Origin of the sequence: Brenneria sp. hezel4-2-4 (genome assembly GCF_013155275.1) — a bacterium.
Taxonomy (GTDB): domain Bacteria; phylum Pseudomonadota; class Gammaproteobacteria; order Enterobacterales; family Enterobacteriaceae; genus Brenneria.
In genome coordinates this window covers 1-57671 of sequence record NZ_JABJXS010000017.1, presented here as the reverse complement: position 1 = coordinate 57671, position 57671 = coordinate 1, and the positions used below count along the sequence as shown (strand labels likewise).

General features: G+C 53.8%; 44 protein-coding genes, 1 pseudogene and 1 riboswitch. Of the genes and pseudogenes, 28 read left to right on the top strand and 17 right to left on the bottom strand.

The features are described 5' to 3' along the window. Positions 1 to 395: 395 nt before the first annotated feature. Positions 396 to 611 carry a YfgG family protein gene (locus tag HOY33_RS19595; RefSeq protein ID WP_172291746.1) on the top strand — a complete coding sequence of 72 codons (216 nt, stop codon included), beginning with the start codon at positions 396 to 398 and terminating at the stop codon, positions 609 to 611. A 377-nt stretch (positions 612 to 988) separates the two neighbouring features. Beyond that, positions 989 to 2413, top strand: a complete 1425-nt coding sequence (mgtE, locus tag HOY33_RS19590; protein ID WP_172291745.1) for a magnesium transporter — start codon at positions 989 to 991, stop codon at positions 2411 to 2413. A gap of 62 nt (positions 2414 to 2475) precedes the next feature. On the opposite strand, the gene galK is transcribed toward mgtE, so the two are convergent. Together galK and galT are read right to left on the bottom strand one after the other, a co-directional pair. Continuing rightward, entirely contained in the window at positions 2476 to 3639 is a 1164-nt protein-coding gene (gene galK / locus HOY33_RS19585) for a galactokinase (protein WP_172291744.1), read from the bottom strand. Positions 3640 to 3647: 8 nt separating this feature from the next. Further along, positions 3648 to 4691: a galactose-1-phosphate uridylyltransferase gene (gene galT / locus HOY33_RS19580; RefSeq protein ID WP_172291748.1), complete on the bottom strand. Its 1044-nt coding sequence runs from the start codon at positions 4689 to 4691 to the stop codon at positions 3648 to 3650. A 131-nt stretch (positions 4692 to 4822) separates the two neighbouring features. On the opposite strand from galT, the gene galR reads away from it, so the two are divergent. Further along, positions 4823 to 5833: an HTH-type transcriptional regulator GalR gene (gene galR / locus HOY33_RS19575; RefSeq protein WP_172291743.1), complete on the top strand. Its 1011-nt coding sequence runs from the start codon at positions 4823 to 4825 to the stop codon at positions 5831 to 5833. Between the two features lie 65 nt (positions 5834 to 5898). Here galR and HOY33_RS19570 read toward each other — a convergent pair whose 3' ends face one another. After that, positions 5899 to 6864 carry an aldo/keto reductase gene (locus tag HOY33_RS19570; protein ID WP_172291742.1) on the bottom strand — a complete coding sequence of 322 codons (966 nt, stop codon included), beginning with the start codon at positions 6862 to 6864 and terminating at the stop codon, positions 5899 to 5901. A 235-nt stretch (positions 6865 to 7099) separates the two neighbouring features. Between HOY33_RS19570 and HOY33_RS19565 the strand changes: the two genes are divergently transcribed. Next, a complete protein-coding gene (locus HOY33_RS19565; RefSeq protein WP_172291741.1) occupies positions 7100 to 8296 on the top strand; it encodes a NupC/NupG family nucleoside CNT transporter in 1197 nt (398 codons plus the stop codon). A gap of 41 nt (positions 8297 to 8337) precedes the next feature. On the opposite strand, the gene edd is transcribed toward HOY33_RS19565, so the two are convergent. After that, positions 8338 to 10149: a phosphogluconate dehydratase gene (gene edd, locus HOY33_RS19560; protein WP_172291740.1), complete on the bottom strand. Its 1812-nt coding sequence runs from the start codon at positions 10147 to 10149 to the stop codon at positions 8338 to 8340. Positions 10150 to 10942: 793 nt separating this feature from the next. Between edd and idnO the strand changes: the two genes are divergently transcribed. The 11 genes from idnO to yegS all read left to right on the top strand — a co-directional run bounded on the left by idnO (position 10943) and on the right by yegS (position 27930). Beyond that, on the top strand, positions 10943 to 11707 hold the full coding sequence (idnO, locus tag HOY33_RS19555; RefSeq protein ID WP_172291739.1) for a gluconate 5-dehydrogenase: 765 nt from the start codon (positions 10943 to 10945) through the stop codon (positions 11705 to 11707). A 34-nt stretch (positions 11708 to 11741) separates the two neighbouring features. Further along, positions 11742 to 12269 (top strand): gluconokinase, encoded by a 528-nt coding sequence (locus HOY33_RS19550; RefSeq protein WP_172291738.1) that lies wholly within the window; start codon positions 11742 to 11744, stop codon positions 12267 to 12269. A 261-nt stretch (positions 12270 to 12530) separates the two neighbouring features. Continuing rightward, positions 12531 to 13757, top strand: coding sequence for an MdtA/MuxA family multidrug efflux RND transporter periplasmic adaptor subunit (locus tag HOY33_RS19545; protein WP_172291737.1), 1227 nt, complete (start codon positions 12531 to 12533; stop codon positions 13755 to 13757). Continuing rightward, on the top strand, positions 13757 to 16879 hold the full coding sequence (locus HOY33_RS19540) for an MdtB/MuxB family multidrug efflux RND transporter permease subunit (protein WP_172291736.1): 3123 nt from the start codon (positions 13757 to 13759) through the stop codon (positions 16877 to 16879). Before HOY33_RS19545 ends, HOY33_RS19540 begins: the two co-directional genes overlap by 1 nt. After that, on the top strand, positions 16876 to 19962 hold the full coding sequence (gene mdtC / locus HOY33_RS19535; protein ID WP_172291735.1) for a multidrug efflux RND transporter permease subunit MdtC: 3087 nt from the start codon (positions 16876 to 16878) through the stop codon (positions 19960 to 19962). Before HOY33_RS19540 ends, mdtC begins: the two co-directional genes overlap by 4 nt. A gap of 464 nt (positions 19963 to 20426) precedes the next feature. After that, positions 20427 to 21830 (top strand): MFS transporter, encoded by a 1404-nt coding sequence (locus tag HOY33_RS19530; protein ID WP_172291734.1) that lies wholly within the window; start codon positions 20427 to 20429, stop codon positions 21828 to 21830. Between the two features lie 7 nt (positions 21831 to 21837). Further along, positions 21838 to 23211 carry a two-component system sensor histidine kinase BaeS gene (baeS, locus tag HOY33_RS19525; protein ID WP_172291733.1) on the top strand — a complete coding sequence of 458 codons (1374 nt, stop codon included), beginning with the start codon at positions 21838 to 21840 and terminating at the stop codon, positions 23209 to 23211. Positions 23212 to 23222: 11 nt separating this feature from the next. Beyond that, positions 23223 to 23945: a two-component system response regulator BaeR gene (gene baeR / locus HOY33_RS19520; RefSeq protein WP_172291732.1), complete on the top strand. Its 723-nt coding sequence runs from the start codon at positions 23223 to 23225 to the stop codon at positions 23943 to 23945. Positions 23946 to 24065: 120 nt separating this feature from the next. Then, on the top strand, positions 24066 to 25031 hold the full coding sequence (locus HOY33_RS19515) for a glutathione S-transferase family protein (protein ID WP_172291731.1): 966 nt from the start codon (positions 24066 to 24068) through the stop codon (positions 25029 to 25031). 156 nt (positions 25032 to 25187) lie between these two features. Next, the gene (gene yegQ / locus HOY33_RS19510; RefSeq protein ID WP_172291730.1) at positions 25188 to 26549 is read left to right on the top strand and encodes a tRNA 5-hydroxyuridine modification protein YegQ; all 1362 of its coding nucleotides are present in this window, start codon (positions 25188 to 25190) and stop codon (positions 26547 to 26549) included. Between the two features lie 481 nt (positions 26550 to 27030). Continuing rightward, the gene (gene yegS, locus HOY33_RS19505) at positions 27031 to 27930 is read left to right on the top strand and encodes a lipid kinase YegS (RefSeq protein WP_172291729.1); all 900 of its coding nucleotides are present in this window, start codon (positions 27031 to 27033) and stop codon (positions 27928 to 27930) included. A gap of 47 nt (positions 27931 to 27977) precedes the next feature. On the opposite strand, the gene psiE is transcribed toward yegS, so the two are convergent. The 3 genes from psiE to thiM form a co-directional block, all read right to left on the bottom strand. Beyond that, positions 27978 to 28385: a phosphate-starvation-inducible protein PsiE gene (psiE, locus tag HOY33_RS19500; RefSeq protein WP_172291728.1), complete on the bottom strand. Its 408-nt coding sequence runs from the start codon at positions 28383 to 28385 to the stop codon at positions 27978 to 27980. A gap of 181 nt (positions 28386 to 28566) precedes the next feature. Then, positions 28567 to 29370, bottom strand: coding sequence for a bifunctional hydroxymethylpyrimidine kinase/phosphomethylpyrimidine kinase (thiD, locus tag HOY33_RS19495; RefSeq protein ID WP_172291727.1), 804 nt, complete (start codon positions 29368 to 29370; stop codon positions 28567 to 28569). Continuing rightward, positions 29367 to 30161: a hydroxyethylthiazole kinase gene (gene thiM, locus HOY33_RS19490; protein WP_172291726.1), complete on the bottom strand. Its 795-nt coding sequence runs from the start codon at positions 30159 to 30161 to the stop codon at positions 29367 to 29369. Before thiM ends, thiD begins: the two co-directional genes overlap by 4 nt. Before the next feature lie 33 nt (positions 30162 to 30194). Further along, a riboswitch (TPP riboswitch) is annotated at positions 30195 to 30286 on the bottom strand. 324 nt (positions 30287 to 30610) lie between these two features. Between thiM and cybB the strand changes: the two genes are divergently transcribed. From cybB to HOY33_RS19455, 7 genes are all read left to right on the top strand, one after another. Continuing rightward, positions 30611 to 31165, top strand: coding sequence for a cytochrome b561 (gene cybB, locus HOY33_RS19485; RefSeq protein WP_172291725.1), 555 nt, complete (start codon positions 30611 to 30613; stop codon positions 31163 to 31165). A 255-nt stretch (positions 31166 to 31420) separates the two neighbouring features. After that, the gene (locus HOY33_RS19480; protein ID WP_172291724.1) at positions 31421 to 32164 is read left to right on the top strand and encodes a FadR/GntR family transcriptional regulator; all 744 of its coding nucleotides are present in this window, start codon (positions 31421 to 31423) and stop codon (positions 32162 to 32164) included. Positions 32165 to 32245: 81 nt separating this feature from the next. Further along, positions 32246 to 33757, top strand: coding sequence for an ABC transporter substrate-binding protein (locus HOY33_RS19475; RefSeq protein ID WP_172291723.1), 1512 nt, complete (start codon positions 32246 to 32248; stop codon positions 33755 to 33757). A gap of 79 nt (positions 33758 to 33836) precedes the next feature. Further along, positions 33837 to 34784, top strand: coding sequence for an ABC transporter permease (locus HOY33_RS19470; protein ID WP_172291722.1), 948 nt, complete (start codon positions 33837 to 33839; stop codon positions 34782 to 34784). Next, the gene (locus HOY33_RS19465) at positions 34781 to 35653 is read left to right on the top strand and encodes an ABC transporter permease (protein ID WP_172291721.1); all 873 of its coding nucleotides are present in this window, start codon (positions 34781 to 34783) and stop codon (positions 35651 to 35653) included. Before HOY33_RS19470 ends, HOY33_RS19465 begins: the two co-directional genes overlap by 4 nt. 21 nt (positions 35654 to 35674) lie before the next feature. Then, the gene (locus tag HOY33_RS19460) at positions 35675 to 37459 is read left to right on the top strand and encodes a gamma-glutamyltransferase family protein (protein WP_172291720.1); all 1785 of its coding nucleotides are present in this window, start codon (positions 35675 to 35677) and stop codon (positions 37457 to 37459) included. A gap of 5 nt (positions 37460 to 37464) precedes the next feature. Then, complete coding sequence (locus tag HOY33_RS19455) at positions 37465 to 39297, top strand: ABC transporter ATP-binding protein (RefSeq protein WP_216660587.1); 1833 nt, start codon at positions 37465 to 37467, stop codon at positions 39295 to 39297. A 26-nt stretch (positions 39298 to 39323) separates the two neighbouring features. Here the strand turns inward: HOY33_RS19455 and HOY33_RS19450 are convergent, their stop codons facing one another. The 3 genes from HOY33_RS19450 to HOY33_RS19440 all read right to left on the bottom strand — a co-directional run bounded on the left by HOY33_RS19450 (position 39324) and on the right by HOY33_RS19440 (position 43157). After that, complete coding sequence (locus HOY33_RS19450) at positions 39324 to 40097, bottom strand: DUF3750 domain-containing protein (RefSeq protein WP_172291719.1); 774 nt, start codon at positions 40095 to 40097, stop codon at positions 39324 to 39326. 210 nt (positions 40098 to 40307) lie between these two features. Next, on the bottom strand, positions 40308 to 41972 hold the full coding sequence (locus HOY33_RS19445; protein ID WP_172291718.1) for a methyl-accepting chemotaxis protein: 1665 nt from the start codon (positions 41970 to 41972) through the stop codon (positions 40308 to 40310). 288 nt (positions 41973 to 42260) lie between these two features. After that, complete coding sequence (locus tag HOY33_RS19440) at positions 42261 to 43157, bottom strand: LysR family transcriptional regulator (protein WP_172291717.1); 897 nt, start codon at positions 43155 to 43157, stop codon at positions 42261 to 42263. 86 nt (positions 43158 to 43243) lie between these two features. Between HOY33_RS19440 and HOY33_RS19435 the strand changes: the two genes are divergently transcribed. Next, positions 43244 to 44029, top strand: a complete 786-nt coding sequence (locus HOY33_RS19435) for an NAD(P)H-dependent oxidoreductase (RefSeq protein ID WP_172291716.1) — start codon at positions 43244 to 43246, stop codon at positions 44027 to 44029. Positions 44030 to 44087: 58 nt separating this feature from the next. On the opposite strand, the gene HOY33_RS19430 is transcribed toward HOY33_RS19435, so the two are convergent. Continuing rightward, on the bottom strand, positions 44088 to 45386 hold the full coding sequence (locus tag HOY33_RS19430; protein ID WP_172291715.1) for an SGNH/GDSL hydrolase family protein: 1299 nt from the start codon (positions 45384 to 45386) through the stop codon (positions 44088 to 44090). Between the two features lie 111 nt (positions 45387 to 45497). Here HOY33_RS19430 and HOY33_RS19425 point away from each other — a divergent pair, with 111 nt between their 5' ends. Beyond that, positions 45498 to 46439: a LysR family transcriptional regulator gene (locus HOY33_RS19425; RefSeq protein WP_172291714.1), complete on the top strand. Its 942-nt coding sequence runs from the start codon at positions 45498 to 45500 to the stop codon at positions 46437 to 46439. Between the two features lie 169 nt (positions 46440 to 46608). Here HOY33_RS19425 and HOY33_RS19420 read toward each other — a convergent pair whose 3' ends face one another. Further along, on the bottom strand, positions 46609 to 47355 hold the full coding sequence (locus HOY33_RS19420; RefSeq protein WP_172291713.1) for an SDR family oxidoreductase: 747 nt from the start codon (positions 47353 to 47355) through the stop codon (positions 46609 to 46611). Positions 47356 to 47563: 208 nt separating this feature from the next. On the opposite strand from HOY33_RS19420, the gene HOY33_RS19415 reads away from it, so the two are divergent. Then, a complete protein-coding gene (locus HOY33_RS19415) occupies positions 47564 to 48478 on the top strand; it encodes a helix-turn-helix domain-containing protein (RefSeq protein WP_172291712.1) in 915 nt (304 codons plus the stop codon). 520 nt (positions 48479 to 48998) lie between these two features. Here HOY33_RS19415 and HOY33_RS19410 read toward each other — a convergent pair. The 5 genes and pseudogenes from HOY33_RS19410 to HOY33_RS19385 all read right to left on the bottom strand — a co-directional run bounded on the left by HOY33_RS19410 (position 48999) and on the right by HOY33_RS19385 (position 53971). Then, the gene (locus HOY33_RS19410; protein WP_172291711.1) at positions 48999 to 49331 is read right to left on the bottom strand and encodes a type II toxin-antitoxin system RelE/ParE family toxin; all 333 of its coding nucleotides are present in this window, start codon (positions 49329 to 49331) and stop codon (positions 48999 to 49001) included. A 30-nt stretch (positions 49332 to 49361) separates the two neighbouring features. Beyond that, positions 49362 to 49595 carry a type II toxin-antitoxin system Phd/YefM family antitoxin gene (locus HOY33_RS19405; RefSeq protein ID WP_172291710.1) on the bottom strand — a complete coding sequence of 78 codons (234 nt, stop codon included), beginning with the start codon at positions 49593 to 49595 and terminating at the stop codon, positions 49362 to 49364. A gap of 334 nt (positions 49596 to 49929) precedes the next feature. After that, complete coding sequence (locus HOY33_RS19395) at positions 49930 to 51588, bottom strand: hypothetical protein (RefSeq protein ID WP_172291709.1); 1659 nt, start codon at positions 51586 to 51588, stop codon at positions 49930 to 49932. 53 nt (positions 51589 to 51641) lie between these two features. Further along, positions 51642 to 52881, bottom strand: a pseudogene (locus tag HOY33_RS19390) (tyrosine-type recombinase/integrase). A gap of 844 nt (positions 52882 to 53725) precedes the next feature. Next, on the bottom strand, positions 53726 to 53971 hold the full coding sequence (locus HOY33_RS19385; protein WP_172291708.1) for a helix-turn-helix transcriptional regulator: 246 nt from the start codon (positions 53969 to 53971) through the stop codon (positions 53726 to 53728). 105 nt (positions 53972 to 54076) lie between these two features. Between HOY33_RS19385 and HOY33_RS19380 the strand changes: the two genes are divergently transcribed. From HOY33_RS19380 to HOY33_RS19370, 3 genes are all read left to right on the top strand, one after another. Continuing rightward, entirely contained in the window at positions 54077 to 54307 is a 231-nt protein-coding gene (locus HOY33_RS19380) for a helix-turn-helix domain-containing protein (RefSeq protein ID WP_025919135.1), read from the top strand. A gap of 92 nt (positions 54308 to 54399) precedes the next feature. Beyond that, positions 54400 to 54618 (top strand): helix-turn-helix domain-containing protein, encoded by a 219-nt coding sequence (locus tag HOY33_RS19375; protein ID WP_172291707.1) that lies wholly within the window; start codon positions 54400 to 54402, stop codon positions 54616 to 54618. 241 nt (positions 54619 to 54859) lie between these two features. After that, positions 54860 to 56395, top strand: coding sequence for a protein kinase (locus HOY33_RS19370; protein ID WP_172291706.1), 1536 nt, complete (start codon positions 54860 to 54862; stop codon positions 56393 to 56395). The last annotated feature ends 1276 nt before the right edge of the window (positions 56396 to 57671 follow it).

Genomic DNA, 57671 nt, shown 5'->3' with positions numbered 1-57671 from the left:
TTGAGCAAAAAGTTGCGCAGACTTCCCATATCGTTTGCAAACATTGCGCAAAAAGTGATTTATGCTGGAAAGTGAGCAAGAAGTTGCGCAGATTTTGCATTTATTCTGAAAGTTTGAGTTAGAGATATGAGAGGGTGGTCTTTTTGAAAGGTATTGACGATGAATAATGAAAATATCTACACTAAAACATTCACATCAAGCCGGTCAGCTTGCGCGGCTTCCCCGTAGCCCGCACCTAATGCGCAATTTACTGGAAAATGAAATCAAACTAATCGCGGGAATGCGAGAACCGTCCGGCATTTAATCTTTTTTCACCCCGACAGATTGACCTCCATCAATGCTTGTGCCTAAATAAACAACAGCGAATGTTCGCTTTCACAGGAGATTTTCCGGTAATGTCCACGCTTACCCATAAACGACGAATATCAATGCGCCCGCGACGAAGTAGTTCACGCATTGCCCGTGCCGTTTTATTAATCAGCTTTATTATCCTCTTAGGTCGTTTCGCCTACTCCACCATCAGCGCGTTTGCCCATCATCAGGACAAACAGCAACAGCGTATCGAACAACCCCTTGCTAGCTCAGATGTGCTAATCAACAAAAAAGAATAGCGCCAGCAGCCTGACTCACTTTCTTTCTGATATCTGATATCGCCGCAAATGCGATAATCTTTGCTTCGTCGTACCGTTTATTCATGGTAAACGCTTTCGTTTATGCTCTATTCCTTCCGTTTCTTTCGCCAGATAATCGCCAGCGCTTGAATTATCCAGCGTCGCTTAGGGCGTCGATCGGCTAATCGTCCTATTCTTAATTCACTGATTTCGCGCTACGTTGATACCTGTCATCGCTCAGATTGCCGGGATTGGCTTCCCTTACCTGGAAATCTATTGGCTATATTCTCAGTTCGTTTAATTGACTGATTGTCCGTATGTGATGAGATACGCGAGATCAAGCCACTATTAAAAAATACACCGAGCATAAGAAACCCATGTCGAATGCAAACAAACTCACCGCTCTGAGACGTCGTATTTCTTTTTTACTTTTAGAAAACAAGGAACTGGTTGCTGATATCCTGAACGCGCAGCCGCGCGACAGCGATACAGACAAAAAAGCGCTGCTCGACCAGACGGCTGAAATCAGCCAGTTAATCACCGAACTGCACGCTGCCGACCTCGCCGATTTGCTGGAGTCTCTGCCGCATGATGAACGTCTGGCGCTCTGGCGGCTGATCCCCATAGACCAACGCGGACGCGTGCTGATCGAAGCCTCCGACAGCATCTCCGGCGATCTCATCGACGATATGCCGAATAGAGAGATCCTGAAGGCCGTCCGCGTATTGGATGTTGATGAGCAGGCCCAGCTTTCACGCCTGCTGCCTCGTCATCTGCTGGGCCGAATACTGACATCGCTGGAACCGAAACAGCGGGCGCAGTTACGCGGAGCGATCAATTATGACGAAGATTGCGTCGGCCACATCATGGATTTCAAACTTATCACCATCCGGGAGGACGTCACGCTTGCCGCCGTCCAACGTTATCTGCGCTATCGAAAAGTCATTCCAGACTCCACCGATAAACTGTTCGTCACCGATCGCAAAAATATGCTGATTGGGGAGCTGTCGCTGGCGAATATCTTGCTTAACGCGCCGGGAACCCCGGTCTCCGCCATTATGGATAAACAGCCCGCCACATTTCAGCCTGAGGGCCAGGTCACGGACGCCGCAGGCGCTTTTGAACGTTATAACTTGATCTCCGCCGCGGTAGTGGATAGCAAAGGGAAACTAATGGGTCGCCTGACGGTGGAAGATATCGTGAATGTCGTTAATAAAGAGAGCGACAGCCACATGCGTCGTTCCGGCGGGCTAACGCCCTCTGAAGATGTGTATGCGCCGGTCTACAAGGCCGTGCGTAACCGCTGGTCCTGGTTGGCGATCAATCTGTGCACCGCGCTGGTGGCGTCACGCGTTATCGGCCTGTTCGAAAACACGCTGTCACACCTGGTGGCGCTGGCTACCTTGATGCCTATCGTGGCGGGAATTGGCGGCAATACCGGCAATCAGACGATTACCATGATTGTGCGCGCCCTGGCGCTGCATCAGTTGGAACACGGCAGGAAATCCTATCTGCTGTTAAAAGAACTGGGGGTCGCGCTGTTCAACGGTTTGATATGGGGCAGCGTCATGGGGCTGATCACTTTCGCGCTCTATGGCAGCGCCGAGATGGGCGGCGTCATGATGTTGGCTATTCTGCTGAACCTGCTGCTGGCGGCGCTGATGGGGGTGCTGATCCCGCTGGTGATGGTAAAGTTCGGTCGCGATCCCGCTATCGGCTCCAGCGTGATGATTACCGCCATCACCGATACCGGCGGATTTTTTATCTTTCTCGGCTTGGCGACGCTATTTCTGCTGCCTTGATCGCCGGCTCCGCCACATTATCGCTATCGCCCCGCCAAATTGACGAAGAAACAGGCGGTGAATCAGGTCAGTCGGCCAGCCCCGTCGGACGGACGGCACAGGTGGATGGACGGCGGCAAGCCGGTGCACGCAGGGTATTCACGCTCCAGCATCCGGCAAATCTCGCCGGTCATCGCCGCAGGCACCAGCGAAACCACGCAACCGCCGAAACCGCCCCCGGTCATTCTGGCGCCGCCCTGCTCACCCACATATGTCTGGATCAGATCCACCAGCGTATCAATCGGTGCAACCGTGATCGCAAAGTCGTCACGCATTGATACATGTGACTCGGCCATCAGGGTAAACAGCCGTTTGACATCCTGCCGCGCCAGAGCGTCAGCGGCATCCAGCGTACGGCGGTTTTCGGCGATCACATGGCGGGCACGGCGGGCGACCAGCGGATCCAACCCGGTCGCGCCGGCTTCGAATTGCGATAAGGAAACATCGCGCAGCGCCTTAACGCCAAAATGACGCGCCGCCGCCTCACACTGCCGACGGCGGGTATTATACTCGCTGTCCACTAACCCACGGCGCACATTGGAATTAACAATCAGAAGATCGAACCCGTCCGGCATACGAACCGCCCGACCTTCCAGCGAGCGGCAGTCGATCAATAACGCATGTCCTGACTGCCCCTGCGCCGCAATAAATTGATCCATGATGCCGCAGCTACAACCGACAAACTCATTCTCTGCCTGCTGGCCGACAAGCGCCAGCGTCAGCGGGCTGATATCCAGGTGATTTAGCGTCTTGAACGTTTGCCCGATAGCCACCTCGAGGGAAGCTGAGGAGCTTAACCCCGCGCCCGACGGCACATTGCCCAAAATCACCATATCCATACCGCTGAGCGGCAATCCGCGCGCCTGCAAACATTTTATCGTGCCCCGCACATAGTTTGCCCAGCGGTATTCAGGGTGCGGCGCAATCGCCGTCGTCAGATCAAACGTATCCTGCTGGTTATCAACGTTGGCCGCCACCACCCGTACCAGGCTGTCCTGCCGGACAGCCGCGCCGATCACCGTCTGATAATCAATGGCGCAGGGTAAGACAAAACCATCGTTATAGTCGGTATGTTCGCCGATCAGGTTCACCCGCCCAGGCGCCTGAATCATTGCCTCCGGCGCGTAGCCAAACTCATGCTTAAAGATCGACTCGGCAGCCTGACGCAGAGAATCAATACGGCTCATCACATGCCTCACATTTGCTCTCGAAAATGGATATCGCTGACGGCACGCAGACGTTCCGCGGCCTGTTCCGCCGTCAGATCGCGCTGGGCTTCCGCCAACATTTCGTAACCGACCATAAACTTACGCACGCTGGCGGAACGCAATAGCGGCGGATAAAAATGGGCATGCAATTGCCAGTGGGGATTCGCCTCTCCGTTAAATGGCGCGCCGTGCCAGCCCATGGAATAGGGAAATGAACACTGAAACAGGTTGTCGTAACGGCTGGTGAGTTTTTTCAACGCCAGCGCCAAATCCTTACGCTGAGGCTCGCTCAACTGCGGCAACCGCCGTACGGCAAACTTCGGCAACAGCAGGGTTTCAAACGGCCAGGATGCCCAATAGGGCACCACCGCCAGCCAGTGTGCGGTTTCCACCACCGACCGGCTGCCGTCCACCTGCTCACGCCGCACATAATCCAGCAGCAACGGCGCGGCGTAGCGTTCGAAATAAAGACGCTGTTCCCGATCTTCACGCTGCGCTTCGTTGGGTAAAAAGTCGTTGGCCCAGACCTGCCCGTGCGGATGCGGATTAGAACATCCCATCATGGCGCCTTTATTTTCAAAAACCTGTACCCAGGGATAGCGCGCCCCCAAATCCGCTGTCTGCTCGCTCCAGGCATCAATCACCGATTTCAACGCGGGCAGCGAGAGTTCAGGCAGCGTTTTGCCGTGATCGGGCGAAAAGCAGATTACGCGGCTGACGCCTCTGGCGCTTTGTCTGCGAAACAGCGGGTCGTCACCGGTTGATACAGTCGGGGTATCTTCCATCAGCGCCGAAAAGTCATTGGTGAACACAAAGGTTCCCGGGTACGGCGGATTCACATCACCGGAAATGCGCGTATTTCCGGCGCACAGATAACAGCCCGGAGCATAGGATGGCGGCGTGCCGCGCGCCGGTTCCTCCTGCTGACCTTGCCACGGACGCCTGGCCCGATGCGGGGAAACCAGCACCCATTCGCCTTTCAGGGGGTTGAAACGGCGATGCGGGTGCTCCGTTGGGTTAAAGGATATCAAGGTCATTTGTTCCGCTCGCCCGATAAGTGTAACCGATTACCCTCAATTTAAACCGCAGGATGACTTTTGGAAAGTGCGACGTTATCCTTGCTGTTGATACCGATCACATAAGCCGTTTTCAGGAACCCTACATGGCTACAATAAAGGATGTCGCTCGTCTGTCGGGCGTATCAGTTGCAACGGTTTCACGGGTAATCAATGATTCGCCCAAAGCCGGCAAGGCCTCACGGGAAGCTGTGCATAAAGCCATGGCTGAATTGCAGTATCATCCTAACGCCAACGCCAGAGCGCTTGCCCATCAGGGCGCCGAAACGCTGGGTCTGGTGGTTGCCGATGTCTCCGATCCTTTCTTTGGCGCGATGGTAAAATCGGTGGAGCAAATCGCTCAGGCGACGGGCAACTTCCTGCTCATCGGCAACGGTTATCACCATGCCGAGCAAGAAAAGAAAGCCATTGAGCAGTTAATCCGTCACCGCTGCGCCGGGTTGGTGGTGCACGCCAAAGTGATTTCAGATCAGGAGTTGGCCGTGTTGATGAGCCACATTCCAGACATGGTGTTGATCAACCGCATGCTGCCGGGCTATGAAACCCGCTGCGTGGCGCTGGACGACCGCTACGGCGCCTGGCTGGCTACCCGCCATTTGATTCAGGAAGGCCATCGGAAGATTGGTTTTCTCTGTTCGAATCACCCGATTTCCGACGCTTTCGATCGGTTGCAGGGCTATAAGGATGCGTTGACTGAGCACGGCCTGCCGGTTGATGCGCGGCGGATTGCCCGAGGCTCCCCGGATGAAGTCGGCGGCGAATCGGCCATGACCGAATTGCTGACGCGCAACGGCGGCCTCACCGCCGTCGTCTGTTACAACGATCCGATGGCGGCGGGCGCGCTGTCGGTACTCAGCGATAACAGCATTAATGTCCCGCAGGATATGTCGGTGGTGGGGTTTGATGATGTGTTGATCGCCCGCTATCTGCGGCCGCGTCTGACCACGGTGCGTTACCCGGTGGCGGCGATGGCGATGCAGGCGGCCGAACTGGCAATCGCGCTGTCTCACGGTAAGCCGTTAAAAGAAACGACCAATATGTTCAGCCCGACGCTGGTTCGCCGCCACTCCGTCAGTCCGCCTGCCCACAAGACGTGACGATCCCCGCTTTGTGAAAACGGTTACAATCAACGTGCATCACGCTCGGCATTCAACGCCGGCGTCTAATACGCGCTGGCTTTATTCAGCAATTCAATATCTTCCGGCGGCAGTATCAGTCGCGTCGCGTCAGCCAATTGATTTACCTGCTCCAATGACGTGGCGCTGGCGATAGGGGCGGTGATGCCCGGCCGGGCAATCAACCACGCCAGCGCGACCTGCGATTGCGTGGCCTGATGAATGTTGGCGATACTGTCCAGCGCTTCAAGTATCGTTTTACCCCGCTCATTCAGATACTGTTTGACCACCCCCTGACCGCGCGCGCTTTTTGAGGCATCGGCAGGCTGGCGGTATTTACCGGATAAAAACCCGCTCGCCAGCGAATAGTAGTTAATCACGCCAAGGCCCTGCTCACGCGCCAACGGCTCCAGTTCAGCTTCATAGCCCTGCCGGTCATACAGGTTGTATTCGGGTTGCAGGGTTTCATAACGCGCCAGGTGGTTATCCGCGCTGACTTTAAGCGCCTGCGCCAGCCGCGGCGCATCGTAGTTCGATGCGCCGATCGCGCGAACTTTCCCCTCTTTAATCAGGGCGTCAAATGTCGCCAACGTTTCTTCCAGCGGCGTCTCTTTATCATCATCATGCGACTGATAAAGATCGATATAATCCGTTTGCAAACGTTGCAACGACGCTTCCACCGCCTGACGGATATAGCGCGCCGACAGCCCTTTTTTGTTGTCGCCCATGTCCTTACCGACTTTGGTGGCGATAATCACCTTGTCGCGCCGGCCGGTTTTTTTCAGCCAGTTGCCGATAATGGTTTCAGATTCACCGCCTTTATTGCCGGGAACCCAGGTGGAATAGACGTCCGCGGTATCAATAAAATTCAGCCGATGCTCCAGCAAAGCATCAAGAATGCTAAAAGAAGCGGGCTGGTCGATGGTCCAGCCAAACACATTGCCACCGAAGGTCAACAAAGGAACCTTGATCCCTGAGCGACCCAATTCACGGACAGATTCAGACGCGGGCATAACTCACTCTCCTTTTGTTACACAGCCATATGCTGCCAATCGATGAAAATATCGCCGTTAGCCACTGATATCAAAATAATGAATGGATAAAAGTGTAGAGATAACAAGACGCACTGTTTAGTTTAGGCATTTTCTCACGATATAATTACGTTTTTGCGTTCTTCCTCTCATTTTTAGTGTACGCGTTACATAGAATGACGTGGAAAACTTGGCCTGCCTCAAATTTGGAGCACACATGTCCCTTTCCCACATCGCGCAATTCGTATTGGCGCTAGTCGTTGTTATCGCACTGGCGCTAGTTATCTGCCGCGACCGTAAAAGCATCCGCATCCGCTTTATTATTCAACTGTTGGTGATTGAAATCCTGCTTGCCTATTTTTTCCTCTACTCGAATATCGGGTTGGGTGCGGTCACAGGAGTAGCGACGCTGTTTGACAAACTGCTCGGGTTCGCCGGTCAGGGGACGGACTTTGTCTTTGGCGATATGGTCAATAGCGAGAAAAACCTGATTTCTTTCTTTTTTAAAGTGCTCTGCCCCATCGTGTTTATTTCCGCGCTGATCGGGATTTTGCAGTACATCAAGGTATTGCCGATCGTCATCCGTCTGGTGGGTACGGTGCTTTCCAAAGTTAACGGTATGGGTAAACTGGAGTCGTTTAACGCCGTCAGTTCACTGATCCTCGGCCAGTCTGAAAACTTTATCGCCTACAAAGATATCCTCGGCAAAATGTCCGAGAAACGCATGTACACCATGGCGGCTACCGCGATGTCGACCGTTTCCATGTCCATCGTCGGCGCCTATATGTCGATGCTGGACGCCAAATTTGTGGTCGCCGCCCTGATATTGAACATGTTCAGCACCTTTATCGTGCTGTCGCTTATCAACCCTTACAAAGTGAGCGACGAGCCTGAATTGCAGCTCGGTAATCTGCATGAAGGCCAAAGCTTCTTTGAAATGCTGGGAGAATATATTCTGGCGGGCTTTAAGGTGGCGGTCATCGTCGCCGCCATGCTGATTGGTTTCATCGCCTTGATTGCCGCCATCAACGCCATCTTCAGCGCGATTTTTGGCGTCAGCTTTCAGGAGATCCTCGGCTACGCGTTCTATCCTTTCGCCTGGATTATGGGAATCCCCTCCCATGAGGCATTGCAGGTGGGCAGCATTATGGCGACCAAACTGGTTTCCAACGAATTTGTCGCCATGCTGGAACTGCAAAAGGTTGCCGCCGAGCTTTCACCGCGCAGCGTGGGGATCCTGTCGGTATTCCTGGTGTCTTTCGCCAACTTCTCCTCTATCGGCATCATTGCCGGCGCCATCAAGGGTCTGAATGAGCATCAGGGTAACGTGGTTTCCCGCTTCGGGCTGAAGCTGGTGTATGGCTCAACGCTGGTGAGTATTCTTTCCGCGTCCATTGCCGGACTGGTGCTGTAACAGGCTGATAAACCGGGAACGGCGTGTTCCCGGTTTTACCTTCAAAACGGAATGCAGCAGGCGCCCTGCTCCGCGCCGGAAAGCCGCTCGCGTAGTGCGGTAAACAGTTCTCTTCCGCATCCCTGATGATAGGGCGTTAAATCGTAAGGTTGCGCGTCGCGGCGCGCCAACTCCGCATCATCAATCAGCAACGCGATTTCTCCCCGACGCCCGTCAACGCGCACTCTGTCGCCGGTACGGATTTTCGCCAGCACACCGCCGTCGCAGGCTTCCGGCGTAACATGTATCGCCGAAGGCACTTTCCCCGATGCGCCCGACAGGCGGCCATCGGTCACCAGCGCCACGCGGAATCCCTTATCCATCAGCACGCCAAGCGGGGGCATCAATTTATGCAACTCCGGCATACCTATCGCCTGCGGTCCCTGATAGCGCACCACCACGACACAGTCTTTATCAAGCTCGCCGGCTTCAAACGCCGCGCCGACATCATGCTGGCTGTCAAACACCACCGCCGGCGCTTCAACGATCAATGCGTCATCCGGCACCGCCGAGGTTTTCATCACCGCCCGGCCTAAATTGCCGGACAAGACTTTCAATCCGCCGTGCGGCGCATAAGGCTGGCCGGTCGCGGCAATCACCGCAGGATCCAGCGACGTTTCAGGGCCGGCTCGCCACTGTAGCCCCTCATCCGTAAGATGGGGTTCCTGGATATAACGCTGCAATCCCCGTCCGACGACCGTTTCCACATCCTCATGCAACAGACCGCTGCGTAACAATTCGCGCACCAACAGCGATACGCCGCCGGCGGCCTGGAAATGGTTAATATCCGCCGGCCCGTTCGGATAAATTCGACACAGCTGCGGCACCACCTCGGACAACCGTGAAAAGTCATCCCAGTTGATGATAATACCGGCCGCCCGGGCGATGGCGACCATATGCATGGTGAGGTTCGTCGATCCTCCGCTGGCCAGCAACGCCACGATGCCATTGACAATCACCTGCTCGTTTAGCAGATGACCAATCGGCAGATAGCGCCCGGCGCCCTCGGTCATGCGGACGATCTGGCGGGCCGCCGCGTCATTCAGCGCCTGACGCAACGGTGTGTCGGGATGCACAAACGAAGCGCCGGGCAAATGCAGCCCCATTACTTCCATCACCATCTGGTTGGAATTAGCCGTCCCATAAAACGTACAGGTTCCAATGCCATGATAGGACGCGGCTTCAGACTCCAGCAACGCCTGACGATCGACCTTGCCCTCGGCATAAAGCTGCCTTATCCGCACTTTTTCCTTATTGGACAGACCGCTGCTCATCGGCCCGGCGGGAACGAACACCGCCGGAAGATGACCGAAAGACAGCGCCGCCATCAGTAAACCGGGCACAATTTTGTCACAGATGCCGAGATACAACGCGCCGTCAAACATGTTGTGCGACAGCCCTACCGCCGCGGACATGGCGATCACATCGCGGCTCATCAGCGACAGCTCCATGCCATCCTGCCCCTGGGTGATGCCGTCGCACATGGCGGGAACGCCCCCGGCGACCTGCCCCACCGCGCCTACCGTACGCAAGGCCGCTTTTAGCCGCTCAGGGTAGTTTTCGTAAGGCTGGTGAGCGGAAAGCATGTCGTTATAGGCGGTGATAATCGCAATGTCGCTGTGAACCATATTTTTGAGCGCCGCTTTATCATCCGGCGTACAGGCGGCAAAACCGTGCGCCAGATTACCGCAGGCCAGCCGTGAACGATGCACCTTACTGTCCCTGGCGGCATCGATCCGCTTAAGATAGGCCCGGCGCGAGGCGGCTGAACGTGCAATAATCTGCTGTGTGACCTGTAATACAACCGGGTTCATACTGCCTCCTGGGTCTGAGTCAACGTTGACCTGTAATGAAAAGCGCCATCAAGAACGGCATAAGGGGAACGACGACACGTCACCCGCGAGCATGGAGGATGTTATTTTTTCCACACTGAATGCGCCCTTTCTGAATAAAACACCCCCCTCCCCTGTTAATTAAAAAAACAGAAGCGTGTGTTGGTAAAAATTTAATAACAAGCTGCGGCGGTATTAAATTTTCTGACGCCATCTTAACGCATTTTAAATGATGTTAACAAAAAATGTTACCGGTAACGTGATCGCTTCGACATTTCACCGTGATGATGAGATTCAGCACCTTACTCGCAGCGTAAAACCGCGCTTTTGCTCAAAACCCGGCGGGCGAACAGGCATGATGTTACCGGTAACTAAAAAAGTGGCGGCGACGCCAAAGTAAAAAATAATCACCATAAATATCATATAATTAAACTTTAATTTCCGCATTTCCCCTACGATTCCCTTCCGCCATCGGACGGATACCCTCCAATATTGGGCGGATGGACGTCACGTAATCTGTAACAGCTTGCAGTAACATAGTTTAAAGTGATCTTCATCACAGTTTTACCCGGCATAAAACGGTTTCATAGCCCCACGTCATTTACGCTGATATGTCGTTATTGCGCCGAGCGGAATACATTAAAAAAACCATTCTGTTATTTTTCAGTATGGCCGAGAGCGGCGATCGATTATTTATTATCTCCGTCGTCAATGACGCCAGGAAATATAACGACCTTTTGTAAAAACATTAGAAGGCAGCCATCAGGAATTATTTATGAAAAATATTTTTTCACTGTCCCACAAGAAAGTGCTGATTACAGGTTCCGCACAAGGCATCGGTTTTCTGCTGGCTAAAGGTTTATCTGAATTTGGCGCGGAGATTATCGTTAATGACATTACCGCTGAACGCGCGGAGAAAGCCGTTAGGCAATTACGCGCTGCGGGTTTTCAAGCCTATGCGGCGGCATTTGATGTTACCGACCATGATGCCGTTCAGGAATCGATTCACCATATTGAAGAAAATATCGGCGCCATTGATGTATTAATTAATAACGCCGGGATCCAGCGCCGCCATCCGTTTACCGAGTTTCCGGAAAAAGAGTGGGATGACGTGATTAATGTTAATCAAAAATCGGTGTTTTTGGTTTCCCAAGCCGTGTCGCGATATATGGTCAAACGTCAGCGCGGAAAAATCATCAATATCTGTTCCATGCAGAGCGAACTAGGCCGGGACACCATCACCCCGTATGCCGCCTCCAAAGGCGCGGTAAAAATGCTGACCCGCGGCATGTGTGTGGAACTTGCGCGTTATAACATTCAGGTCAACGGTATCGCCCCCGGCTATTTTAAAACCGACATGACCAAAGCCTTGGTGGATGACCAGGCGTTTACCGACTGGTTATGCAAACGCACTCCCGCCGCCCGCTGGGGCGATCCGGAAGAGTTAATCGGCGCGGCCGTCTACCTCTCATCCAAAGCATCAGACTTTGTCAACGGGCACCTGCTGTTCGTTGACGGCGGCATGCTGGTCGCGGTGTGACGAACACCGCCAACTGACTCTGAAAGGGGATATTATGTCCGGTAAATGCATTATTATCATGGGCGTATCCGGCACCGGGAAATCCAGTGTCGGCGAAGCGTTAGCCAGCCGCCTCAACGCCAAATTCATCGACGGAGATGACCTGCACCCGCGCGCCAACATTCAGAAAATGGCCTCCGGCCGTCCATTAAACGACGACGATCGGCAGCCCTGGCTTGAACGCCTGAGCGATGTGGCCTATAGCCTACAGCAAAAAAACGAAACCGGCTTTCTGGTCTGCTCCGCATTGAAAAAGCGCTACCGCGACCGGCTGAGAACCGGGAGCGGCAATCTGATCTTCCTGTGGCTGAACGGCGACTACCAACTGGTATTAAATCGTATGCAACAGCGCGTGGGTCATTTTATGCCGGAAAGCCTGCTGAAAAGTCAGTTTGCCGCGCTAGAGTCCCCCGATACGCAGGAAACCGACGTGATCCCGATTGATATCTCCACATCATTCGACGGCGTGGTCAACCGCTGCATCGGCGCACTGCATCAGGAACTGACGCCGCAATGCGCCTGACCGGACACCGGTTCGATCGCGCGCGATAACGCTACGCTTTACCCATGCCGCCTTGCTATCTACCCTGCCGGAACAAGGCGGCATTTTTGTTACTCGCCCCCCGTTTTTGTCAATAACTTCCGCTCCGGCCGACAATCCCTGACATATCTTCCATATTTCCTTCATTTTTGCCCTGCATACGCTGCTTAAACTAGTATGATAAACACCTTGTTTCAGTAACCTGCCTTGTGTCCGCGTGATCTGGAGATTTACCCCATTACCATGAATGCCAAACTCGTCTTACGGTTGTTGATCTTCGTCGCCGTCATTGCCGTCGCCTTGTTGCTCTGGCGCCATTTTTTTTCTTCATCGTCTACCGCTTCCGGCCCGAGTGGAACCGCTCATTCCCAGCCGTCGCGGGCGGGCGGCGAAAGCGGCCGTCGTGCGGCCATGAACGCCTTGTCTCCCGTACAGGCCGCGCAGACGCAATCCGTGTCCGTTCCCTACTATCTGTCCGGGCTGGGAACCGTCACGGCAGCCGGCACCGTGACTATCCGCAGCCGGGTTAACGGCGAACTGATGGCGCTGCATTTTCAGGAAGGGCAACAGGTCAACGCGGGCGATCTGCTGGCGGAAATCGATCCCCGTCCTTATCAGGTCGAACTGACTCAGGCTCAAGGGCAACTGGCGAAAGATCAGGCGATACTCGCCAACGCCCGGCAGGATTTGGCCCGCTATCAGCAGTTGGTGAAAACCAATCTGATCTCCCGTCAGGAACTGGATGCGCAGACGGCGCTGGTACGGCAGGCGGAAGGCAGCATCAAAGCCGATCAAGGCGCGGTGGCCAGCGCTGAACTACAGCTGGCCTACAGCAAAATTACCGCCCCGATCAGCGGCCGGGTCGGTTTAAAACAGGTTGATGTTGGGAATTACATCACCAGCGGCGATACCGACGGTCTCGTGGTTATCACCCAAACGCACCCGATCGATGTGGTTTTTACCGTACCTGAAGACGAAATTGCCACCATCCTTAAGGCGCAGAAATCAGATCAGTCACCGGTGGTTGAAGCCTGGGATCGCGCCAATCAGCAGAAGCTGTCGCAGGGCAGCCTGCTCAGTATGGATAACCAGATCGACGTCACCACCGGCACCATCAGGCTTAAGGCCCGTTTCGAAAATAGCGACGACGCGTTGTTCCCCAATCAGTTCGTCAATATTCGTATGAAGGTCGATACGCTGCAAAATGCGGTCGTCGCTCCCGTCGCCGCCGTGCAAATGGGCAATGAAGGCCACTTTGTCTGGATACTGAATGATAAACATGAGGTCAGTAAACGCCAGATCACCACCGGTATTCAGTACGGTCAGCAAGTGGTGATTACCGCGGGCCTTAGCCCCGACGTCATGGTGGTCACCGACGGTATCGATCGTCTGACCGAAGGGGCCAAGGTTGAGGTGCTGCCCTCTGCCGCGACGGAGAAAACACCGGTCACCACCGGGGAGAAACCCTGATGCAGGATACCGTTCCAGCCAACGGCGGCGGGCCATCGCGGCTTTTCATACTGCGTCCGGTGGCGACCACGCTGTTAATGGTCGCCATCCTGCTGGCGGGTATTATCGGCTACCGCGCGCTACCGGTTGCCGCGCTGCCGGAGGTGGACTATCCCACCATTCAGGTGATCACGCTCTATCCCGGCGCCAGCCCGGAAGTGGTGACGTCGGCGATTACCGCGCCATTGGAACGCCAGTTCGGACAGATGTCCGGGCTGAAACAGATGTCGGCCCAAAGCTCCGGCGGCGCATCGGTGATTACCTTGCAATTCCAGCTCGAACTCTCGCTGGATATTGCCGAACAGGACGTACAGGCGGCCATCAACGCCGCCGCCAATCTGTTGCCGAGCGATCTGCCCTATCCGCCGACCTACAGTAAGGTCAACCCCGCCGACCCGCCGATTATGACGCTGGCCGTTACCTCCAGCGCCATGCCGATGACGCAGGTTCAGGATCTGGCCGATAACCGCATCGCGCAGAAAATTTCGCAGGTGGCGGGCGTCGGTCTGGTTTCGCTGGCCGGCGGCCAACGCCCGGCCGTGCGAGTCAAACTGAATGCGCCGGCGCTGGCGGCTTACGGGCTGACCGGCGAAACGATCCGCAGCGCCATTACCGCCGCCAACGTCAATTCGGCCAAAGGCAGCCTCGACGGCCCGACCCGCTCGGTGATCCTGTCCGCCAACGATCAAATGAAATCCGCGGAGGATTATCGTCAGTTGATCGTCGCCTGGCGTAATGACGCCCCGGTACGCCTGCGCGATGTCGCCACCATTGAACAGGCGGCGGAAAATACCTATCTGGCCGCCTGGGCGAATCGTCAGCAGGCGATCATTATCAACGTTCAGCGCCAGCCGGGCGCCAACGTGATCACCACCACCGACAGTATTCGCCAGATGTTGCCCGGCTTAACCGCCAGCCTGCCGAAATCGGTTGAAGTCTCCACGCTGACCGATCGCACCGTCAGCATCCGGGCATCGGTAAAGGACGTGCAGTTTGAATTGCTGCTGGCCATCGCGCTGGTGGTCATGGTGATTTACCTGTTTCTGCGTAATGCCGTCGCGACGTTGATCCCCAGCATCGCCGTGCCGCTTTCGCTAATCGGCACCTTTGCGGTCATGTATTTCCTGGGTTTCTCCATCAATAACCTGACGCTAATGGCGCTGACCATCGCCACCGGGTTTGTGGTGGATGATGCGATCGTGGTGATTGAAAATATCTCCCGTTATATCGAAAAGGGAGAAAAACCGCTCAATGCCGCGCTGAAAGGCGCCGGGGAAATTGGTTTTACCATTATTTCACTGACTTTTTCACTGATTGCCGTGCTGATCCCGCTGCTGTTTATGGGCGATATCATCGGGCGGCTGTTCCGCGAGTTCGCCATTACCCTGGCCGTCGCCATTCTGATTTCGGCGGTCGTCTCGCTCACGCTGACGCCAATGATGTGCGCCCGGATGCTCAGCCACCGGTCGCTGAATAAACAGAACCGTTTTACTCGCGCCAGCGAACGCTTTTTTACCCGTGTGGTAGAGGGTTACGGCGTCTGGTTGCGCAAGGTGCTGAACCACCCGTGGCTGACGCTGAGCGTGGCGTTAGGCACGCTAGTGCTGACCGTGCTGCTGTATCTGTGGATCCCCAAAGGATTCTTCCCGGTGCAGGACAACAGCATTATTCAGGGAACGGTGCAGGCCCCGCAGTCGGTATCATTCAGCAATATGGCCGAGCGTCAGCAGCAGGTTGCTTCCATCATCATGAAAGATCCGGCGGTACAGAGCGTGTCCTCTTTCGTCGGGGTCGACGGCACCAACGCCGCGCTTAACAGCGGCCGGCTGCAAATCAATCTGAAACCGCTCAGTGAACGCAGCGAACGCATTCCTGAAATCATCGCCCGACTGCAACAGCAAACCGCGCAGCTCCCCGGCATTCAGCTTTATCTGCAACCGGTGCAGGATCTTACTATTGATACGCAGGTCAGCCGGACGCAATATCAGTTCACATTACAGGCGATGTCGCTGGATGAACTGAGCCGGTGGGTGCCGGAATTGATGACCGGGCTACAGAAATTGCCGCAGTTGGAGGATGTCAGCAGCGACTGGCAGGACAAAGCCGCGATCGCTTATGTGAACGTCAACCGCGACAGCGCCAGCCGTCTGGGCATCAGCATGGCGGAGGTGGACAGCGCGCTATATAACGCCTTCGGTCAGCGCCTGATCTCCACCATCTATACTCAGGCCAGCCAGTATCGCGTGGTGCTTGAACACGACACCGCCCACAATAACGGGCTGGATGCGCTGAACGATATCCGCTTACTCAGCAGCGACGGCGGGAGCATTCCGCTGAGCAGCATCGCCAGCGTCGAGGAGCGTCAGGGGCCGCTGGCGATCAATCATCTCGATCAGTTCCCCTCGACCACCATCTCCTTCAACGTCGCCGACGGCTATTCGCTGGGCGAGGCGGTGGACGCCATCACCCAGGCAGAGCGGCAAATGAACCTGCCGGCGGATATCACCACCCGTTTCCAGGGAAGTACGCTGGCATTCCAGTCCTCTCTGGGCAACACGGTGTGGCTGATTGTCGCCGCGGTTGTCGCCATGTACATCGTCCTCGGCGTGCTGTACGAGAGCTTTATTCATCCGGTGACCATCCTGTCGACGTTGCCTACCGCCGGGGTCGGGGCGCTGCTGGCGCTGATGATGGCCGGCAACGAGCTGGATGTGATCGCCATTATCGGCATCATTTTGCTGATCGGTATCGTGAAGAAGAACGCCATCATGATGATCGACTTCGCGCTGGCCGCCGAACGCGGGCAAGGCATGAAACCGTATGATGCTATCTATCAGGCCTGTTTGTTGCGTTTCCGACCGATTCTGATGACCACCATGGCGGCGCTGCTCAGTGCACTGCCGCTGATGTTGAGCACCGGGGTCGGCGCGGAATTGCGGCAGCCGCTGGGGATCTGTATGGTCGGCGGTCTGATTATGAGCCAGATACTGACGCTGTTTACCACCCCGGTCATTTATCTGCTGTTTGACCGGCTGGCGCAGCGCTTCCGTCGCCTCCCGCGGCAGGAGGAAGAAACCGAGTGAAGTTCTTCGCCCTGTTTATCCATCGGCCGGTCGCCACCATTCTGCTGACCCTGGCTATCACCCTGTGCGGCGCCATTGGCTTTCGCCTGCTGCCGGTGTCGCCCCTGCCGCAGGTGGATTTCCCGGCGATCGTGGTCAGCGCCTCGCTGTCCGGCGCGTCGCCGGAAACCATGGCTTCGTCGGTCGCCACCCCGCTGGAACGGGCGTTAGGCAGGATCGCCGGCGTCAGTGAAATGACCTCCATGAGTTCGCTGGGCAGCACGCGCATTATTCTGATCTTTAATCTCGACCGGGATATCAACGGCGCGGCACGTGACGTGCAGGCCGCCATCAATGCCGCACAGCATCTGCTGCCGTCGGGCATGCCCAGCCGCCCGACCTATCGGAAGGTGAATCCTTCCGATGCCCCGATCATGATCCTGACGCTGACATCGGAGACCTACGATCAGGGGCAGTTGTATGACTATGCCTCCACCCGGCTGGCGCAGAAAATTTCCCAGATGGAAGGCGTGGGCGATGTCTCCGTCGGCGGCAGTTCGCTGCCGGCGGTACGCGTGGCGCTTAATCCGCAAGCGTTGTTTAATCAAGGCATTTCGTTGGATGAGGTGCGGCAGGCCATCAGTCAGGCCAACGTGCGTCAACCGCTCGGCAACGTTGAAAGCCGTCAGCAACGCTGGCAGATAAAAACCAATGACGAGTTGAAAACCGCTGCCGCCTATGAACCGCTGATTATTCGCTATAACAACGGGGCGGCCGTGCGACTGAGCGACGTGGCGACGGTGCGGGATTCGGTGCAAAACTCGCGTAACGCCGGGATGACTAACGCCAAACCTGCCGTTCTGGTGGTGATCAGCCGCGCCCCCGGCGCCAATATTATTACCACCGTGGACAGTATCCGCGCCGCCTTGCCCGATCTGCGGGACAGCCTGCCGGCAGCCATTCAGCTTGCCGTCGCCCAGGATCGTTCGCCGACTATCCGCGCCTCGCTGGCTGAAGTGGAACAATCGCTGGTGATAGCCGTGGCGCTGGTGATTCTGGTGGTTTTCCTGTTCCTGCGCTCAGGACGCGCGACCTTAATCCCCGCGGTAGCGGTGCCGGTTTCACTCATCGGCACCTTTGCCGCCATGTATTTGTGCGGTTTCAGCCTGAATAATCTGTCGCTGATGGCGCTAACCATCGCCACCGGTTTCGTGGTGGATGACGCCATCGTGGTGCTGGAAAATATTTCACGTCATATTGAGGCGGGCATGAAGCCCTTGCAGGCCTCGCTACAGGGGGTGCGCGAAGTCGGTTTCACCGTGCTGTCGATGAGTCTCTCGCTGGTGGCGGTGTTCATCCCGCTGCTGTTGATGGAAGGGCTGCCGGGGAGGTTGTTTCGTGAATTCGCCGTTACCTTGTCGGTGGCCATCATTATCTCGCTGCTGGTTTCGCTCACCCTGACGCCCATGATGTGCGCCCGGTTATTGCGCGCCGTGCCGAAGCGCAGCCAGCCGCGGTTGCGTGGTTTCAGCCGCGTCCTGCTGGCAATGCAGCAAGGCTACGGGCGTTCGCTGAAGTGGGTGCTCAACCACGCCCGTTGGGTGCTGGTGGTGTTGCTGGCGACCATCGCCCTCAATGTCTGGCTGTATATCAGCATCCCGAAAACGTTTTTCCCGGAGCAGGATACCGGCAGGCTGACCGGGTTTATTCAGGCCGACCAAAGTATTTCGTTCCAGGCCATGAAGCTGAAACTACAGAACTTCATGACCATCGTACGCAGCGATCCGGCGGTGGACAACGTCACCGGCTTTACCGGCGGATCGCGAACCAACAGCGGTTCGATGTTTATTTCACTCAAGCCGCTATCGGAACGGGACGTCAGCGCCCAGCAGGTGATCGCCCGCCTGCGCGCCAAACTGTCGAAAGAACCGGGGGCGACGCTGTTCTTAATGCCGGTACAAGATATTCGCATCGGCGGGCGTGAAGCCAATGCCAGTTATCAGTACACGCTGTTGTCCGACGATCTTGATGAGCTGCGCGTCTGGGAGCCGAAAATCCGTGAAGCGCTGAGCAAATTGCCCCAACTGGCCGACGTCAATTCCGATCAACAGGATAAAGGGTCGGAAATGGCGCTGACCTACGATCGCGATGCCATGGCCCGACTGGGGATCGATGTCGCCAGCGCCAACGACTTACTGAACAATGCTTTCGGTCAACGACAGATTTCGACGATTTACCAGCCGTTAAACCAGTACAAAGTGGTGATGGAAGTGGACGCTGCTTACACGCAGGATGTCAGCGCGCTGGACAAAATGTTTGTCATCAACGGCGAAGGCAAACCCATTCCGTTGGCCTACTTTGCCCGCTGGCAGCCGGTGAACGCGCCGCTGTCGGTCAATCATCAGGGACTGTCCGCCGCATCAACCATCTCCTTTAACCTGCCGCCAGGGTCAACGCTTTCCGACGCCACTGTGGCGGTGGAAAGAGCCATGACCTCGCTGGGCGTGCCGTCAACGGTGCGCGGCCAGTTCTCTGGAACGGCGCAGGCATTCCAGCAGTCGCAAACGTCACAGCTGTTATTGATTCTGGCGGCGATTATTACCGTGTATATCGTGCTGGGCGTGTTGTACGAAAGCTACGTACATCCGTTGACCATTCTTTCCACCCTGCCCTCTGCCGGCGTGGGCGCCTTACTGGCGCTGGAATGGTTTGGCGCGCCGTTCAGCTTGATTGCGCTAATCGGCATCATGTTGCTGATTGGCATTGTGAAAAAAAATGCCATTATGATGGTCGACTTTGCGCTGGTGGCGCAGCGTACCGGCGGGCTCAGCGCCAGAGACGCCATATTTCAGGCCAGCCTGTTGCGTTTTCGCCCGATTATGATGACCACGCTGGCGGCGCTGTTCGGCGCATTGCCGTTGGTGATCACCAGCGGCGACGGCGCGGAGCTGCGCCAGCCGCTCGGCATCACCATCGTCGGCGGGCTGGTGATGAGTCAACTTCTTACACTGTATACCACGCCGGTGGTGTATTTGTTTTTCGACAAACTGCGGAACATGCGGCGCACCGCGCCGGCGCGGCGAATAATAGAAACGAAAAGCTAACGGGTAACCTGCCGGTCAGTTATGCCAGTTGGCGTAAATTGCAAAACATATTGGTTTCCGTAAGAGGAACATGTCATCTCAGGGGAAAGTTTCGTGCGCGAAAGACGCAATATTTTTCTGTTAGCCCCCCATACGCACCCGACCAAGGGCGGTTCAATCGCCGTCGCCCTTGAAACCCTGGCTTTTGGCGGGAAATTGTGCCGCCGCGCGGCACTTTCGGGAAAAGCATCCTCTTTTCGGACCGCCGCTGACGCGGGATACTCGCCCCATCCATGGGGCTCGCCCTTACGGGCCAGCGCAAGGGCCGTTCAAAAACGTTCTAGACGTTTTTGTCTTGCGCGGCATCCATGCCGCTTATCCGGGAGTCTGCGTTTCCCTCAGCACAATTTACGCCACAGGGTGTCAACCTATATATTTACTCACTATCTACAAATTACCTTATCCGCTCAGGAGCATCCTGAAACATGCTGACTCAGCCCGCCTCCGTTCGCTGGCAGTTGTGGATTGTCGCCTTTGGCTTTTTTATGCAGACGCTGGATACCACTATTGTGAATACCGCGCTGCCGTCGATGGCCGCCAGCCTGAACGAAAACCCGCTGCATATGCACTCGGTGATTGTTTCCTATGTGCTGACCGTCGCCATCATGCTGCCCGCCAGCGGTTGGCTGGCGGATCGTATCGGGGTCAAAAATATCTTCTTCTCCGCCATCCTGCTGTTCACGCTGGGATCGCTGCTGTGCGCGCGTTCGGAAACCCTGAATGAACTGCTGCTTTCCCGCGTCATTCAGGGGATTGGCGGCGCCATGATGGTGCCGGTCGGGCGTCTGACGGTAATGAAAATCGTGCCGCGCAATCAGTATATGGCCGCCATGACTTTCGTGACCTTGCCCGGCCAGATCGGGCCGTTGCTGGGGCCGGCCCTCGGGGGTTTTCTGGTGGAGTACGCCAGTTGGCACTGGATTTTTCTCATCAACCTGCCGGTGGGTATTGCCGGGGCAATCGCCACCTGGCTGCTGATGCCCAATTACACCATGCAAACCCAGCGCTTTGATATGCGTGGTTTTTTATGGCTCGCCGTGGCGATGGCCACCCTGACGCTGGCGCTGGACGGACACAACAATCTTGGCATCCCGCCGCTAGTGATTTTCACCCTGATCGCCGCGGGGCTGATTTCCCTGCTGAGTTACTGCCTGCATGCCCGTAATAACCGCCGCGCCCTGTTCAATCTGCGTTTGTTCAATACCCCGACCTTTTCCGTCGGGTTAAGCGGCAGTTTCCTGGCGCGCATCGGCAGCGGCATGTTGCCTTTTATGACCCCGTTATTTTTGCAGTTAGGCATGGGATTTTCGCCGTTTCACGCCGGGATGATGATGATCCCCATGGTGCTGGGCAGTATGGGGATCAAGCGGGTGGTGGTGCAGATTGTCAACCGCTTTGACTACCGCCGGGTGCTGATCGCCTCAACGCTGCTGCTGGCGCTGGTGACCCTGTTGTTTGCGCTGGTGGCGATGATGAATTGGGTCTGGCTGATGCCTGTGGTGCTGTTTTTCCTCGGCACCGTAAACTCAATCCGTTTTTCCACCATGAATACGCTGACGCTTAAAGATCTTCCCGATGACCTCGCCAGCGGCGGCAACAGTCTGCTGTCAATGACGATGCAGTTGTCCATGAGCGTGGGGGTCAGTATTTCGGGGATATTGCTGGGGATATTTTCACAACCGCACCTGACGATGGGATTCGAGGAAACACACTCTATGTTCCTTTATAGCTATCTCGCCATGTCGGTCATTATTGCGTTGCCCGCGTTAATCTTTAATCGCGTGCCGCCGGACACCGTTAAACAATCGACGCTTCCCCGTCGGTCATGAGGCTACTATGAGATTCGGCATCACCGCTAAATTGTTTCTGGCGATTTTCGCCACCTGTATGCTGGTGCTGATTACCATGCACTGGGGCATGCGCGTCAGCTTTGAGCGCGGATTTATCGACTACCTCAAACAGGGTAACGAACAACAAGTGGTGCAGTTGAGCGATGCCCTGGCGGAGCAATACCAGCAGAACGGAGACTGGACTTTTTTGCGCAGCAACGGACGTCTGGTCGCCAAGATATTGCATTCGATGGAGCAAAACAGCGACCGTGGCGCCAATAACGCCCTGCATGGCTGGCGGGTTCGTACCTGGGTGCTGGACGCCGACAAACACCAGTTGTTCGGCCCCCCGGCGTTGGCCCCGGCGGAAGGAATATGGCAGGCGATTACTGTGCAAAATCACACCGTCGGCTGGGTGGTCGCCTCCCCTGTCGAACGCCTGACCCGCAATGCCGATATCAATTTCGACCGGCAACAACAGCGAACCAGTTGGCTTATCGTGGCGTTGTCCACCCTGCTGGCGATCCTTGCCACCTGGCTGACTTCGCGCGGCCTGCTGGCGCCGGTTAAACGGCTGGTCAATGGCATACATCGTCTGGCGGCGGGCGATTTCAGCGCCCGCGTCACCGCGACGACACACGATGAACTGGGCCGATTGGCACAGGATTTTAACCAGTTGGCCTGCGCATTGGAAAAAAACGATCAATCACGTCGTGCCTTTATGGCTGATGTCTCGCATGAATTACGCACGCCGCTGGCGATATTGCGCGGCGAACTGGAAGCTCTACAGGACGGCGTACGTCAGCCCGATGCCGGCTCGTTGCAGTCGTTACAAGCGGAAGTAGCCATCATGACCCAGTTGGTGGACGACCTTCACCAGTTGTCTTTATCCGATCGGGGAACGCTGACCTATCGCAAAGTAGGCGTGGATGCCGTACGGCTGTTGCGCATCGCCATTGCCGCTTTCCATGAACGCTATCAGAAAAAACAGATTACCCTGACGGCAGATTTCCCGCCGCAGGCCAGCCTGTTCGGCGATCCCGATCGTTTAAGTCAGCTATTCAAAAACCTACTGGAAAACAGTTTGCGCTACACCGATGAAAAGGGAACGCTGGACATACGGGCGGAAATTCAGCGCCAACAACTGGTCATTAGCTGGCAGGACAGCGTGCCGGGCGTCACCGACGAGCAGCTTACGCTGATTTTTGAACGTTTTTACCGGGCGGAAAGCTCGCGCAATCGCGCCAGCGGCGGTTCAGGTTTGGGACTGGCTATCTGTAATAATATCGTTGAGGCGCATGGCGGACGACTGTATGCTGAACATTCCCCATCGGGTGGTCTGCTGATTACCGTCGAGCTTCCCTTACATGCGCCAGAATAGAACACGGAATAATGACAACTGAAGCTGCTTTCGACAATCCTCTGTCTATTTTAATCGTCGAAGATGAACCCAAGCTGGGGCAATTACTGGTTGACTATCTACAGGCGGCGAATTATCAGACACACTGGATAACCAACGGAAACAGGGTGATCCCCTGGGTTCAGCAACAAGCCCCGGCGCTGATCCTGCTGGATCTGATGCTGCCCGGCACCGACGGCCTGACGCTGTGCCGCGCTATTCGCCTGTTTTCCAATGTGCCGATCATTATGGTCACCGCCCGCAGCGAAGAAATCGATCGTTTGCTGGGGCTGGAAATCGGCGCGGACGATTACATCTGTAAACCCTTCAGCCCGCGCGAGGTGGTGGTGAGGGTTAGAACCTTGCTGCGCCGCTGCGGCTGGCAGACGGACGCGCACAAACCGGCGGATGAAGCCGCGCTGCTGATTGACAAAGATAGTTTTCAGGCCAGCTATCTGGGGCAAAACCTCGATCTGACGCCGGCGGAACTCCGCTTGCTCAGGACGCTGTCGACCGAGCCGGGTAAAGTGTTTTCCCGTGAAGAGCTACTGGACAAACTGTATGACGACTACCGGGTCGTAACCGATCGCACCATCGACAGTCATATCAAAAACCTGCGCCGCAAGTTGGAACAGTTTGACGGGGATACCTCGTTTATCCGTACCGTGTACGGCATCGGATATCGCTGGGAAGCCGCGCCCTGCAAACTGATGTAGCGTTGGCGGTGAAAGCGTATCCGGTCAAAAAATCTGTCTGACTTAGTTAAAAATTTATCATTTTTTCTTTACCCCAGGCTGCTAGGCTTACCGAAACGCAATAAAATCGGGAGAGGCGTAATGTCAGGTTTAGTAGACGGAAAATGGGTTAACGGCGATGTGGCGGCGGAAGAAATAAAGAACGGTGCATTCCATCGTCAGGCGACCACATTCCGCCAGACCGGGATCGTCGCGGAAAAAGGCCGTTACCAACTGTTTGTCTCTTATCTCTGCCCCTGGGCCTCGCGCACCTTAATCCTGCGCAAACTAAAAGGGTTGGAAGCGATCATTCCGCTCGCGGTTGCCGAACCGCGCATCGCGGATAACGGCTGGGAATTCGCCACCCCACAGGACGCCGGCGAGCATGTCGGCCCGATCCGTTTTCTCCATCAGTTGTATACCGCGACGGATAAACACTACACCGGGAAGGTCTCGGTTCCGGTATTATGGGATCGTCTGGAAGGCCGGATCATCAATAACGAGTCGGCGGATATCATCCGTATTCTGAATAACGGTTTTAATGATTTGACCGGCAATCGCCTCGACTTTTATCCCCCGGCGCTGCGCGGCGAGATCGACCGCTGGAACGAAACCCTTTATCACCATGTGAACAACGGCGTATATAAAACCGGGTTTGCCAAAACGCAGGACAGCTACAATCAGTCCGTCACGGCGTTGTTTTCCACGCTGGATGAACTGGAAAAGCACCTGGCGACGCATCGTTATATCGCCGGCAATACGCTGACCGAAGCCGACTGGCGCCTGTTTGTCACTCTGGTGCGCTTCGACGTCGCCTATCATGGCGCGTTCAAATGCAATCTCCGCCGTATCGCCGATTATCCCCATCTGTCGAACTACCTGCGCGAGCTTTACCAATGGCCTGGCGTACCCGAGACCGTCAATATCGACCACATTAAAACCGGTTACTACGGCATTCTATGGCTGAACCCGACGGGTATTGTTCCCGTGGGGCCGGTTGTTGATTTACATCGCCCGCATAACCGCGAAGCGTTGGGCCAGTCGGTGGTGGCCGTGGCCGCCTTCTGAGCGTCGCCGCCATCCCGTCGTCACGCACAAACGGCACGCAATAGACCTACTTTTTGTGGGCCGTCTGCTGCTTTTTCCGTTCATAAGCGCTAGAATCCCCGCCTTTACTGCTCCCGCCGGGGGCAGCCTGACTTGTGATCAGAATCGAGAGATACCATGTTTAAACCGGAATTACTTTCTCCGGCCGGTACGCTTAAAAATATGCGTTACGCTTTCGCCTATGGCGCGGATGCGATTTATGCCGGTCAACCTCGTTACAGCCTGCGGGTGCGTAATAACGAATTCAACCATCAGACGCTGGCGCAGGCTATCAATGAAGCCCATGAACTGGGTAAGAAATTCTATGTGGTGGTGAATATCGCGCCGCATAACGCCAAGCTGAAAACCTTCCTGCGTGACTTGCAACCGGTGATTGAAATGGGGCCGGATGCGTTGATTATGTCCGATCCCGGGCTGATTATGCTGGTCAGAGAAAACTTCCCGCACATGCCGGTTCATCTGTCCGTCCAGGCCAATGCCGTGAACTGGGCAACGGTGAAATTCTGGCAACAGATGGGGCTGAGCCGCGTTATTCTGTCCCGCGAGCTGTCGCTGGAGGAGATCGCCGAAATCCGCAGCCAGGTGCCGGAAATGGAACTGGAGATCTTTGTGCATGGAGCGCTGTGCATGGCGTATTCGGGCCGCTGCCTGCTATCCGGCTATATCAACAAGCGCGACCCCAATCAGGGAACCTGCACCAACGCCTGCCGCTGGGAGTACAACGTACAGGAAGGCAAGGAAGATGAGGTCGGTAATATCGTCCACCAGCATGAGCCCATCGCGGTAAAAAATGTGGAACCCACCCTGGGCATTGGCGCGCCCACCGACAAAGTGTTCATGCTGGAAGAAAACCAGCGTCCCGGCGAATACATGAGCGCCTTTGAAGACGAACACGGGACTTACATCATGAACTCACGCGACTTACGCGCCATTCAGCACGTAGAACGCCTGACGCAGATGCAGGTTCACTCGCTGAAAATCGAAGGCCGCACCAAGTCATTCTATTACTGTGCGCGTACCGCCCAAGTATACCGTCGGGCTATCGATGACGCCGCGGCGGGAAAACCGTTTGATCCGACTCTGCTGCAAACGCTGGAAGGGCTGGCTCACCGCGGCTATACCGAAGGGTTTCTGCGCCGCCATGTGCATGAAGATTATCAGAATTACGACTATGGTTATTCGGTGTCCGATCGGCAGCAGTTCGTCGGCGAATTCACCGGCGTGCGCCGCGACGGGCTGGCGGAAGTGGCGGTGAAAAACAAATTTTCCTGCGGCGACAGCGTGGAAATGATGACGCCGGGCGGCAATATCCAGTTCACCATTGAGGCGATGCAAAACGCCAAAGGGCAGGCTACCGACGTCGCGCCGGGCAACGGACACATCGTCTACTTGCCGGTTCCGGAAGAGATCGCGCTGGAATTTGCGCTGCTGCTGCGCAATTTGCCGGGCACCACGACACGAAATCCAAACGCAAAGTAGCAGAATGCTCCACAAAAGATGGGGCTTTTGACAAATATTAGAATCAGATCACATCAATGGACGGGGCTTCTGGTTACTATTGCAACGCTGAGAAAATATAGAACGAAAAATAAGCGTAGTGATACTACTAGGAACCACCTCCTTGGCCAGCTCAATCTCCCTTGAGCTGGCTTTTTCTTTTCTGGTTGGTCAATCCCCTTCTTTAGCTATCTATACACTAAATACTTCAAGTTGCAGGAAAGCCAACGCACCTGCAACTTGAAGTATGACGGGTATATACTTTAAATAATGCGAGTTGCAGGACGGCGGCAAACAAAGGACTCATTCGTCGGGAACGAATTTGACCAGCCAACGCACCGGCGACTTGCAGAATGACAAATATATTCACCGAATCTTCCGATACCCGCCGGCATATTCACTGACTATTATTAGAGGACATTGCGCATCCGGCCGTCCTGAAATACCGAATATGGAGAACACTATGGTTCAACCCCCTGCCACTCTGCTAATTCTGAATGGAAAAAGTGCAGGTAATGAGGAGCTTCGTCAGGCAGTCGAGCAGTTACGTCAAGACGGATACGTACTGCATGTCAGAGTGACCTGGGAGTTTGGTGATGCGCGGCGCTATGTAGAAGAAGCGGTGCGGTTAAAAGTCGGCAATATCATCGCCGCCGGAGGCGACGGCACCATCAATGAAGTGGCCGGCACGTTGGCGGTTCAACCTGAGGCGATGCGCCCGTGTCTGGGCATTATTCCGCTGGGCACCGCCAATGATTTCGCCACCAGCTGTCAGATTCCGGTTGAAATTCACCGTGCGCTGACGCTGGCCATCAAAGGCAGGCCGACCGCCATTGATTTAGCCGTCGTCAATAACGAACACTATTTCATCAACATGGCGACCGGCGGATTCGCTACCCGCATTACCACAGAAACCCCGGCAAAAATGAAAGCCGCGCTGGGCGGCGCATCTTATATTCTGCACGCGCTGCTGCGTATGGATATGCTGCAAGCCGAACGCTGTGAAATCCGCGGCCCGGATTTTAGCTGGTCGGGCGATACGCTGGTCATCGCGGTGGGTAACGGCCGCCAGGCCGGCGGCGGTCAACTGCTTTGCCCGGAGGCCTTGGTAAATGACGGCCTGTTGGAACTGAGCGTGTTGTCGGCGCAAGAACTGTTGCCCAATATGTTACAGGCGTGGTTTACCGGTAATAAAAACCAGAATATGATTTCGGCCACTCTGCCCTGGCTGGAAATTACCGCCCCGGACGATATGACGTTCAATCTGGACGGCGAACCGCTGAAGGCAAAACGTTTTCATATCGAAATTGTCCCGGCGGCCATCCAGTGCCGTTTACCGCCGCAGTGCGCGTTACTGGGATGAGTCGGCCCAGCCGGCCCCCTTTAGCAAGGGGAAAGTTGGCGGGTCAGCTATTCGCGCTTCAGGCGATTGCTGTTCGCCAGATACAACGTCACCACCAGCAAGAGAATCGAAGCGGCATAAATCAGCGTATCCAGCGGATTTTTGTGATCGACGATAATCAGCCGGATAATCGCCGTGATGCCGATATAAACGAAATAACGCAGCGGGAAATGATAACCCGACTGAAAATACTTCACGATCAACGCAATAAACTCAAAATACAGAAAGTAAATAACGATACTTTCAATCATCTGATAAGACGACTCTTTCTCGCTGGTAATCAACAGCAATTTCGCCAGATGATAGGTTTCCTTCCCCAGAAAGATCACCAGAATGGTGGCCAATATCAGCAATCCAATATTGAGTATCGTCTGGAGTCCGTTTGAAACCTTAATGCTACGTGTTGAACCCGCCATACTCACTCCCTTACGCCCGATAGGCGACCCTAAGGCCCGTTGCCATGTTTTGCTGCCGACAGGTTATCACCCTTATCCCTGATGAGGGAGACAACCTGCTTATTAGTAAGCAAATTTACCGGGCCGACGCCAGCATATCGGCGTCCTTTTCCTCCCTGGCTTTAGACGCCGACAACATGACTCACCACCAGCGATGGAAATGATGTACCGGCCCGATACCCTGCCCCACTTCCAGCGAATCAGCCTGCTGTAATGCCTGTTGCAGATAATCTTTCGCTGCTTTCACCGTGCTCTCCCACGAATCATGTCGCGGCCGCAAAGCGGCCAGCGCGGCGGATAACGTGCACCCGGTGCCGTGCGTATGCCGGGTTTTGACGCGAGGAGAAGTAAAACGGCGCGGCGCGGCGTTTTGGCTGAACAGCCAGTCCGGGCTTTCCTCCTCGCTCAAGTGCCCGCCTTTCATCAACACCGCCTGACACCCCATCGCCAACAGCGCCTCACCCTGCTGGCGCATTTCCCGTTCGTTATCTGCCGGCGCGCAGTCAAGCAGGGCCGCCGCTTCCGGTAGATTGGGGGTAATGATGGAGACCCGCGGCAACAGTAAACGGCGGATCGACGCCACCGCATCAGGCGACAACAGCGGATCGCCGCTTTTCGCCAGCATTACCGTATCCAGCACCACATAAGGCACTGCGTAATGACCTAAACGCTCGGCCACCGCCTCGACAATATCAGCCTGCGCCAACATCCCAATCTTGGCGCTGTCGATACGCACATCGCTCAATACCGAATCCAGTTGAGCCGTCACAAACGCCGGTTCAATCCGGTAGACCGACTGAACGCCCCGCGTATTTTGCGCCACCAGCGCGGTAATCACCGTAGTGCCGTAGGCTTCCAGCGCCGAGAACGTTTTCAGGTCGGCCTGAATTCCCGCCCCGCCGCTGGGATCGGTGCCGGCAATCGTTAACGCATTGATTCGCTTCATGCCAGATCCTCCGCGCGCAGATGATAGAGTTGGTCAAGAAACGCGGGGATAAAACTGCCCGGCCCCTGAGACTGTCTTGATGCCTGTTCGCCCGCTCGCGACATCACACGGCAGGCCGTCGCCACATGCTGTAGCCGGTCGCCGTTCAGCGCGCAGAAAGCGGCAACCACGGCGGATAAGGCACAGCCGGTTCCCACCACGCGGGTCATGATGCTATCCCCGCCGCTAATCGCCCAGTCACGTTCACCATCCGTGACGTAGTCCACCTCGCCGGTGACCGCAACCACCGTAGCGATACGGCGCGCCAGCTCACGCGCCGCCGACAGCGCCGTGAACGAATCATTGGTGCTGTCCACGCCTCGCCCCTGCGTATTCAGCCCGGACAACGCCATAATTTCAGACGCATTGCCGCGGATGGCCGCCGGTTTAAGCCGCAGCAGTTCACGGGCAAAATCAGTACGAAACGTCAGTCCGCCAACCGCAACCGGATCGAGCACCCACGGCGTCCCCGCCTGATTGGCGCTATTCACGGCCGCCAACATGGCCTTTGCGCGATCGCGCTCCAGCGTGCCGACGTTAATCAGCAGCGCATCGGCCAACGCGCTGAACTGTGCGGCTTCCGCGGGATCCACGACCATTGCCGGAGAGGCGCCTAACGCCAGTAAGACATTCGCCGTAAATGACTGTACGACATCGTTGGTCAGGCAGTGTACTAAAGGAGACGACGCATAAAATTGCGTCAGCGACGCCGCCGCATGAGCAGCGGGTAAAGCGACAGGTTGAACGTTCATGATCCCCCCAACCGGCGAAGAAGACGGCAACCGGTCGGCGTACCGTGACTTCCCTCCGCTGGCATTATCCAGTTCAGGTAATACGGGTAATTTCTCAGCCCCAACGGGCACCCCGAGTCATTGATATCAAAATATTAACGCGCACAGACGGCACGGCCATCTGTCAGACACAGTATGTCCAACAAAGCGGGAAACAACAATCCATCCCCGGAGGCTTTTTTCGCCATCAGGCTGTTTTAGCCGCCCAGACAGGCAGCTACCTATCCACCGCTTCCCGCCAGAAACTAACAAATAACCGGGTAAATACCGGTAAAAAACAGGTGTACTCACCAGCGGGCAACCCCCCAATAAGTTTCTTAATCATTAAATTAATGTAAATGTTTTGGTTTCCCCCAGAAACAACAGGGTATTGTGATAGCGTTCACAGACTTTTAGAGATATTTGGAAGCATGAAAAAATCGGATCGTTTTTCGAATGTTCAAATAGCGCTGCACTGGGGAGTATTTCTCCTGGTTATCGTCACCTATGCCACGATAGAGTTGCGTGGTCTGGCCCCGAGGGGATCGCTGGCCCGTCAGATTGTTATAGGCGCGCATTTCAGTTGCGGCTTTGCCATTTTGTTGTTGATGGTCGCCAGGCTGATTTATAAATTTACCCATCCGGCGCCAGCCATTGTGCCGCCGCCGGCCCTCTGGCAGCGTTACCTTGCCAACCTGTCACATTTTCTAATCTATGCGCTTTTTCTGGTCTTGCCGGTGCTGGGGTTATTATCACGCTATCTGCGCGGCAACGACTGGGCTATTTTTGGCATTGGTATGCCGGTCGCGTCGCCCGCCAACGTCGAACTGGCGCGAAGCTTGATCGATCTTCACGAAACGCTGGCCCCGCTGGGATATTGGCTGATCGGATTACATGCGGCGGCAGCGTTGTTCCACCATTATTTCTTACGTGACAATACGTTGCTAAGAATGATGCCGGCCAAAAAAGATCGCTCCGCCACATAACCGTTTTGTTCGTCCGATATCCGCCAGGGCAACCCCGGCGGATACAAACCACGCCACTCGCTCCCTCATCCCGGAATGCAACCGCCGCCCCGACTACCGCTGGGTTTCCGCGATCTTTGCTTTCAATCCTTAACCGCGCGTTCTCCGTGTCTCCGCTGCGCTGAAACCACCCACTCGTCCCGCCGTTATCAAAACGTCTTGACTTGATTGTCACAACATGATTTCTTTGAACCAATTTCAGATTGGAACGAACCAATGAATAAAACGTTAGAAAAAAAAGCGACAGAGAATTCAAATTACGCGCTGGAGCGACTGCGCGAACTGCTGAGCGAGAGCGCCATTGAACCCGATGGGAAACTGCCGACGGAGCGGGCGCTTTCGGAACGCTGGGGCGTTGGCCGTCGAGAAGTGCGGCGAGCGCTGGAGGTTGTCGAAGCGGAAGGACTGATCTGGCGCAAGCAGGGGGCCGGCACGTTTCTCGGCCAGCGGCCGGACAGTTGGGGGGCGCATGCGGCAAACCTGGTCGAAGGAACCAATTTCATGGAAATCATGGAGGTAAGGCTGCGTATCGAACCGCAACTGGCGCAACTGGCGGCGCTGCGCGCCAAACCGAGCGACATTGAACGCATGCGCGCACTCCGTGACAAGATTTACCAGCGTACCGACGCCGACTGGCGCGAACTGTGGGATGGTTCACTCCATCGCCTGATTGCGCAAAGCGCCGGCAACCAGCTTTTTCTGTCACTGTTCGACGTCGTCAACAGTGTTCGACAAGATCCGGCCTGGCAGGCGATACGCGAGCGGGCGCGCAAACAGAGCACGTCTCCCATGGACTCGCACAGCCACCATACCGAGATCATTGAAGCTATCGCCGCACGCGACCCGCAACGGGCCGGCGAGGCGATGCGCCAGCATCTGCTGATCCTTGAGGAACGATTAATACGCCAGACGTCGATAGGCTATTTCGTTCCGGCGACTCAGGGAGACGCAGCAAACTGAGAAATTCAGCAGGCCCTGCCTGCCATGATGACAACAACGCCGGAAACTCGGCCAGCAGCAACCGACCAGAGGAATGACAACATGAACCGATTAACGCGACAAACCGGGCTCTTGCTGGCCGGTACTTTGATGGCATCCACGGCGTTCTCAGCGGAATTGCGAATTGGCTTGCAGGACGACGCCGACGTACTCGACCCCGCCCAGTCCCGCACCTTCGTCGGGCGTATCGTTTATACCAGCCTGTGCGACAAGCTGGTTGATGTCGACAACACCTTGTCGATCGTGCCTCAGTTGGCGACCAAATGGGAATGGGGCGCGGACGGCGGCACGCTGGTCATGGATCTGCGCGAAGGGGTGGTGTTCCACGACGGCACGCCTTTCAACGCCGAGGCGGCCGTCTATAATATCGAACGTTACCAGACGATGCCGGAATCACGCCGCAAGAGCGAACTGGCATCCGTCTCCAAGGTTGAGGCGACCGGCGAATACCAGATCACATTCACCCTCACCAACCCGGACGCCAGCCTGCTGGCCCAGCTATCGGATCGCGCCGGCATGATGATTTCGCCCAAAGCCGGCAAGGAACTGGGCGCCAATTTCGGATCTAACCCGGTTTGCTCCGGCGCCTTCAAGTTTGTTCAGCGCATTCAGCAGGATCGCATCGTACTGGAGAAGTTCGCCGACTACTGGAATGCCGACAATATCTTTATCGACAAGGTGACTTTCCTCCCTATTCCGGATACCACGGTACGCCTCGCCAACCTGCAATCCGGCGATCTCGATCTTGCCGAACGCATTTCCGCATCCGACACCGCCGCCGTGCAGAGAAACGCCAATCTGGTTTATGGCAAAGTCGTGGGGCCGGGCTACATGGCGATGTATGTCAACATCGGCAACGGCCCGCGGGCGGATAACCCTTTCGGCAAGGATAAGCGTCTGCGGCAGGCGTTTTCGCTTTCCATCGATCGTGAAGCCATCAATCAGGTGGTATTTGAGGGAACCGCCTTAGCCGGCAACCAGCCGTGGCCGTCAACCAGCCCGTGGTACAACAAAGATATCCCGGTCTCGGCCCGCGATGTGCCGAAAGCTAAAGCACTGATGAAAGAAGCCGGTTTCGAAAAATACGATATCGAACTTCAGCATGCCAACAACACCACGCAAACGCAGATGATGCAGGTTGTTCAGTCGATGGCGGCCGAAGCGGGCTTTAACGTCAGGCTGAAGGCCACCGAGTTCGCCACCCTGCTGGCCGAGCAGACGGCGGGGAATTATGTGCTGTCGCGTTCCGACTGGTCCGGCCGGCCCGATCCGGACGGCAATATCCACCAGTTCGTCACCTGCCAGGGAGGCATCAACGACGCCAAATATTGCAACCCGGAAGTCGACAAACTGCTTAATGAAGCGCGCGCTTCGACGGACAACGCCGTGCGCAAGGCGAAATACGATGCCGCGACCCGCATACTGAATGACGATCTGCCGATCATCTATCTCGGTCATCAGTCCTATCTTTATGCCTACGCCAAAAGCATCGCCGGCTTCACGCCGTCGGCTGACGGCATGATCCGCCTGACGGGCGTCAGGAAAGGCAACTAAGCCCGCCCTGTCAACATCCCGGGGCGCGCCTGATGCCCCCGGATATCCGGTCGACGTATTGCAATGAGGACTCGCTTTCATGCACATCTATATCGGCAAACGGCTGCTGGTAGCCATACCGACGCTGTTGATCATCTCCATTTTCGTCTTTTCGCTGCAAAAGCTGCTGCCGGGGGATCCGATCCTGGCGATGGCGGGCGAAGAGCGCGATCCGGCGGTCGTTGAATTACTGCGCGAAAAATACCGCATGAACGATCCCGTGGTTTATCAATATTTCTACTGGCTCGGCGACGTCGTCCAGGGTGATTTCGGCGTTTCGCTGCGCACCAATCAGCCGGTGCTGGAGCTGATTGGCGAAAAACTGCCGGTGACGATTCAACTGGCGGTGATGTCGATGTTCTTCGCGCTGATTATCGGCGTACCGATCGGTATTCTGGCGGCGATTAAGCAGAATACGGCGATAGATTACCTCGCTAACATCCTGGCGTTGTCCGGCCTGTCAGTGCCCAATTTTTGGCTCGGCATCATGCTGATCCTGCTGGTTTCCGTGCAGTTGGGGTGGTTGCCCGCCTCGGGCTACGAATCGGTGTTCGTCGATCCGCTGCGTTCGCTACAGACCACCATCATGCCCGCCTTCGTACTCGGCACGGCGCTGGCGGCGACGCTAATGCGCCACACCCGCTCGGCGATGCTGTCGGTGCTGAAATCGGATTATATCCGCACGGCGCGCGCCAAAGGACTCTCCAATCGGGAAGTGGTGCTCAGCCACGCTTTCCGCAATGCGCTGTCCCCGGTCATTACGCTGACCGCGCTGCTGTTTGGCGAACTGCTGGCCGGGGCGGTGCTGACCGAGCAAATCTTCACCATTCCCGGTTTCGGCAAACTGATCGTCGATGCGGTGTTTAACCGCGACTATGCGGTGGTTCAGGGCGTGGTGCTCTGCACCGCGGTCGGCTTTATTTTCATGAATCTGCTGGCCGACGTGGTTGCCGTTCTGCTTAATCCGCGAATGAGGAGCGCGCTATGAGCGTTTCCGAACCGCAATTGGCCGCGCCGCAGGCCGCGCGGGAGAATCGCGCCTGGAAGAAGATGAAGCGCAATCGCAGCTCGATTGCCGGACTGATCATCATCGTTTTTTTCACTCTGCTGGCGCTACTGGCGCCCGTTCTGCCGCTGGCCGATCCTTATGCCACCAGTTGGAGCGCGATCCGCCAGGCGCCCTCCGCCGCCCATTGGTTCGGCACCGACGATATCGGCCGCGATATGCTCTCGCGCATGGTCTGGGGCGCACAGGCCTCGCTGATGGCTGGCGTGATCTCGGTCGCCATCGCCGTGCTGACCGGCGTGCCGTTGGGCCTGCTTTCCGGTTATTTCGGCGGCTGGCTCGATCAGACGATCTCGCGTATCACCGAAGCGTTTCTCGCTATGCCTTTCCTTATCATGGCGATTGCGCTTGCCGCCTTTCTGGGGCCGAGCCTGACCAACGCCATGATCGCCATCGGCCTCTCCGCCATGCCGATCTTCGTGCGCCTGACGCGTTCACAGGTGCTGGCGGTGAAAACCGAAGACTATATCGAAGGGGCGCGATCCATCGGCCTGGGCCACGGCGATATCCTGCTGCGTTACATTCTGCCTAATATCCTGCCGCCGATTATCGTACAGGCGACGCTGACGGTGGCGACCGCCATTATCGCCGAGGCCAGCCTTTCTTTCCTCGGTCTCGGTCAGCAGGCGCCCGCCGCCAGCTGGGGTTCCATGCTCAATGTCGCCAAGAATTTCCTGACGCAGGCGCCCTGGATGGCGATGTGGCCGGGCGTGGCGATTTTTCTGGTGGTTATCGGCTTCAATCTGCTTGGCGATGGTCTGCGCGATGCGCTCGATCCGCGCGAAAATTAAACAAGACAAAAGGATATCGTAATGAACGCTTTTACCACACGTCCCGAAATCCTGGGCACATTCGGCGTCGTAACCTCCACCCACTGGATTGCCTCGGCGGTCGGCATGAGCATACTGGAAAAAGGCGGCAATGCCTTTGATGCCGCTGTGGCGACGGGCTTTGTGCTACAGGTCGTCGAACCGCATCTGAACGGCCCCGGCGGCGATATGCCCGCCATCCTGTATTCCAGCAAGAAAAACAAGGTAGAAGTCATCTGCGCGCAGGGAACGGCGCCGGCGGGCGCCACCATCGAGCATTATACCGCCGAAGGTCTCGATCTGATCCCCGGCGATGGCCTGCTTGCCACCGTGATCCCCGGCGCTTTTGACGGCTGGATGCTGATGCTGCGCGATTACGGCACCATGACGGTGCGCGAGGTGCTGGAGCCGGCCATCCACTACCTGGAAAACGGCCATCCGATGCTGCCGCGCGTCGCCGCCACCATTAACGAACTGGCCGAATTCTTCCGGACGGAGTGGCCGACTTCCTATGACACCTGGTTGCCGGGCGGCGTGGCGCCGGCCGCGCAGTCGAACTTCAAGAACCCGGTTCTGGCCGCGACCTGGCGGCGGATCATTAGTGAAGCTGAAGCGCGGCCGGGCCGCGAGGCGGGCATTGAGGCGGCGCGAGACGCCTTTTACCGCGGCTTTGTCGCCGAGGCGATCGACGACTACTTACGCACGGCCGAGGTCATGGATGCCAGCGGCCGGCGCCACAAGGGGGTATTGACCGCCGGGGATATGGCCAACTGGCGCGCGACCATCGAAGAACCCACCACCTACGACTATCACGGCTGGACTATCGCCAAAACCGGCGCCTGGGGACAAGGACCGGTTCTGCTGCAATCGCTGGCGTTGTTAAAGGGCATCGATATCGGCGCGATGGATCCGGTTGGGGTCGAATTCGTCCACACCGTGGTGGAGGCCATGAAGCTCGCCTATGCGGATCGCGAGGTCTATTACGGCGATCCCCAATTCGCGCCGGTGCCGATGCAAACCTTGCTTGCTGATGATTATAACCAGGCGCGCCGCAGGCTGATTACCGCACAGGCGTCGATGGATCTGCGCCCGGGCCGGGTATCCGGCTATGAGGCGCAGTACGATCTGACTATGCAGATGCTCGCCGCGATGCGCGCCCGCGGCTCCGTTTACGAGCCAACCATGTCGCACCTCACCGAGAAACGCGGCGACACCGTGCATATCGATGTGATCGATCGCCAGGGCAACATGGTGTCGGTCACGCCGTCGGGCGGCTGGCTGCAATCGTCGCCCGTCATCCCCGGGCTGGGTTTCTGCCTCAATTCCCGCGCCCAGATGTTCTGGCTGAAACCCGGTCTGCCCACCTCGCTGGCCCCCGGCAAGCGTCCGCGCACCACCCTCACCCCGTCGCTGGCCCTGTATCTGGGCAAACCGACGCTGGCCTTCGGCACCCCGGGCGGCGACCAGCAGGATCAGTGGCAACTGTCGTTCTTCCTGCGTTACGCGCATTTTGGCATCAACCTGCAACAGGCGATTGACCTGCCGCTGTTCCATACCACGCATTTCCCGGGTTCGTTCTATCCACGTACCCGCCAGCCGGGCCATCTGATGATCGAAAGCAGCATCGGTGAAGCGACCCTGTCGGCGCTGAAAGCCCGGGGCCACGATATTTCAGTGGCCGATCCGTGGACGGTGGGGCGCTTGACCGCGGCCCGCCGCGATGCCGACGGCCTGTTGCGCGCCGCCGCCACCCCCCGCCTGATGCAGGCATACGCTATCGGAAGGTGACCATCATGACTATAAACGCGATAAAGCCGGCGCCTGAAACCCTGCTTGCGGTGCAAAACCTTACCACCTCCTTCCTGACGGACGGACAATGGCACCCCGTGGTGCGCGATATTTCCTTCGAGGTGAAGGCCGGGGAAACCGTTGCCGTTGTCGGCGAGAGCGGATCCGGCAAAAGCGTCACCTCGCTTTCCGTGATGCGCCTGCTCGATCCCCGTTCGAGCCGCATTGAAGGCCGAATCATACTGAACGGCAAGGATATTCTCTCCCTTTCGGAACAGCAGATGCGCGGCGTGCGCGGCAATGACGCGGCAATGATCTTTCAGGAGCCGATGACCTCGCTCAACCCGGTTTTTACCATCGGCAGGCAGATTTCAGAGGTGCTGACGCGTCACAAGGGCATGAGCAAGACAGACGCGCGGGCAGAAACCGTCCGTCTGCTGGAAAAGGTGCGCATTCCAAACGCCGCGAACCGTTTCAACGAGTATCCCCATCAGTTTTCCGGCGGCATGCGCCAGCGGGTGATGATCGCCATGGCGCTGGCGTCACGCCCCAAATTACTGATCGCCGATGAGCCGACCACCGCCCTGGACGTCACCATTCAGGGCCAGATACTCGATCTCATCAAGCAATTGCAGGAAGAGGACGGGATGGCCGTGCTGTTTATCACCCATGACATGGGCGTGGTGGCGGAAATTGCCGACCGTACCCTCGTCATGTTTCGCGGCGATCAGGTGGAAACCGGCAACACCGCCGATGTCTTCCACCACGGAAAACATCCCTACACCCGGGCATTGCTGGCGGCGGTGCCGAAACTGGGTTCGATGGAGGGGCGAGCCTGGCCGCTGCGCTTCCCGCGCGTGGATATGGCAAGCGGAGAAATCTTCGCCGCCAACGAGGTGGCGGACACGGTCGAACGCGGCAAAACTCCCGTGCTGTCGGTGAAAAATCTGGTGACCAGGTTTGATATTCGCTCCGGTCTGCTGGGGCGCGCCAGCGGCGCGGTACATGCGGTGGAGGATGTTTCGTTCGATCTGTTTCAGGGAGAAACTCTGTCGCTGGTGGGCGAGTCCGGCTGCGGCAAATCGACCACCGGTCGTTCGATTACCCGCCTGATCGAACCGCGCAGCGGAGACATCATGCTCGATGGTTACGACGTCATGGCGCTCGACCTGCTCGGGCTGCGGACGATGCGCCGCAGCGTACAGATGATCTTTCAGGATCCGTTCTCCAGCCTCAACCCCCGTATGACCGTGGGCGCCGCCGTCGCCGAACCGATGATCAAACATCGGCTGGCGTCCCATTCCGAAGCGCGGCAGAAAGTCGCCGAACTGCTGGAACGGGTCGGGCTATCGCCGGCGATGATGGATCGCTATCCGCATGAGTTTTCCGGCGGTCAACGCCAGCGCGTGGCGATTGCCCGCGCACTGGCGCTTAACCCGAAAGTGATCATCGCCGACGAGAGCGTTTCCGCGCTGGATGTGTCGATCAAGGCGCAAGTGTGCAATCTGCTGCTCGATCTACAGGAACAGTTCAAAATCGCGTTTCTGTTCATTTCCCATGATATGGCGGTAGTGGAGCGCGTCAGCCACCGGGTGGCGGTGATGTGTCTGGGCGAAATCGTCGAGATCGGCCCGCGCGAGGCGATATTCGCCAATCCGCAGCATCCCTACACCAAAAAGCTGATTGCAGCGGTGCCGGTGCCCGATCCGGCGCGCAGAGGGCTGCGGAGAAATGCGGCGATAGAAGAGTTGAAAAGCCCCGTCCGGCCGCTCGGCTATGTTCATCCGCCCCGCAGATTTATCGAGGTATCCCCGGGACACCGGGTGCTGGAGCCGTGAACTCTTTTACCGTCAATGCCGCCAGTCTAGCTTTCATTCTTTTCCGCATTGTCATAGCCAAGGCGGCCGATAAACGGCAAACGCAGCGCCGGGGGGTTAATATCCACCCCCAGATTGACGCCTAAAATATTGGCCTCAATGCCTTCTTCCACCCCCACGGTCACCCCCAACACGCCCAGCAGCGAGACCTGTAATCCCCTGCCCGACGGGGGTAGCCCAATCGGATGCGCCAGCGAGCGGTAATCCTTGCCGATGGCGTTGGCCGGTAAATCCAGCCTCAGTTCAGGCACTTCCCTGCCGATATGGGCGATAAAGGTATTGCTGTTAGGGCCGGGCCAGGCGCGGTAGGTGCGCGGCCAGGGGTAATTTTTGATTGCGGCTTCTATCTGCGGGATCATCGCCTCGGCATCGGCGCCGCGATGCTCCACCAGGAGTTTGGGTACGGCGCCGAACCAGAACCCATCGGCGCTCATATAGTTACGGCGCACCACATTATCGCTGCCCCACCTGACGACCTCATAGCGGCTATAGCGGGTTTCGCCCGCTTTCTTGAAAATGATCCACGGATGAACCGCCACCAGACCGCGCCAGCCATAGGTAGGCGCGACATAAACCTGAACGATCGCCGTACCGCTCGAAGCGACCGGATCCGGCGCAACCCCGGCGGAACCGCGCTGGGCCGACCACCAGTTCTGGCCGCTGAATATTTCTCCGCTGCGCGTAGCCGTCGCCAGACTCTGCCCGAATGACAACAGCGACACGCCGATAAAACCGATAGCCAACACTTTGAAATAGCGCATATATTCAGTTAACCCAATGAAAAAACAACGTTGACGACATCGCGATTACGCCTGCTCTATTAATAACCTCATCCCTCCCATCCGGCAACCTCTTCCACTGCGCCGTCCTCTGCGGAGCGGCATAAAAAAATGCCAGACAGGTAATCCTGACTGGCATTCGTCGTCCCAAAGGGCGCGTTTATTTATTGCCGGAAAGCGGCGTAAAATCAGTTAAAACGTTTCCCAATTGGCTTGATCGTTGCTGATTTTCTTTGACGTTGTCGGTAACAACGCCTGCTGCGGTTTTCCTGGCGTTCTTGCCGGCGATTTATCGGCTGACTCGGCAAGCTGGAAAATAGAGACGATCTCCGTCAGACGACGGGCCTGTTCTTCAAGCGAGGCGGACGCGGCGGTTGATTGTTCAACCAGCGCGGCATTCTGCTGGGTTACGCTATCCATCTCGACCACGGCCTGTCCAACCTGGGTAATGCCTTTGCTTTGTTCGTTGGAAGCAGAGGCGATTTCGCCCATAATATCCGTCACGTTTGTCACGGCTTTAACAATATTCTCCATGGCCTCGCCGGCGAACGATACCTGCTCGGAGCCTGTTTTCACATTATCTACGGATTCCGCAATTAACCCTTCGATTTCTTTTGCCGCCTGCGCGCTGCGTTGCGCCAAACTGCGCACCTCGCTGGCGACAACGGCAAATCCCCGTCCTTGTTCCCCGGCCCGCGCGGCTTCAACGGCGGCATTCAGCGCCAGAATATTGGTCTGGAAAGCAATGCTGTTGATGACGTTGATGATATCGGCGATTTTCTGAGAACTGCCGGTTATTTTGCCCATGGTCTTGATGACGTCGCCGACGATTTCACCGCCGTTATTGGCGGTTTTCGAGGCGTTCTGAGCCAGTACGCTGGCCTGATTGGCATTGTCTGCGTTTTGCTTCACCACCGCGCTTAATTGCTCCATGCTGGCCGCCGTTTGTTCCAGAGCCGATGCCTGTTCTTCGGTACGGGAAGACAAATCCGTATTACCAGAAGAGATCTCGGCAGAACCGCGATAAATCGCCTCTGCGCTACCGCGAATTTCAGACACGGTTTTTACCCAGTTGGCCTGCATTTTCTGCACGAAGGGAATAAGCTGCCCCACGCAGTTTTTACCTATATCCCGCATTTGGGTATGCAAATGCCCCAGCGCCAGTACCTGAAGATGTTGTTTAATCAACTCCAGCGGCCTGACGACGAACACCGCCAGATAGCGATCGGTGAGAAGAACAATAATCAGCCCGATAGCCAGCGCCAGCATCAGGATCCGTTGACACCAGCTAACCCAGATATCAATTCTGCCTTGCGCTTCATTTTTTAATTGCGAAATCACGATGTTGTACTTGTCGATAGCCGTGGTGAAATTTTGGCGCAACGGGCGATATACAAAGGTGGATTGCTGCGTAAAATCATCAAGACGATCGGCCTTTACCGATTCATACATCGGGACCATGGCTTCGCTAAACAAACGATAGGAGCTGTTGTAAATATCATCAATCGTTAAGGGATCGATATTCGCATGGTCGATCTCCTTAAACTGCGCCAGCCCGGCTTTAAGATTCTCTAACTCTTTCGCCACAATCCCAAGTTCCGAATCCGCTTCCGCGGTTTCATTCTTTTGTTTTGCGCGCACGGCCCGATCGAGGGCGCTCATGGTCCGATAATACTGGCCGTTCGCCCCATTAATAATGTCGCCATTGCTTTGCTGAACATTGGTCAACGCCAGTTCTGAAGTAAGTTGACTGAGTGAATACAGCGCAAATGCCGATACACCGCCCCATAACAAGGAAAATAGGATAAGAATCAGAATCATCATAGTTCTGATTTTAATATTGCGAATAACGTTCATGATGTAAACCCTGGTGAGAAATGGTGTGGCTCTTAATCCTAAAAACAGGATCGCTATTAGCGTGTCCTTTCAAATGCCCGCCTCTGTAGCCGATTGTCGGCAGGCAGGTCTATATCCCTGCGGTAAACTGCTTCCATTGTGGTTATCGGCATGTGAACAATAGGCTTCACCTATAGAATGAATTATTTTTTATAAAAAAGTGTATTTAAATGTTTTCTCAGGCACGAAGCCGGCAACCCATTGAATAATAGTTAGTTAAAAATCCCAGACGTGCGCCTTAATCAACGGTTATTGCATGGCATCCGCAATAAACTCCCGCAGCCACTGATGCGCGGGATCGCGGTGAGAGCGTTCATGCCACAACATACACATTTCAAAACCGGGGACCTCAATCGGCGGCTCGACAATCTGTAATGCCGGATTATTGCTTACCAGACGCCAGGGCAGCATCGCCACAAGATCGGTACGTTCCAGGGCGGACAGCGCCAACATGAAGTGCGGAACGGAAAGCGCCACCCGACGCGTTAAGCCGCTTTTCAGCAGGACATCATCCGTGATGCCATGAAACCCGCCGCCATCCGGTGATACGATCGCATACTCCAACGCATTGAATGTCGCCAGCGTCAGCGGTTTTTTTAATCGCGGATGTTCCACTCGCCCTGTCAGTACATAGCGTTCCTTAAAAAGCATCCGCCGACGCAACCCTGTCGGGGCATCGGCGCTGATGTGAAATGCCAAATCGATCTCCCTCCGTTCCGCCTGCCCGGCAATATCGGCGGGCACCATGGCAAGGCTCGCCAGTCGGGTTCCCGGGGCGACACGGCGCAGGCGGTTTACGAGCGGCAACAGAATGGTCGCGGCGCTGTAATCAGAGGCGGCAATATTCCAGGTGTTCGTCGCCAAAGCCGGATTAAACGGACTGGCGGGCAACACGGCCAGCTCAAGGGACGCCAGCGCTTTTCGCAACGGTTCGCGAAGCGTGTCCGCTCTGGCGGTGGGTTGCATCCCGCGCGCGCCCGGCAGCAATAGCGGATCATTAAAAAACGCTCGCAGCTTTGCCAATTGTACGCTGACGGTAGGCTGAGAAAGATGTAAACGCTGTGCCGCCCGAGTCACATTATGTTCGGTCAGCAGCACATCAAGAGTCAGTAACAGATTGAGATCCAACTGCCTTAAATTACTCATGGCAATACCTGATATTTTAGTAATTCATTTCAATTATACCTTACCGCACCCTACTCTGAATCTCTCACTTAATGGAGATTCCCACGATGAACGTTCTTATTGTTTATGCACACCCTGAACCCGCATCCCTGAACGGTTCGCTAAAAGATGTAGCTATCCAACATCTTGAGAAATCCGGTCATGCGGTTCAATTATCCGATCTGTACGCCATGCAGTGGAAAGCGACGCTCGATGCGGATGACCGCACGGAAGAGCGCGGAAATGCGCCCTTTAATCCTTCGATTGATTCAAAACATGCCTATGAGACCGGGACGCAAAGCGTCGATATCGTCCGCGAACAGGAAAAATTACGCTGGGCTGATGCCGTTATTTTTCAGTTTCCGCTCTGGTGGTTCTCCATGCCGGCGATCCTCAAAGGCTGGGTGGAGCGCACTTATGCCTGTGGGTTTGCCTATGGTGTCGGCGAACACTCTGATACCCATTGGGGAGATCGATACGGCGAGGGCAGCATGGCGGGAAAACGCGCCATGCTGATCGTCACGGCAGGTGGGTGGGAATCGCATTACGGCCCGCGCGGCGTCAATGGCCCGATAGACGACCTGCTCTTTCCGATTCATCATGGAATACTGTACTACCCCGGCTTTGACGTTCTACCCCCGTTGGTGATCTATCGAGCCGGCCGCATGGACAGCGCGCGGTTTGCGCAAATTTGCGACACCCTCGCCCAACGTCTGGATAATCTTTGGAACACGCCGCCTATCCCCTTCCGCCCGCAGAACAAAGGGGACTATGCCATTCCGCAATGCACATTAAAGCCGGAGATAGCGCCCGACCGCATCGGATTCTCGGCGCATATTGATGACCAGCGGTGACGTTCGGCGGCATAAGCAAACCCAACGAGTCCATATCATAAGGAGTGAACGGCATAATCTACCGCTCCGGCGCAACGTCAGCCGCCACATCGAGATTTGGCAGTAACGCGTTAAGATCGACGGCTTCAGCCATAGCACGATTGCCCTCATCGCTAGGATGCAGACGATCCCCGGAATCAAACCGCGTCCCGAGACGGGCGGGATGCGCCGGATCGCGCAGTATGGCGTCAAAATCGATTACCGCATCAAACGCGCCGCTGCGCCGTATCCAGTCATTAACCTGCCGGCGTAACGCATCCTTGTCCGGGTGGTAGTAGTTATCCAGCGGCGTATCGGGCAAAGCGCCTTCAAACGGGGTCAGCGTAGCGCCAATTACCCGTATGCCGCGGCTATGCGCCTGCGCAATCAGTTGGCGATATCCCGCCGTCAGCGCCTCCAACGTAGGCCGGGGACTTGTCGGCGCAAAGGCCGTTCCCGGCCAGGAAATATCGTTAATGCCCAGCATCACAATGACGCTTTGCACGCCCGGCTGCGCCAGCACATCGCGCTCCAACCGCGCCAGCGCATTAACGCCCATGCCGTTGGACAGCAGGCGACCGCCGGAAATACCGGCATTGACGACGGCCACGCTATGCGAAGCCAGACGGGCGGCGAGAAAGTCCGGCCAGCGCGTGTTCTTATCCAGGCTGGCGGTAGCGCCGTCGGTAATGGAGTCGCCTATGACCGCGACCACGCGCGCCGGTGGCGGCGTTTCGACCTGTATTCCCGACAATAGCAGGCGTGCCGTGATGCTCTGCGCCGATCCATGGCCGCGATTCAGTTCCCGGGCGGTGGTGCGATCGTCGGGTACGATCCAGCCGGTCTGGCGGCCGTCCCAGTGAAAGGTGTTTACCGGCGTGGCTTCCGGCAAATACAGACTTACGGCGACCTGCCCCAGCGCCAGGATGGGCAACGCAACCGGATCGCTGACCAAGGATGCGCCGGGCAGGAGAGTCGCCGTTTCCCGGCCGCTAAAGGTCACGATGCGCAGACTGTCGGCAACGACCGCGCCATTGGTCGTCGGTAACGCGACCGTCGCCTTACCCAGGGCGATCGGCTGCCGGCCATAGGCGTTGGACAAAACGATGCGCATACGCGGCCCGCCCAGACTGACGCGCGCCACCTGCCGTACCGTCTGCTTATGCAGAACCGTCGGCGCGTTGGTCGGAAACAGGAAATCGGCGCCCCAGACCGGTTGGGGACTGGCGCTCCATGTCGCCACCCAGGAAGGCGCGGCGGCAACCGCCTGAAAGGCAGCAACGGACGTTAAAACAAGCGTTAATATGGCTGTGGCTGAGATATTAAATAAGTTGTTCATATTAGTGAATTCAATAGCAACATGAATCCGAATAATGAATTCAACGACACAAATAGACTAGACTGTGTTTGGGAACAACATTTATGACCTCAGGTCATCAAGGAGGCCGGTATGGCTCGTCTGGAAGTCAACCGTTCCGGCGAACTGGAAGTTTTTATACAGGTCATCGAACAGGGTGGATTCTCCGCCGCCGCGCGCGCCTGCGGCATGACGCCCTCCGCCGTAAGCAAGCTGATCGCCCGTCTTGAGCACCGCCTGGGCACGCGGCTGGTGAACCGTTCCACGCGCCAACTGCAACTCACCCCTGAAGGCTGCGCCCTTTATGAGCGCGGGGTACGGATACTGGCCGATCTGGACGATGCGGAGCGCTGCGCCAGCGCGCATTCGGCGCCGCGCGGACGGCTGAGGGTCAATGCGAATGTGCCGTTCGGTCATCACTTTCTGCTGCCCCTCGCCACGGAATTCCTGGAACGCCACCCCGGCATCACGCTAGATATTGTATTGACCGATGAAGTCATCGATATTCTGGAGCAACGCACCGATGTGGCCGTGCGCGCAGGCCCGCTCAAAAGTTCTAATCTGGTGGCGCGCAAGCTCGGTCAGACACGCATGATCATCGTCGCCGCGCCCGACTATCTGGCGCGCCACGGTACGCCGTCCACGCCGGACGATCTGGCGCGGCATAATCTTCTGGGCGCCAACTATGCGCGCGCTCGCCCCGGCTGGCCGTTGCGATACGCGGACGCGGACATTGTGGTTCCGGTAACCGGCAATGCACAGGCCAGCGACGGCGACGCGCTGCACCGTCTGGCGCTCGCCGGGTTGGGGCTGGCCCGGCTGGCGGCTTTCCAGGTACGCGAGGATATTACCGCCGGCCGCCTGCTGCCGGTGCTTGAAGACTTCAACCCGGGCGATGTTGAAGAAATCCATGCCGTCTTCGTCGGACAAGGCGGCTATCTGCCGCTGCGGGTACGCGCCTTTCTGGACTTCCTCGTCGAACGAGTAAGGATTGACGCGGATTACCGGGATACTGACAAAACGACCGTTTGTTGAAACGCCCTTCCCGCATCTTGGCCCCCAATGGGGATCGGCAAGCGGCCTCAGAATCCGCGGGCATCTCGGCGATTCGAGTCTGGCAGTTGCTGCGCTTGAACGACGAAAAACGCAGCCTCAGGCCATTTCATCTTTACTCATCGCCAAAGACATTACGTCTCAACTGAACTTACCAACCCTGTTCGGTAGGCAATACGAACAGCTCCGCCACATTCATGTGTTCGGGCGCTTTCAACGCGAACAAGATGGTATCGGCAATATCCTCACCTTCAAGAAAAGTCATTGAAGCCGCCAGATCGTCCATCTGTTTTCGGTAGTTCGCATCCGTGATCTGCTCGTAAAGTTCCGACTTAACCGCGCCCGGTTGGATGCAGGTGACGCGGACATTGTACTTCGGCCCGATTTCCATTCTCAGCCCATCGGAGAAAGCCGCGACCGCCGCTTTGGTTGCGCAATAGACGGTCAGACCAGTGAAGACCTTGCGCCCGGCGATTGAGGACATGTTGAAGATATGGCCCGAATGCTGCGCGATCATCTGCGGCAGAACAGCGGCTGTGGCGTTGAGTACACCTGACACATTGACATTCACCATACGCTGCCATTCATCGACTTTGAAATTGTCCACATCCGAAAGCGGCATCAGCCCGGCATTATTGATCAGCACATCGATCCGCCCGAACTGCGCAACCAGTTCTTCGGCTGCGGTTTTGCAGGACGCAGGATCGGTGACGTCGGTCTCCAACGCCAGGGCCTGACCACCAGCAGAGACAATTTCCATCACCAGCCTGTCCAGCCGCGCCTTGCGCCGTGCCGCAAGCCCGACGATAATTCCTTCTGCCGCAAGTTTGCGGGCGGTCGACGCGCCGATACCACTGGACGCACCGGTAATGAGGGCGACTTTGTTTTTAATATCCATAATGTTCTCCGTCTTATGCCCGTAACAGGGCGGTTATGATGACAAAGAGGAGTGTAGATTTTGCAGGAAATAATCTCGCTTGGGGTTTTGTTGCGACTATCGTGATTTTGCGGAAAAATGCCGATATGGCTATCGAAGCCCACTCTCTTGCTTGCGGTTAGAAGGTTCAGCAAGGGTTCTTTATCACTCGCCAAAGGTTTTCTGTTCAATGTCGGACTTTGCTCAATCCTCTCTGCACGCATCCGGACATGCTCTGGAGCAGTACATTCGCGGCCGCAAAATCGTTCAGAGTGCGGGTGATGCATGGAAGGATGTGGAGGCGCAAATATTCCGCCGTGCACCCAGCGAAGAAAATGTACTGGTTCCCGCTGTCGCCGAGCCATTACTCGTCTGGGTGATGTCTGGTGAAGCGAAAGTAGAAGAACGCGAACTCAATGGCGAGTGGCGCGGGGGAAACGTAACGTCGGGATCATTCTACCTGACCCAGACGGAGGCGCCGTACCTTATGCGCTGGCAGGCCAGTCTGGATACCCCTTTCGAAGTCATGCATCTCTATCTCGGTTTTGACCTGGTTAGCCGTACCGCGCGGTCTTTAGGACTCAATCCGGCGCGCTTGCGTATGCGCGACGTCTCGGACGGGCGCGACACCCTGATATCCGGTCTGCTTACCGGGCTGGCGGACGAATTGCAAACCGAGCAGCCGGCAAGCGTCTTATTCGTGAAAGGGCTCGTCGAGAGTCTCACCATCTATCTTCTGCGCAATTACGCCGATGTGCAGGCCGCCTCCAGGCGCAAGCCGGCGAAACTCCCCGCGTGGAAGTTGCGCAAAGTGCTTGATCATATGGATGAGTTTCTGGCCGAGCCATTCGATTTGAACCAGCTCGCCGCTATCTGCGCAATGAGTCGATTTCACTTCAGCCGCGCTTTCCACAATACGGTAGGCCAAAGCCCGTCAAGCTGGTTTATCCGCCGTCGCGCGGAACGGGCAAAGAAAATGCTGCTCGAAACGGATATGCCGATCATCAACATCGCCCTGGCCGTTGGCTACGACAGCCCCAGCCATTTTGCACACGTTTTTCGAAGAGAAACCGGCGTCAGCCCCAGAGAATACCGATCAATGTAAGAAGCCTTGGTCAGCATCGCGCTTTTCCTCCTGTTCAATGACGGTTTTTACCGTCAGGGGTCAGGAAGTCTGAAGATGCCCCGAAAGCCGCGTCATGTCTCGCTTTTGGAAGGAATTTTTACCGTCATGACCGAAAAAGAATCAATCATCAACGGGAGGGTCATAATCCGGGTCTCTTGTTTTACCGTCGCGTCTACCGCCAGCCTGTTCCGCTGGCCGGCGATAGTCACCGATAGTCGCCATAACTCATTTAGTTATAAATCAAACTGTTATGGCGATTTTTCGATAGTTGGCGATAGTTCCTGAAGAACCTTGGATCGCCCACTCAATGGTTTAGATGAATCCTATCTAATTGTTATTAATGAATTTTATAAAATAAACTTTCTGCTGATACCGTAATTAATACCGTAAGAATGATAAAGCTGAGTCTGTAAACTGTTAATTACACATAAGTTACATCCAGACTTTTTTGAACTCTCATCATTGCCAGACAGCGGGCATTTGTAAACTGATCGGGTTATCAGGCCATTATCAGACGCTTAAACAGCAGCTGCTGGACGTCTTGCCGATGTGCCAGGATCGCATGCGCGGTCACTAAGGTTCCGTCTACGGAATACAAAACCCGGTAGCCTTCAACGTGGTTAAACTCCCGGTACTTGGCGCAGCCAATTTTCAGCAGTTCAGGGCAAATCTGGCATCCCAGCGGGAACTGGCCAACGGTAATCTCAAACTGTGTGAGAATATCTGCGATAACCGGACGCGGTTCAACATCAACACGGCGCAGGAAACCTACTATTGTGTCGATGCAGTGCTTCACCGTAAGCGTGTACTCAAAGGTCACCTGCTGTTCCATGGAAGCCCCTTAACATTGAGCGCGCTGTGTTTAATCCGCAAGTCCATCCAGCAACTGATCTTTTGAGAAGACACACCCTTCAGCTTTATCTTTCTCTGACAGGGTAAGCAGCTTCAGTAAAGCGATAGCGTTTTCCCGTTCCTGCTGCTGGTCATAGGACTCTATAACATAAGCAGGCACACCATTTTGTGTGACCAGGATGGGTTCTGACAGATCAAGCGTTGCTGCGTTTTTTTTAACGTAGCTGATTGTCTCTACTTTCATGATTCGTCCGCCTAATGGTCATGTCTCGGCTTTAATATAGACCATATTTAGACCACCAGCAAGGCCCCTGATTATCTGCTTTTCAGGGAGGAATAGGCATTCTTCAGAGCACAGAGATTTGATTTACAGGTACCTCACGATCGTTCCAGATCACTCACGCACGATTCACACCATTACAAACTGTTTTCAAACGACAAAAAAATCAAAGTACAATGCTGGTAGACATTCAAATTGCGCGGTGCCTGACACCTTACGAATTCATCTGCAAACAGTGGACATCCGAGCCAGAGCATTTCAGAATGGATCCGATCCATCAAATACCGGGACTAAACACCTAGTACTTTCTCTTTGTGAAATACCAAATAATTGCAGATATTGCTAAAACTAAACCAGCAGAGATCCCAAAGGAAATAAAAGGTGCTATAACTTTATTTATTCCACTCCATTTATTAAGAATTAGTGGATTAACTGCAAACTCAGCAAAACTTGTGACACCAACCAAACCGAAGACAAATGTCAACCAATAATTGCTAGAGTTTCTTGCTGAATCTGATCTATATTTAAGTTCGTCCATGCGAAATCTAGCCATCTCTTTTGCAGAAGCAATTAAACCCTCTGTCCCAAAAGATTTAATGAGATATGAAAGTGTATCCGAAACTTCTCCAGATATACTACTGTGATGAACATTATTTTCTGTTTCTGCTAATGTTGTATATGAGATGAATAGATGTTGTTCAGACGGAGGGTTATTAACCCAAGAGCACGCTCTAGAAATACTCATATTATGATATTCAATCTGCTCAACTCTTGCCTGATTTTCAAGTATTCTTGACGAGGCATTTTTGTCGTCCCAAATATCATCTAACTCCTTCTCTCCTCTTAACCAAGTCCATAAATAAATGGATCTATTTGCATGTAAACAATAATCATTAAACTTCCGTAAATCTGGCGGCAAGGAGTTTTTCTCTTCGCTGATATCAGCCCTATTCAATAATTTAACCAACGATTCAGAAAAATTTTTCAACAAAACACTCTTATCCTGAGGTTGCTTATCGAAACGCAAAAGAGAAACAGAAGGCCGCCCGTGCCAGAGATAACTATATGACTTAGTTTTATTAGTTTTATATTGTGGAACCAACATGCTGCTAATAACGTTTGAATATATAGAACGACACATTTCAATCGTAGATTCCCATGATTCATTCCCCTCAGTTCCAGCAATCTGGTGCAAAACCCATTCTCTATGATTATCAAACGAAAAAGTGCAACCTTCTTTTTCAAAAGATTCAGTTAATACTCTCATGCTATTATCTCGCATACTTTGTTTTAATTTCCTTATTTTTCTCCCATCAAGATAATTTCCGCCAATTGAAAAAACATCGTCAAAACTATTTTCTAAAACAACTTCACCATCCAACATTTGAAGTTTCGCATCAATCCATATTTTATCAAAATATCTTTGATTCATATTTATAATTGATAATAAGAAACTGTCATCATCAATCCCATTCCATTTGCCATCAAATTGAAAATAAATGATAGCGATTCCATCACGGTAGATCTTTACCCCCGGATGCATAGGGAACTGTTCATTATTTATCTCCAGAACAAAGGGAGGCAATGATGTTCTTATGTAAGCCTGATTATCATTCACGAGCCTATTTTCATGGAAAAACAATTCGGAAAAAATCATTAAATCAGGCATTATTTCTTTTGGTATATCATCGTCAAAATTTATTTCCCATGAAGAATCCCAATTTCTTCCTTCTGGATTAAAATTACTATATTTTATTTTATTATTTTCATTAAGATATAAAAATTTAAAATCTGAAAAACAAACACATTTAGAAAACCCTGAGTTAAGCAGTTTATTAGCAGTCTTCAATAAATCTACCGAAGGAATTTCAAAGCCTAACGAGTAATTGTAAAACACATTTGCTTGATTAATAAAAAGACATTTTTTGTGATTATTGTTAAGCATATTAAAAAACATAATAAAACCCACTAATTTTTATAAAAAATTTATATTAATCGTGCAATAAACCATTACATATCAAGGTTCATCCACTCCTCATACTTCCTCGGCGAAGACGGAGTGAGCGTCACTGTTGTTCCGGCGATCTAACCATCAACCATATTCGCCCACTGCTGCAACATGTAAGCACGCTGCCGCGCGTATTCTGCTTTGTTGTAAATTGCCCTCACCCCTTTCTGCCCATGTGCGAGACATTTCTCTATCCAGTCCGATGGATACCCTGCCTCATGCAATAACGTGCTAGCCGTCCGTCCGCCGCATGTCATGGACGGTAAAGTGCTCCAGCACCTTCCCTTGCGCCAGCGCGACTTTTACAGTTGTGGTGATAACACCGTTGAGGGCTGCATTAGACAGTGGTTTGTTGATGCTATAGCGCCCAGCAAGTAAGTAAGGACTTCCCCCGGCACACATTTTCAGGCCTACCAGCAAATCGTTAACCTGGCGCGAAAGATAGATGACGTGAGTTCGGCCTCCTTTCATACGGCCAGCAGGAATGGTCCACTCGTTGGTTTTGAAATCAACCTCATCCCAGGTCGCTAAAGTGAACTCACTTTTACGGACCATTGTCAGAAATATAATCTTCAACGCCAGTTTGAGCGTTGGCATCCCTGCAACAGTATCCAGTGTATTGAAGAAAATGCCAACTTCTATCGGGGAAAGGCTTCTGAGCCTGGGAGTGAACGTTGCGATAGAACTCGCTTTAATATCCTGAGCTGGATTAGAAAAGCTGTGCCCTCGATCATTTGCATAACGATAGACACTGCTGATTATCTCGCGAACCTGCACCGCGGTTGCATTACCTCCTCGATCTATTATCCGATCACAAAGGTCACGCACCATTGCCGTAGTAATTTCGGTCATTAATTTGTTGCCCAGCACAGGCAGGATGCCTCGCTCAATAACCGATTCTTTCATCGCTCTGGTACTGTCCGCCAGTGTTACGTGCTTCATGTAATTGTCGGTATATACTCGGAACTTATTTTTACCGTAGCGTTTGTCTACAGCAGGCGATATGCCTGACTTGAGCAGTTTTTTCGCGGTATGGAGTTTTTCCCTTGCTTCAGCCAGAGAAATACCGTCAATACCATACTTCCCTAATGTCAGTGTTTCTCGTCTTCCGTCGATGCTGTAATCATAGCGAAACAAGACTGTGCCTGACGTCAGCACTGCAACGTACAAACCATCCCGGTCAGTAACTTTATAAAGTTTGTCCTTTGGCTTGAGGTTTTTCAGTTTGATATCAGTCAGCATAAAATCACCATTTTGGCATCATTTTTACAACGGTATCAGACAGAGAAAAGAATACACCTCTAAGGCGATACCGTGAAAAACACCGCTAAAAAGTGTGAACAGGAGTGAGGAAACATGAATGCACATAAAGAAAAACCCTATTTATAAACAGATGGTTATATTCACTTTTACCTGTTCATGAAAACTCAGGAAGGGTTATCGGCTTATTCCCTCAGGCTGAAAGCCTGCCTCAGGTATTGGTTCAGTTCTCCTCTGATAAGTGGGTTGATGAGAATTGGCGCAGAATATGTGCGTCAGATGACAGGTCGTGCCGGAAAGCGCTGTGGCGCAAGGGCTGGCGCAGAGTTCGTTAGCGGCGTCACTTGCAACGGCTTTGCGCCGTATGAAGTGACGCCGCTGCCTCATGGATGCATTCGCTGAGGCAGAAAAAGGTTGTTGACGGTTGCGCCAGTCACTGGCGATCAGAATGTAAGCACGCATCAGCGCATAAACGGATAGCAGCGAAGCGGTGGCTTCACGAACAGGATGCAGCCCTAAGGCGCTGAGATAAGGTAACTGCCGTCGCCGAAGCGAACGCCCGCTGAATGGCAGTGATGGCGGGCTAGGTGTCGACCTCACAGGCCGGGCCTGTGCGTTGCCTTGAGGGTCGTGGCAACGTGGGATGCTGCTTGCCGCAGCGATAAAACACCAATAACTTACTGCGCCAGCTTTCCCGCATCAAGCGGCTAACGCGCTGCGCTTGTTGGCTCCTTAACGGATTTCCATTCCATAAAAATCCGTTAAGGAGCTCCGAAATCCATTCGTGCAAAATGTAAGTTTTTGTAAACCTCTGCTGAGCTGATTTTCAATCCGACTCCCCTGCCCCACTTTGCCTTCGTCTGATGTTTTGATAGCGCGACGGCCAGATCTCTTCGGGGAGTTTATTTAACGCCTCGGCGATCAGGCGCTCGCCTTTCGGCCAGTGCCGCGTCAGCGCGTTTGCCAACGTGGACGACGCCAGCCCCGCCTCTCTGGAAATCGCCGCCAGTGTTGTTCCCTGCTTTCTTAAACTCGCAATGATATCCGCCGGATGCCAGTCTTGTTGTTCCATATGTCCTCCTGCATTGTTGACTATTAGTCACATAGTAGCACAAAAACTAACGATTGTGACTAATAGTCCGTGGACTGATAAGCATCAAAAACGAATGCTTGTCACATGAAAACATCCGATTCGATCAAAGTCCTGTTAGGACAACGCGTTAAAGCGCTCAGATTACAGGCTGGTCTATCTCAGGAAGCCTTTGCGGAAAAGTGCGGGCTGGATCGTACCTATATCAGCGGCATTGAACGTGGGATCAGAAACCCAACGCTGGAAGTGCTCAACATCATCGCAATTGGGTTACATACCGATCTAACCACGCTGTTTGCATTTCACGATCCAGCCTGACATCCCAACCTTACTGATTAAATCGACAAAATCTCTCATATGTGACTCATCGTCCGTGGTCTGATAAGCAACGAGAGATAATGCTTATCTGCATGGAAAATGCAAAAAACATCACCGTCCATTTTGGACAACGCGTAAAAACACTTCGCTTACAGGCTGGACTTTCCCAAGAAGCCTTCGCCGATAAGTGCGGTTTGGATCGCACTTATATCAGTGGAATTGAGCGAGGCGTTAGAAATCCCACTTTGGAAGTGATTGGAGTTATTGCTGATGGGTTAGGCATTGAGCTAAATATTTTATTTGATTTTTAATCAGTATCATTATTATAATCCATTTATAAGAATCTAAAAAATTTACATTTAACTATTTTGGCTCATAATTACGCAACACCCTTGCTACTCTGGATTCAATCAGATCTGACAGTCGGCTAAGTGCCAATAACAGACATTTGTGGCACTAAATTTAATTAATATCTTATATTATTTTTTACAATGATATTAATACACTAAAGTTAGAAACCAACTTGACATAAATATTGAGAAGAAGGCAAAAATGAATTTAAGTAAAATTCTAAAAACTAAAAAAATGATTCAAACTGATATCGGTGATTTTGAGTATGTAAAAATCTTGGGCGAAGGCGGAAATAGTTTTGTTTTTCATTTTAAGAAGGGTAATGCAGACTTTGCTATCAAATTTCTCAAGGCAACAGAAGACTCTAAGATAAATAGATTTAAAGATGAATACTTTTGCGCCGCGCAAATTCCTTCACATAAAAACATAGCTCGCTCATATCACTTTGACAAGATAATTTTAGAAAGTAATGAGTACTTTATTATCATAATGAAGTATTACGATAGCACGTTAGGCTCAAAAGGAACGATAAGCAGTGCTCATAGTGAAGAAAAAACCGAGGAGGCATGGGCGTTATTTTTATGTTTAGCCAACGCATTATGTCACCTACACACTAATAAGATAATTCATCGTGACATCAAACCTCAAAATGTATTTTTTGATAGTATAGATAATGAGTATGTAATAGGAGATCTAGGGATAGCACATTTTTCAGATGATAAGTTTGATAGAGAGTCAAAAACTAAACCTTCAGAACGAATGGCTAACTTCGGATTTAGCGCCCCAGAGCAAATTAACAGTAAAGGAACAGTGCAAGCTTCCTGCGACATCTATTCTATGGGACAAGTGCTTTATTGGTATCTTACCGGAAGTACAATTAGAGGTTTAGAGATGGCACCGTTATCTAACTCTGATTCCCCTGATAATTTAAGGCATTTAGAATTAATTATAAAGAAGTGTTTGATAAATGATCCCTCTAAGCGTTTTCAATCTATATCTGAAATAAGTCAGTACTTGAAAGATTTGAAAAAACCAGCAAGATATGACTATTGGCCGGTACTGCATTCATTCGATGAAACAATTAGACGTTCAATGCCAAAAATAAAAGACTTATTAGAAATTAAAGACATAAATGTTATTAATCGATTTTTTAATAACTTCCGAGAAGACTGTAATCCTGAAGATTTTTGGTATATGAGTTTGGAAGGTGGTGACAATACATTCACGGGAGTTGAACATATATCAGAATCAAGTTATTTATTTTGTGGTATGATTGAGGTCAATATATCAAAGCTATTGGTTTATAGAGACTCTGGCTACCCATATAAAAACTTTTTCATTCTTCTTTTGGAGCCATCTTCGCCTTTTGAACTTATTAATGATAAAGGTAACTCTATCAAGAGAGAAATAAATAAAGAATGTAGTCAAGATTATGCAACCCTATGGAATGAGCGATACATAGATTATAAGGAAACTGAGAATGGTTATTATGAGTTTAATGGTGAAGTTCTAAGAGTAGATAGTGACTTATTCAAAGATAGGATCAGGCATCTTAAAAAATATGCCTATATAGTTGTCCCAAAAGGCACAGCGACAGCGTGCATGGTGGATAGGACTCCAACCGAAAGATTTCTTGAACGGGTTGTTAATACAGGCACTATTGAGAAAGATTCCTTAAGGTCTTATAAAAATGAAACTCAAAGTCACCATAGTCCGGAAATAACAATGTATAATTAATGACATCAAACATGGCAGGACTTGGTCTAAGTCTTTTTGTGTGATTATTTTTGGCTAAAACAAGCTCACAATAAGTTCAATAAACATACTGTATAGGTGTGATTTTCGATTGATGAAAACTTATTTATATACCGTATTGATCAAGACACGGCCATTGTATATTTTTCAATCAATGTTGAATCCTGCCCTGCCAAACAAGGCGAGGCACTCACGGGGAAAATAACTCTCTGAGTTCTTAATTTTTCCGTGAGTGTGATACTAACGCCCAGAGCCGCCTGTTAGATATCTTGCTATAGAACGCTGAAAAATCCCCCAATGTCAGGATAGATGACACTGGGGGATTATGTCAAAAATCAAGATGAATTCTGTCTTTGATTAAAAAAATCAACAAATTACTTAAAATAGTTATTACTTTTTATCTTATTTTTAAGTCCCATGCTCTTAAATTACCCTTCTCCAAATTGATATTCAACAAGAAGAAAAGAATAACGAAAGGATTCTATATAGCTCTCGCTGTAGAAAGCAGCGTAGCTTCAAATTTTGGACCAGAGTTAATCTCCGAAACCATAAAAACCTGTGTGATAAAATAAAATGTCAGTAACAAAGAGGGCTGTGTTAATTCAATTTAATAGGGATTATTTCTTATTCATCAAGCGCTTAAGCATCAAAACCAATATCAACCTCATCAATACACAATCCTATATCAAAATAGCATTGTAGAAATACCATAGCATCTAACAACTGATATTTTATAAAATTGAAACGATGATCACCTCTTGTAATTAACACTTTCATTTCTCTATCATTATTTTCACTTAAACATGGAGCATATGAGATAGGTTTACTTGAGAAAATAAGTCCCGGTGCTTTGGCATGGCCTCTATTTTCAACAATGTGGAAAATTTCCCCCTCGGGATGGAATACCCCAATAATCAGATAGTATTACCTCTCTCGTAAATGGGGTTATATTACGCATACGCATTTACTTCCCTTATTATACACCTACAAACCAAACTAACAAATAAGTTATACAACATACTATTCTCATTGAGAATTTAATCCCCCTCCATATAAATTAATTCTCATTAAAAATATAATAACTAATTTTGTGATAATAAAAAAATATATTAAATAACTCAGTATAAAGTCTGACCTCCTCCCATATCCTGACCCAGGATCAATTAGAGGATCTGTCTTTTTTGGTGACTTCGGATAAATTCTGCCGGAGTCAGATCATTTAATGAAGAATGTGTCCTGTCATGGTTATATTCTTCCC

Bases quoted from the DNA above. Each gene is read 5' to 3' on its own strand.
- HOY33_RS19595 (WP_172291746.1), top strand. From the start codon at position 396: ATGTCCACGCTTACCCATAAACGACGAATATCAATGCGCCCGCGACGA.
- mgtE (WP_172291745.1), top strand. From the start codon at position 989: ATGTCGAATGCAAACAAACTCACCGCTCTGAGACGTCGTATTTCTTTT.
- galK (WP_172291744.1), bottom strand. From the start codon at position 3,639: ATGAGCCGTATTGATTCTCTGCGTCAGGCTGCCGAGTCGATCTTTAAG.
- galR (WP_172291743.1), top strand. From the start codon at position 4,823: ATGGCTACAATAAAGGATGTCGCTCGTCTGTCGGGCGTATCAGTTGCA.
- HOY33_RS19570 (WP_172291742.1), bottom strand. From the start codon at position 6,864: ATGCCCGCGTCTGAATCTGTCCGTGAATTGGGTCGCTCAGGGATCAAG.
- HOY33_RS19565 (WP_172291741.1), top strand. From the start codon at position 7,100: ATGTCCCTTTCCCACATCGCGCAATTCGTATTGGCGCTAGTCGTTGTT.
- edd (WP_172291740.1), bottom strand. From the start codon at position 10,149: ATGAACCCGGTTGTATTACAGGTCACACAGCAGATTATTGCACGTTCA.
- idnO (WP_172291739.1), top strand. From the start codon at position 10,943: ATGAAAAATATTTTTTCACTGTCCCACAAGAAAGTGCTGATTACAGGT.
- HOY33_RS19550 (WP_172291738.1), top strand. From the start codon at position 11,742: ATGTCCGGTAAATGCATTATTATCATGGGCGTATCCGGCACCGGGAAA.
- HOY33_RS19545 (WP_172291737.1), top strand. From the start codon at position 12,531: ATGAATGCCAAACTCGTCTTACGGTTGTTGATCTTCGTCGCCGTCATT.
- HOY33_RS19540 (WP_172291736.1), top strand. From the start codon at position 13,757: ATGCAGGATACCGTTCCAGCCAACGGCGGCGGGCCATCGCGGCTTTTC.
- HOY33_RS19530 (WP_172291734.1), top strand. From the start codon at position 20,427: ATGCTGACTCAGCCCGCCTCCGTTCGCTGGCAGTTGTGGATTGTCGCC.
- baeS (WP_172291733.1), top strand. From the start codon at position 21,838: ATGAGATTCGGCATCACCGCTAAATTGTTTCTGGCGATTTTCGCCACC.
- baeR (WP_172291732.1), top strand. From the start codon at position 23,223: ATGACAACTGAAGCTGCTTTCGACAATCCTCTGTCTATTTTAATCGTC.
- HOY33_RS19515 (WP_172291731.1), top strand. From the start codon at position 24,066: ATGTCAGGTTTAGTAGACGGAAAATGGGTTAACGGCGATGTGGCGGCG.
- yegQ (WP_172291730.1), top strand. From the start codon at position 25,188: ATGTTTAAACCGGAATTACTTTCTCCGGCCGGTACGCTTAAAAATATG.
- yegS (WP_172291729.1), top strand. From the start codon at position 27,031: ATGGTTCAACCCCCTGCCACTCTGCTAATTCTGAATGGAAAAAGTGCA.
- psiE (WP_172291728.1), bottom strand. From the start codon at position 28,385: ATGGCGGGTTCAACACGTAGCATTAAGGTTTCAAACGGACTCCAGACG.
- thiD (WP_172291727.1), bottom strand. From the start codon at position 29,370: ATGAAGCGAATCAATGCGTTAACGATTGCCGGCACCGATCCCAGCGGC.
- thiM (WP_172291726.1), bottom strand. From the start codon at position 30,161: ATGAACGTTCAACCTGTCGCTTTACCCGCTGCTCATGCGGCGGCGTCG.
- cybB (WP_172291725.1), top strand. From the start codon at position 30,611: ATGAAAAAATCGGATCGTTTTTCGAATGTTCAAATAGCGCTGCACTGG.
- HOY33_RS19480 (WP_172291724.1), top strand. From the start codon at position 31,421: ATGAATAAAACGTTAGAAAAAAAAGCGACAGAGAATTCAAATTACGCG.
- HOY33_RS19475 (WP_172291723.1), top strand. From the start codon at position 32,246: ATGAACCGATTAACGCGACAAACCGGGCTCTTGCTGGCCGGTACTTTG.
- HOY33_RS19470 (WP_172291722.1), top strand. From the start codon at position 33,837: ATGCACATCTATATCGGCAAACGGCTGCTGGTAGCCATACCGACGCTG.
- HOY33_RS19465 (WP_172291721.1), top strand. From the start codon at position 34,781: ATGAGCGTTTCCGAACCGCAATTGGCCGCGCCGCAGGCCGCGCGGGAG.
- HOY33_RS19460 (WP_172291720.1), top strand. From the start codon at position 35,675: ATGAACGCTTTTACCACACGTCCCGAAATCCTGGGCACATTCGGCGTC.
- HOY33_RS19455 (WP_216660587.1), top strand. From the start codon at position 37,465: ATGACTATAAACGCGATAAAGCCGGCGCCTGAAACCCTGCTTGCGGTG.
- HOY33_RS19450 (WP_172291719.1), bottom strand. From the start codon at position 40,097: ATGCGCTATTTCAAAGTGTTGGCTATCGGTTTTATCGGCGTGTCGCTG.
- HOY33_RS19445 (WP_172291718.1), bottom strand. From the start codon at position 41,972: ATGAACGTTATTCGCAATATTAAAATCAGAACTATGATGATTCTGATT.
- HOY33_RS19440 (WP_172291717.1), bottom strand. From the start codon at position 43,157: ATGAGTAATTTAAGGCAGTTGGATCTCAATCTGTTACTGACTCTTGAT.
- HOY33_RS19435 (WP_172291716.1), top strand. From the start codon at position 43,244: ATGAACGTTCTTATTGTTTATGCACACCCTGAACCCGCATCCCTGAAC.
- HOY33_RS19430 (WP_172291715.1), bottom strand. From the start codon at position 45,386: ATGAACAACTTATTTAATATCTCAGCCACAGCCATATTAACGCTTGTT.
- HOY33_RS19425 (WP_172291714.1), top strand. From the start codon at position 45,498: ATGGCTCGTCTGGAAGTCAACCGTTCCGGCGAACTGGAAGTTTTTATA.
- HOY33_RS19420 (WP_172291713.1), bottom strand. From the start codon at position 47,355: ATGGATATTAAAAACAAAGTCGCCCTCATTACCGGTGCGTCCAGTGGT.
- HOY33_RS19415 (WP_172291712.1), top strand. From the start codon at position 47,564: ATGTCGGACTTTGCTCAATCCTCTCTGCACGCATCCGGACATGCTCTG.
- HOY33_RS19410 (WP_172291711.1), bottom strand. From the start codon at position 49,331: ATGGAACAGCAGGTGACCTTTGAGTACACGCTTACGGTGAAGCACTGC.
- HOY33_RS19405 (WP_172291710.1), bottom strand. From the start codon at position 49,595: ATGAAAGTAGAGACAATCAGCTACGTTAAAAAAAACGCAGCAACGCTT.
- HOY33_RS19395 (WP_172291709.1), bottom strand. From the start codon at position 51,588: ATGTTTTTTAATATGCTTAACAATAATCACAAAAAATGTCTTTTTATT.
- HOY33_RS19385 (WP_172291708.1), bottom strand. From the start codon at position 53,971: ATGGAACAACAAGACTGGCATCCGGCGGATATCATTGCGAGTTTAAGA.
- HOY33_RS19380 (WP_025919135.1), top strand. From the start codon at position 54,077: ATGAAAACATCCGATTCGATCAAAGTCCTGTTAGGACAACGCGTTAAA.
- HOY33_RS19375 (WP_172291707.1), top strand. From the start codon at position 54,400: ATGGAAAATGCAAAAAACATCACCGTCCATTTTGGACAACGCGTAAAA.
- HOY33_RS19370 (WP_172291706.1), top strand. From the start codon at position 54,860: ATGAATTTAAGTAAAATTCTAAAAACTAAAAAAATGATTCAAACTGAT.